General features: G+C 71.4%; 46 protein-coding genes, 3 pseudogenes and 2 riboswitches. Of the genes and pseudogenes, 21 read left to right on the top strand and 28 right to left on the bottom strand.

The window, feature by feature from the left end:
* Both ACGFRG_RS18105 and ACGFRG_RS18110 read right to left on the bottom strand, forming a co-directional pair.
* Positions 1 to 339 (bottom strand): annotated as a pseudogene (locus ACGFRG_RS18105) (ABC transporter substrate-binding protein); the annotation flags it as partial.
* 186 nt (positions 340 to 525) lie between these two features.
* Positions 526 to 1239 carry a TetR/AcrR family transcriptional regulator gene (locus ACGFRG_RS18110; protein WP_393264944.1) on the bottom strand — a complete coding sequence of 238 codons (714 nt, stop codon included), beginning with the start codon at positions 1237 to 1239 and terminating at the stop codon, positions 526 to 528.
* 150 nt (positions 1240 to 1389) lie between these two features.
* Between ACGFRG_RS18110 and ACGFRG_RS18115 the strand changes: the two genes are divergently transcribed.
* Positions 1390 to 2367 (top strand): NAD-dependent epimerase/dehydratase family protein, encoded by a 978-nt coding sequence (locus ACGFRG_RS18115; protein WP_361421599.1) that lies wholly within the window; start codon positions 1390 to 1392, stop codon positions 2365 to 2367.
* 69 nt (positions 2368 to 2436) lie between these two features.
* Positions 2437 to 3936 (top strand): MFS transporter, encoded by a 1500-nt coding sequence (locus ACGFRG_RS18120; RefSeq protein ID WP_393264948.1) that lies wholly within the window; start codon positions 2437 to 2439, stop codon positions 3934 to 3936.
* A gap of 36 nt (positions 3937 to 3972) precedes the next feature.
* Here the strand turns inward: ACGFRG_RS18120 and ACGFRG_RS18125 are convergent, their stop codons facing one another.
* Complete coding sequence (locus ACGFRG_RS18125; RefSeq protein WP_361421602.1) at positions 3973 to 4239, bottom strand: DUF3303 family protein; 267 nt, start codon at positions 4237 to 4239, stop codon at positions 3973 to 3975.
* A gap of 261 nt (positions 4240 to 4500) precedes the next feature.
* On the opposite strand from ACGFRG_RS18125, the gene ACGFRG_RS18130 reads away from it, so the two are divergent.
* Positions 4501 to 6006, top strand: a complete 1506-nt coding sequence (locus tag ACGFRG_RS18130) for a sigma-70 family RNA polymerase sigma factor (RefSeq protein WP_361421605.1) — start codon at positions 4501 to 4503, stop codon at positions 6004 to 6006.
* A 30-nt stretch (positions 6007 to 6036) separates the two neighbouring features.
* On the opposite strand, the gene ACGFRG_RS18135 is transcribed toward ACGFRG_RS18130, so the two are convergent.
* Both ACGFRG_RS18135 and ACGFRG_RS18140 read right to left on the bottom strand, forming a co-directional pair.
* Positions 6037 to 6858 (bottom strand): CAP domain-containing protein, encoded by an 822-nt coding sequence (locus ACGFRG_RS18135; RefSeq protein ID WP_361421608.1) that lies wholly within the window; start codon positions 6856 to 6858, stop codon positions 6037 to 6039.
* 216 nt (positions 6859 to 7074) lie between these two features.
* Positions 7075 to 8124: an ArsR family transcriptional regulator gene (locus ACGFRG_RS18140; RefSeq protein ID WP_393264952.1), complete on the bottom strand. Its 1050-nt coding sequence runs from the start codon at positions 8122 to 8124 to the stop codon at positions 7075 to 7077.
* Between the two features lie 281 nt (positions 8125 to 8405).
* Between ACGFRG_RS18140 and ACGFRG_RS18145 the strand changes: the two genes are divergently transcribed.
* Positions 8406 to 9092, top strand: coding sequence for an NADPH-dependent F420 reductase (locus tag ACGFRG_RS18145; protein ID WP_393264954.1), 687 nt, complete (start codon positions 8406 to 8408; stop codon positions 9090 to 9092).
* A gap of 20 nt (positions 9093 to 9112) precedes the next feature.
* Here ACGFRG_RS18145 and ACGFRG_RS18150 read toward each other — a convergent pair whose 3' ends face one another.
* The 4 genes from ACGFRG_RS18150 to ACGFRG_RS18165 form a co-directional block, all read right to left on the bottom strand.
* Positions 9113 to 9637 (bottom strand): hypothetical protein, encoded by a 525-nt coding sequence (locus ACGFRG_RS18150; protein WP_393264957.1) that lies wholly within the window; start codon positions 9635 to 9637, stop codon positions 9113 to 9115.
* Between the two features lie 11 nt (positions 9638 to 9648).
* Complete coding sequence (locus ACGFRG_RS18155; protein ID WP_393264960.1) at positions 9649 to 10281, bottom strand: RNA polymerase sigma factor; 633 nt, start codon at positions 10279 to 10281, stop codon at positions 9649 to 9651.
* Positions 10282 to 10349: 68 nt separating this feature from the next.
* Positions 10350 to 10838 carry a hypothetical protein gene (locus ACGFRG_RS18160; RefSeq protein WP_393264963.1) on the bottom strand — a complete coding sequence of 163 codons (489 nt, stop codon included), beginning with the start codon at positions 10836 to 10838 and terminating at the stop codon, positions 10350 to 10352.
* Between the two features lie 149 nt (positions 10839 to 10987).
* Complete coding sequence (locus ACGFRG_RS18165) at positions 10988 to 11896, bottom strand: LysR family transcriptional regulator (RefSeq protein ID WP_393265588.1); 909 nt, start codon at positions 11894 to 11896, stop codon at positions 10988 to 10990.
* A 355-nt stretch (positions 11897 to 12251) separates the two neighbouring features.
* On the opposite strand from ACGFRG_RS18165, the gene ACGFRG_RS18170 reads away from it, so the two are divergent.
* From ACGFRG_RS18170 to ACGFRG_RS18180, 3 genes are all read left to right on the top strand, one after another.
* Positions 12252 to 14588 (top strand): molybdopterin cofactor-binding domain-containing protein, encoded by a 2337-nt coding sequence (locus ACGFRG_RS18170; protein ID WP_393264966.1) that lies wholly within the window; start codon positions 12252 to 12254, stop codon positions 14586 to 14588.
* An 8-nt stretch (positions 14589 to 14596) separates the two neighbouring features.
* A complete protein-coding gene (locus ACGFRG_RS18175) occupies positions 14597 to 15073 on the top strand; it encodes a (2Fe-2S)-binding protein (RefSeq protein WP_361421629.1) in 477 nt (158 codons plus the stop codon).
* A gap of 289 nt (positions 15074 to 15362) precedes the next feature.
* Complete coding sequence (locus tag ACGFRG_RS18180; RefSeq protein ID WP_361421632.1) at positions 15363 to 16469, top strand: alpha/beta hydrolase-fold protein; 1107 nt, start codon at positions 15363 to 15365, stop codon at positions 16467 to 16469.
* 70 nt (positions 16470 to 16539) lie between these two features.
* Here ACGFRG_RS18180 and ACGFRG_RS18185 read toward each other — a convergent pair whose 3' ends face one another.
* Complete coding sequence (locus tag ACGFRG_RS18185; protein ID WP_361421635.1) at positions 16540 to 17403, bottom strand: hypothetical protein; 864 nt, start codon at positions 17401 to 17403, stop codon at positions 16540 to 16542.
* A gap of 280 nt (positions 17404 to 17683) precedes the next feature.
* Between ACGFRG_RS18185 and ACGFRG_RS18190 the strand changes: the two genes are divergently transcribed.
* Positions 17684 to 18421, top strand: coding sequence for a YcnI family protein (locus tag ACGFRG_RS18190; RefSeq protein WP_393264972.1), 738 nt, complete (start codon positions 17684 to 17686; stop codon positions 18419 to 18421).
* 27 nt (positions 18422 to 18448) lie between these two features.
* Here ACGFRG_RS18190 and ACGFRG_RS18195 read toward each other — a convergent pair whose 3' ends face one another.
* Together ACGFRG_RS18195 and ACGFRG_RS18200 are read right to left on the bottom strand one after the other, a co-directional pair.
* Positions 18449 to 19195, bottom strand: a complete 747-nt coding sequence (locus ACGFRG_RS18195) for a hypothetical protein (RefSeq protein ID WP_361421641.1) — start codon at positions 19193 to 19195, stop codon at positions 18449 to 18451.
* A 150-nt stretch (positions 19196 to 19345) separates the two neighbouring features.
* A complete protein-coding gene (locus ACGFRG_RS18200; protein WP_361421644.1) occupies positions 19346 to 20107 on the bottom strand; it encodes a TetR/AcrR family transcriptional regulator in 762 nt (253 codons plus the stop codon).
* A gap of 205 nt (positions 20108 to 20312) precedes the next feature.
* A riboswitch (cobalamin riboswitch) is annotated at positions 20313 to 20521 on the top strand.
* Here ACGFRG_RS18200 and ACGFRG_RS18205 point away from each other — a divergent pair.
* A complete protein-coding gene (locus tag ACGFRG_RS18205) occupies positions 20519 to 21724 on the top strand; it encodes a HoxN/HupN/NixA family nickel/cobalt transporter (RefSeq protein ID WP_393264976.1) in 1206 nt (401 codons plus the stop codon). Its footprint overlaps the riboswitch before it by 3 nt.
* Positions 21725 to 21836: 112 nt before the next feature.
* On the opposite strand, the gene ACGFRG_RS18210 is transcribed toward ACGFRG_RS18205, so the two are convergent.
* Complete coding sequence (locus ACGFRG_RS18210; protein WP_361422142.1) at positions 21837 to 22706, bottom strand: AraC family transcriptional regulator; 870 nt, start codon at positions 22704 to 22706, stop codon at positions 21837 to 21839.
* Positions 22707 to 22901: 195 nt separating this feature from the next.
* Positions 22902 to 24218 carry an aldehyde dehydrogenase family protein gene (locus ACGFRG_RS18215; RefSeq protein ID WP_393264979.1) on the bottom strand — a complete coding sequence of 439 codons (1317 nt, stop codon included), beginning with the start codon at positions 24216 to 24218 and terminating at the stop codon, positions 22902 to 22904.
* Between the two features lie 339 nt (positions 24219 to 24557).
* On the opposite strand from ACGFRG_RS18215, the gene ACGFRG_RS18220 reads away from it, so the two are divergent.
* Positions 24558 to 25205 (top strand): HAD family acid phosphatase, encoded by a 648-nt coding sequence (locus ACGFRG_RS18220; RefSeq protein WP_393264981.1) that lies wholly within the window; start codon positions 24558 to 24560, stop codon positions 25203 to 25205.
* A gap of 63 nt (positions 25206 to 25268) precedes the next feature.
* On the opposite strand, the gene ACGFRG_RS18225 is transcribed toward ACGFRG_RS18220, so the two are convergent.
* From ACGFRG_RS18225 to ACGFRG_RS18235, 3 genes are all read right to left on the bottom strand, one after another.
* Positions 25269 to 26585, bottom strand: a complete 1317-nt coding sequence (locus ACGFRG_RS18225; RefSeq protein WP_361421656.1) for an FAD-binding oxidoreductase — start codon at positions 26583 to 26585, stop codon at positions 25269 to 25271.
* Positions 26586 to 26703: 118 nt separating this feature from the next.
* A complete protein-coding gene (locus tag ACGFRG_RS18230; RefSeq protein WP_361421659.1) occupies positions 26704 to 26994 on the bottom strand; it encodes a hypothetical protein in 291 nt (96 codons plus the stop codon).
* A 20-nt stretch (positions 26995 to 27014) separates the two neighbouring features.
* Positions 27015 to 28685: a sodium:solute symporter family protein gene (locus ACGFRG_RS18235; protein WP_361421662.1), complete on the bottom strand. Its 1671-nt coding sequence runs from the start codon at positions 28683 to 28685 to the stop codon at positions 27015 to 27017.
* A 305-nt stretch (positions 28686 to 28990) separates the two neighbouring features.
* Here ACGFRG_RS18235 and ACGFRG_RS18240 point away from each other — a divergent pair, with 305 nt between their 5' ends.
* From ACGFRG_RS18240 to ACGFRG_RS18265, 6 genes and pseudogenes are all read left to right on the top strand, one after another.
* On the top strand, positions 28991 to 30655 hold the full coding sequence (locus ACGFRG_RS18240; protein WP_393264985.1) for an alkaline phosphatase family protein: 1665 nt from the start codon (positions 28991 to 28993) through the stop codon (positions 30653 to 30655).
* Positions 30656 to 30900: 245 nt separating this feature from the next.
* Positions 30901 to 31455, top strand: coding sequence for a DinB family protein (locus tag ACGFRG_RS18245; protein ID WP_361421668.1), 555 nt, complete (start codon positions 30901 to 30903; stop codon positions 31453 to 31455).
* A 226-nt stretch (positions 31456 to 31681) separates the two neighbouring features.
* Positions 31682 to 32356 (top strand): class I SAM-dependent methyltransferase, encoded by a 675-nt coding sequence (locus ACGFRG_RS18250; protein ID WP_361421671.1) that lies wholly within the window; start codon positions 31682 to 31684, stop codon positions 32354 to 32356.
* Between the two features lie 326 nt (positions 32357 to 32682).
* Positions 32683 to 32867, top strand: a riboswitch (cyclic di-AMP (ydaO/yuaA leader).
* Between the two features lie 4 nt (positions 32868 to 32871).
* Entirely contained in the window at positions 32872 to 33690 is an 819-nt protein-coding gene (locus ACGFRG_RS18255; RefSeq protein WP_361421674.1) for a LysM peptidoglycan-binding domain-containing protein, read from the top strand.
* Positions 33691 to 33808: 118 nt separating this feature from the next.
* A pseudogene (locus ACGFRG_RS18260) lies at positions 33809 to 33907 on the top strand (metal-sensing transcriptional repressor); the annotation flags it as partial.
* Between the two features lie 129 nt (positions 33908 to 34036).
* Positions 34037 to 34165 (top strand): annotated as a pseudogene (locus ACGFRG_RS18265) (hypothetical protein); the annotation flags it as partial.
* Between the two features lie 503 nt (positions 34166 to 34668).
* Here the strand turns inward: ACGFRG_RS18265 and ACGFRG_RS18270 are convergent.
* Positions 34669 to 35379 (bottom strand): beta-glucanase, encoded by a 711-nt coding sequence (locus ACGFRG_RS18270; protein ID WP_393264990.1) that lies wholly within the window; start codon positions 35377 to 35379, stop codon positions 34669 to 34671.
* A gap of 367 nt (positions 35380 to 35746) precedes the next feature.
* Here ACGFRG_RS18270 and ACGFRG_RS18275 point away from each other — a divergent pair, with 367 nt between their 5' ends.
* Positions 35747 to 35950, top strand: coding sequence for a cold-shock protein (locus tag ACGFRG_RS18275; protein ID WP_046247661.1), 204 nt, complete (start codon positions 35747 to 35749; stop codon positions 35948 to 35950).
* Positions 35951 to 36209: 259 nt separating this feature from the next.
* Positions 36210 to 37733, top strand: a complete 1524-nt coding sequence (locus ACGFRG_RS18280; protein ID WP_393264993.1) for a DEAD/DEAH box helicase — start codon at positions 36210 to 36212, stop codon at positions 37731 to 37733.
* Positions 37734 to 37765: 32 nt separating this feature from the next.
* On the opposite strand, the gene ACGFRG_RS18285 is transcribed toward ACGFRG_RS18280, so the two are convergent.
* From ACGFRG_RS18285 to ACGFRG_RS18300, 4 genes are all read right to left on the bottom strand, one after another.
* The gene (locus tag ACGFRG_RS18285; RefSeq protein WP_393264996.1) at positions 37766 to 38176 is read right to left on the bottom strand and encodes a GntR family transcriptional regulator; all 411 of its coding nucleotides are present in this window, start codon (positions 38174 to 38176) and stop codon (positions 37766 to 37768) included.
* Between the two features lie 10 nt (positions 38177 to 38186).
* Positions 38187 to 39170, bottom strand: coding sequence for an ABC transporter permease (locus tag ACGFRG_RS18290; protein ID WP_361421692.1), 984 nt, complete (start codon positions 39168 to 39170; stop codon positions 38187 to 38189).
* On the bottom strand, positions 39167 to 40111 hold the full coding sequence (locus ACGFRG_RS18295) for an ABC transporter ATP-binding protein (protein WP_393264997.1): 945 nt from the start codon (positions 40109 to 40111) through the stop codon (positions 39167 to 39169). The genes ACGFRG_RS18290 and ACGFRG_RS18295 overlap by 4 nt, the downstream gene beginning before the upstream one ends.
* Before the next feature lie 314 nt (positions 40112 to 40425).
* Positions 40426 to 41502 (bottom strand): nitronate monooxygenase, encoded by a 1077-nt coding sequence (locus ACGFRG_RS18300; RefSeq protein ID WP_361421695.1) that lies wholly within the window; start codon positions 41500 to 41502, stop codon positions 40426 to 40428.
* 517 nt (positions 41503 to 42019) lie between these two features.
* Between ACGFRG_RS18300 and ACGFRG_RS18305 the strand changes: the two genes are divergently transcribed.
* Together ACGFRG_RS18305 and ACGFRG_RS18310 are read left to right on the top strand one after the other, a co-directional pair.
* The gene (locus tag ACGFRG_RS18305; RefSeq protein ID WP_393264999.1) at positions 42020 to 43360 is read left to right on the top strand and encodes a helix-turn-helix domain-containing protein; all 1341 of its coding nucleotides are present in this window, start codon (positions 42020 to 42022) and stop codon (positions 43358 to 43360) included.
* Between the two features lie 195 nt (positions 43361 to 43555).
* Positions 43556 to 44218 carry a DUF4232 domain-containing protein gene (locus ACGFRG_RS18310; RefSeq protein ID WP_361421699.1) on the top strand — a complete coding sequence of 221 codons (663 nt, stop codon included), beginning with the start codon at positions 43556 to 43558 and terminating at the stop codon, positions 44216 to 44218.
* A 6-nt stretch (positions 44219 to 44224) separates the two neighbouring features.
* Here the strand turns inward: ACGFRG_RS18310 and ACGFRG_RS18315 are convergent, their stop codons facing one another.
* Positions 44225 to 45343, bottom strand: coding sequence for a sulfite oxidase (locus ACGFRG_RS18315; RefSeq protein WP_361421702.1), 1119 nt, complete (start codon positions 45341 to 45343; stop codon positions 44225 to 44227).
* Positions 45344 to 45540: 197 nt separating this feature from the next.
* On the opposite strand from ACGFRG_RS18315, the gene ACGFRG_RS18320 reads away from it, so the two are divergent.
* Positions 45541 to 46920 (top strand): FAD-binding oxidoreductase, encoded by a 1380-nt coding sequence (locus tag ACGFRG_RS18320; RefSeq protein ID WP_361422148.1) that lies wholly within the window; start codon positions 45541 to 45543, stop codon positions 46918 to 46920.
* 75 nt (positions 46921 to 46995) lie between these two features.
* On the opposite strand, the gene ACGFRG_RS18325 is transcribed toward ACGFRG_RS18320, so the two are convergent.
* The 5 genes from ACGFRG_RS18325 to ACGFRG_RS18345 all read right to left on the bottom strand — a co-directional run bounded on the left by ACGFRG_RS18325 (position 46996) and on the right by ACGFRG_RS18345 (position 56539).
* Positions 46996 to 48345 carry a VWA domain-containing protein gene (locus ACGFRG_RS18325; RefSeq protein WP_393265003.1) on the bottom strand — a complete coding sequence of 450 codons (1350 nt, stop codon included), beginning with the start codon at positions 48343 to 48345 and terminating at the stop codon, positions 46996 to 46998.
* Complete coding sequence (locus ACGFRG_RS18330; protein ID WP_393265005.1) at positions 48342 to 49211, bottom strand: AAA family ATPase; 870 nt, start codon at positions 49209 to 49211, stop codon at positions 48342 to 48344. The genes ACGFRG_RS18325 and ACGFRG_RS18330 overlap by 4 nt, the downstream gene beginning before the upstream one ends.
* A 147-nt stretch (positions 49212 to 49358) precedes the next feature.
* Positions 49359 to 51968, bottom strand: coding sequence for a SpoIIE family protein phosphatase (locus ACGFRG_RS18335; protein WP_393265008.1), 2610 nt, complete (start codon positions 51966 to 51968; stop codon positions 49359 to 49361).
* Positions 51969 to 52088: 120 nt separating this feature from the next.
* Positions 52089 to 55469 (bottom strand): patatin-like protein, encoded by a 3381-nt coding sequence (locus tag ACGFRG_RS18340; protein ID WP_393265011.1) that lies wholly within the window; start codon positions 55467 to 55469, stop codon positions 52089 to 52091.
* 95 nt (positions 55470 to 55564) lie between these two features.
* Positions 55565 to 56539: a GlxA family transcriptional regulator gene (locus ACGFRG_RS18345; protein WP_393265014.1), complete on the bottom strand. Its 975-nt coding sequence runs from the start codon at positions 56537 to 56539 to the stop codon at positions 55565 to 55567.
* Between the last annotated feature and the right edge of the window lie 62 nt (positions 56540 to 56601).

Genomic DNA, 56601 nt, shown 5'->3' on the forward strand with positions numbered 1-56601 from the left:
CACCGCGTCCACGATCAGCGCGTCGACCTTGTTCGTGATCATCGTGTCGACCTGCTGCGTCTGCGTCGTCGCGTCCTGCTTGGCGTTGGCGTAGACCACCCGGCCCTTGCCGGCGGTGAGATCGCTGACCATTTTCTCGATCAACGGCTTGTCGAACTTCTCGTAGCGCGCGGTCTGGTTCTCCGGCAGCAGCAGGCCGACCTTGATCGCCCCGCTCTTCTTCGCGCCCGGGTCCTTGGCGCCGCTGTCGGACTTCTTGGCGCTGCCGCAAGCGGCGAGCGAAACGGCCATCGCGGTGACGCTCACGGCCACAGCCGCATGACGCATACGCGTGTTCATCCAGATACCTCCCTGACGAGGCCGCATCGCTGCGACCGAGGTGGCTGGAAGTCAACTGGGAGGTGTATGGGGCGTCAAGGAGTTGAGGGTTAACGAGACGGCAACTCGCCTTTCCGTTGATTAGTCGAACAGGCAACGATTCCGCTTAATTGGCGGGAGAGGCAGGCCGGTTGGTGTGACCCGGGCTCACGTCAAGCGGAAGCCGTCCGCCAGTGCGTCCATCTGTCCCGTCAGCAGCGTCCGGGGCCGGTGCCCCATTCCCTGGTACTGGCCCGAGACCGCGAGACTCACCGTGCCGTGCAGTTGCGACCAGGCAACCACCGCGCCCGCCAGGGCGGTTGCCGCTGCGGCCTCATGCGCGGGGCGGTCGGTGTGGGCCGCGACCCAGTCGGCGACGGCGCCGTCCTGCCGCAGCCACACGGCCATTTCGTCGACGGTCGGGCGGTACGCGTCGACCGGGTCCCCGGCGGCGAAGACCGTGAGGAACGGGCCGAGCGCGGCCCGGGCGCGCTCCAGGGTGTCGGGCGGAGCGGCGTAGCCCGGTACCGGAGTTCCCTGGATCAGCAGATAGCGGTGCGGCTCGGCGGTGGCCCAGTCGAGGCAGGCGTCGGCGAGCGCGTGCAGCGCGGTGCGGGGCGTGCCCACGGTGCTGGTGCCCACGCGCACGATCGCCTGCGCCAGATCGTCGTACGCGTCCCGGATCAGCTCGTTCAGCAGGTCGTCGCGGCCCGCGAAGTAGCGGTAGAGGGCGGGCCCGGAGAGTCCCATCTCCTTGGCGATCCGGGTGAGCGCCAGCGCGGTCGCGCCGCCCTCGGCGACCTGCTGGAGCGCCGCCGCCTTGATCTCCGCGCGGGTCTGCTCCCGGTAGCGGGCGCGCGGGCTCTTCACTTCGGCGGGCATGGGTCCTCCTGCGTACACGACGGTCTCCGTGTCCGGCACGGCGTCCGAACGCAGTGCACATTCAATCATCCTCTTGCGAGTCAGGATCGCAACAGTTACGGTCTCTAACAGAAGCGACGGAACATAACTCGATTCGCCAAGGGGATCCTCATGTCCAGCACGCCCAGTACGCCCAGCACCTCAACAGCCCGTTCCCGGCACGTCGTTCTGGGCGCGGGCCCGGCCGGCCGGACGCTCGCCGCCGAGCTCGTCCGCCGGGGCCACGCCGTACGACTGGTCGACCGCGCGGGGTCGGGCGACGCCATCGAGGGCGTCGAGCGGTACGCGGCCGACGTCAGCACCGCCGAGGGAGCCCGCGCCGCCGTCGAGGGCGCGGACGTCGTCCACCACTGCGTCAACGTCGGCTACCACCTCCAGATCGAGCTGATGCCCCGCATCCAGCAGGCGGTGCTCGCCGCCGTCGAGGCGGTCGGCGCGCGCCTCGTCGTCCTCGACACGCTCTACCCGTACGGGCCGACGCACGGCGAGGTCATGACCGAGGACACCCCGTGGCGGGCCACCTCCCGCAAGGGGCGGATGCGCGCCGAGCTGGACGAGGCGTATCTCGCGGCCCATCGCGACGGGCGCGCCCGAGTCGTCCTCGGCCGGTCGGCGGACTTCGTCGGCCCGCAGGTGCTCAACTCCTCGCTCGGCGGCGCGGTGTTCCCGGCCGCCCTGTCCGGGGGCGAGGCGCTCGGGCTCGGCGACCTCGATCTGCCGCACAGCTACACGTACATAGGCGATGTCGCCGCCGGACTCGCCACCCTCGGCGAACACCCCGAGGGCGACGGGCGGGTCTGGCATCTGCCCACCGCGCCCGCGCTGACCACCCGTCGTATCCACGCGATGATCGGCGAGCGGGTGGGCGCCCCGGTCAACGCGACGGTCCTCACCGAGCCTCGCCCGTTCGGGCCGTTCGACGAGACGTTCATGGCCGAGTACACCGAGCTCTTCTACCAGCACACCGAGCCGCAGATCCTGGACTCGTCCGCCTTCGAGCGGGCCTTCGGCGTCCGGCCCACACCGCTCGCCCAGGCGCTCGACGCCACCGTCGACTGGTACCGCGCGCTGCTCGCGGGGCGGGTCTGACGGGCGGTCGGCGGACGGCGCGCGAGCGCGGGATGGGGCGAACGGCCCCGCACATGGGCGATTATGCCCATGCGTCCCCTTCCTGCCGTCCGCGTGAGAAAGAAGGCCGCTGTGGCTGCGCACACCGAGGACGGTCGCGGCGGTCGGCCGGGCGCCGCCGGACCGGCCGCGCCGCTGCCCGACCGGAGCCGCTGGCAGGCGCTCGCCGTCTGTCTGGTGGCGGGGTTCATGACGCTGCTCGACGTGTCGATCGTGAATGTGGCGCTGCCGTCGATCCGCGCGGCCCTCAAGGCCCCGGAAGCCGGTCTGCAGTGGGTGCTGTCCGGATACGCGCTCGCCTTCGGCCTGTTCCTCGTTCCGGCCGGGCGGATCGGCGACGCACGGGGCCGGCGTGCGGTGTTCATGACCGGTCTGGCCCTGTTCGTCGTCGCCTCGGCGGCCTGCGGGGCCGCGCAGTCCAGCGCCTGGCTGGTGGCGGCCCGGGCCGTCCAGGGCCTGGCCGGCGGCCTGATCTCGCCGCAGATCTCGGCACTGATCCAGCAGATGTTCTCCGGGGCCGAACGCGGCCGCGCCTTCGGGATGCTCGGCAGCGTCATCGGCATCTCGACGGCGGTCGGCCCGCTGCTCGGCGGGCTGCTCATCCACGCGGCGGGCGCGCACGAGGGCTGGCGCTGGGTGTTCTACGTCAATGTGCCGATCGGCGCGGTGTGTCTGGTCCTGGCGCGCCGACTGCTGCCCGACACCCCGTCGGCCCGCCCCGTCAAGCTGCGTCGGCTCGACCCGGTCGGGGTGGCGCTGCTGGGCACCGGAGTGCTGTCGCTGCTGCTCCCGTTCATCCAGGCACAGCAGTGGCACGGCCCCGAGAAATGGCTCCTGTTGCTGCCGGCGGCGGCCCTGCTGGCCGGGTTCGTTTTGTGGGAGCGCCGACAGACCGCGCGCGGACGGTCCCCGCTCCTGGACCTCACCTTGTTCCATGAACGCAGTTACTGGCTGGGGTGCGCGCTGATCCTGCTCTACTTCGGTGGGTTCACCTCGATCTTCTTCATCACCGCCCTCTATCTCCAGGCCGGGCTGCATCTGAGCGCGCTGGTCGCGGGCCTCGCCATCACCCCGTTCGCCGTGGGCTCCGGGGTCGCCGCCGCGATCGGCGGCCGCCTCGTCGCCCGCTTCGGCCGACGCCTGGTCGCCGTCGGCCTGGTCATGGTCGCCGTCGGACTCTGCGGCACGGCGCTCGCCGTCCACCTGGTGGCGGGCAAGTCCTCGGCATGGGCGATGACCGCGCCCCTGCTTCTCGCGGGGCTCGGCAGCGGCCTCGTCATCGCGCCCAACCAGACCCTGACGCTCTCCAAGGTCCCGGTCCGCTCGGCGGGCAGCGCGGGCGGCACCCTCCAGACCGGACAGCGCGTCGGCTCGGCCGTCGGCATCGCCGCCGTCGGCTCGGTGTTCTTCGCCAGGCTGACGGGCCACGGCTGGGCGTCGGCGTACGACCACGGGCTGTTCGTGTCGATCGCCTTCGTGGTGGGCGCGTTGCTGCTGGCGCTCGCGGACCTGGGGACGGTCCTTGAGTAGCGCTGATCGCGGCCGTTCGGCGGGAGCCTCAGCCGGTCACCCAAGCGCCGCCAGGCCCTTGGCCAGGTCTTCCTTGTCCATGACCGGAGTGAAGGAGATCTTGGCGCCGAGCTCCATGAAGAACGGCTCCGCGATCTTGGGCATCTCGGACGGGTCCTGGAGGTCGAAGACTATGAACGCCGTACGACACCCGTTCTGGGTGGTGAAGTAGGCGGCTTCGGGGCGTATGGCCTCCAGCGCCGACTGCATGGTCTTCTGCATGTTGCCGTTCTTGATGTTCTCGTTCGACTTCGCGGTGTCCATTTCCACTCTCAACAGCACACGCACGGAACTCACCCACTCCCGACCGACCGGGTGGGTGCACGTCTCGACGCACCGGTCACTCCCGGCCGCGTATAGAACAAGGGTCTCGCGTTCCCCTCATGACCACAATGCAGGGCCGACCCTGCCCACCGGGGCGCCGGGGCCTCGTACAAAATGAAGCCCGAGTTCCTGTTATCCCGGCGTCCGGCGGGAGTCTCCGAACGACGGGAGCGCACGAACGACGCCAGGGTGAGGGAACGCATGCACAGGGACAGCACGGCCATGCCGGATCTGGTCGGCGCGGCACGGACCGGGGATGCCGGGGCGCGGGAACAGCTGGCCGCCGACTATCTGCCGCTGGTCTACAACGTCGTCGGCCGCGCCATGGACGGGCACGCCGACGTCGACGACGTGGTGCAGGAGACCATGTTCCACGCCCTGGAGGGCCTGGACGGGCTGCGCGAACCGTCCAGGTTCCGGTCCTGGCTGATCGCCATCGCGATGAACCAGATACGCAGACGCTGGCGCACGCAGCAGCACACCCCCACCACCAGCCTGGAGCGCCTGGCCGAACCCCTCGATCCCGAGCCGGACTTCGTGGACGTCACCATCCTGCGCCTGGGCCTGTCGGGTCAGCGCCGCGAAGTGGCCGAGGCGACCCGCTGGCTCGACGCGGACGACCGCGAACTGCTCGCCCTGTGGTGGCAGGAGGCGGCGGGCGAGCTGACCCGCCCCGAACTGGCCGAGGCGATGGGCCTGACCGCCCAGCACGCCGCCGTGCGGGTCCAGCGGATGAAGGCCCAGCTGGAGGTCGGCCGGATCGTGGTGCGGGCTCTCACCAACCGGCCGCTCTGCGACGAACTGGCCGCGCTGACCGCCGACTGGGACGGCCGCCCCGAACCCGTGTGGCGCAAGCGGATCGCCCGGCACACCCGGGAGTGCCGCGCCTGCTCCGGCCACGGCTCCGGCCTGGTACCCGCCGAGGGCCTGCTCGTCGGCCTCGCGCTGATCGCCCCGCTGGCCGGTCTGTACGCGGCGGTCCTCGCCCCGGCCGACCGGATCGGCCTCGCCGCGTCGGCGACACCGATGACGTCGCCCAGCGGTGCGGGCGTTCCGCCGAAGCCTCGTGCGGGTACGTACGCGGTCAAGGGCGCGGCCGCCGTCGCGATCGCCGTCGTCCTGGGGATCCTCGTCGTCCTGCTGTGGCCCGACCGGCGACCCGAGGCCGCGCCCGCACCGGCGACGGTGACCAGTGCGTCGGCGCTCGCTCCGTCACCCTCGTACGCCTCGCCCTCGGCCAGTCCCACGCCGCAGCCGACGACGGCCGCTCCCTCGCCCAAGGCCAGCACGAAGAGCGCCCGTCCCACTCCGCCGCCCGCCCCGACCCCCGAACAGCGGCTCATCCAGCTGATCAACAGCCGCCGCAGCGCGGCGGGTTGCGCCCCGCTGCGCCGCGATCCCCGGCTCACCACGGCGGCGGTCCGGCATGCCCGGGACATGATCGCGCGTGGCTACTACGGCCACGAGAGCCCCGAGGGGCAGCACGCCGACGCCCGGATCAGGGCCGCCGGGTACCCGGTCGGGGCCTGGGCGGAGAACCTGGACAAGGGGACGGCGGATCCGGCGGCCGTCGTCAAGGACTGGACCGACGGCTCGATCCATCAGCAGAACATGCTCGACTGCGGGTACCGCGACACGGGCGTGGCCGCCGTGCCCGGCCCCGACGGCACGGTGTGGGTCCAGGACTTCGCCGGGACGTCGTCCTGAACCCACATCCGTATCGGTGCCGAGATCGACTCAGCTGCCGAAGTTCTGGACCCACCAAGGGCCGTTGTCGCTGAGGTTCACGCCCACGCCGATGTCCTTGAAGCCGCAGTCCAGGATGTTGGCGCGGTGGCCCGGGCTGTTCATCCAGTCGTGCATCGCGGCCTCGGGGCTCTTGGGGCTCCGGTGGATGTTCTCGCCCCACTTGTGCCAGTCGTAACCGGCGGCGGTCATACGGTCGCCCGCGTTCTTCCCCTCCGGGGTGTCGTGCTCGTAGTAGTTGCGGGCGGCCATGTCGTCGGCGTGCTCCTGGGCGGAGGAGTTGAGCCTGCTGTCGGCCTTGAGCGGTGAGCAACCCGCCTTGGCGCGCTCGGTGTTGGCGAGCGCGATGACCTGCTGGACGTACTGGGCGGCGGTGCCGGTGACCGCGCTCGCGGGCTGCGACGCGGGGGAGGTACGGGAAGACCCGCTGTCGGTGTGCCCGGTGGTCGTCGTCGGGGTGCTGTGCTTCTGCGCCGGGTGGGAGGTGGGGGCGCTGGGGCTCGGCTTCGGCTTGGCGGCGGCCTTCGAGGGTGTGGCGGAGTGGGTCGGCGACGGCGACGCGAGGGGGGCGGCCGGGTCGGCGGCGGTGTCGAGGACGTGCCCGGTGGGCGCCGCCGCCTCGCTGGCGACGGTCTTGGCGTGGTCGTCGGACTGCGGCCAGCACAGCGCCCCCGTGATGGCCGTGACCGCCACGGTTCCGGCAACCGCCGTGCCGACGGTTCGGGTGGACCACCGTCGCCGCGCGTGCCGCCGCGCGGCCCGCCCCTGGGGCGCCGAGTGCCGGGCGTGGGGGTGGTCGTCGTGGTGCTGCATGGGGCTCCGCTCTCTTTCCGGTGCTGCCGGGGGTGTCCGGCGCATGGGAGAGCGGGTGGGGCGGCGGGCATAACGTTTTTTCTGGGGGTGACTTGGATCACGTGGTGTGCCGGCGCGCTGTGCGGTCATTCGGCTGCGCGCCGTCTGTGGCTGGCCGCGCGGTTCCCCGCGCCCCTGTAGGTCGCCCGGAACCGCATCGCACTGCCGCGAGTCCGCTCAGACGACCCGCAACCGTACGGGCTCCGCCCGCCCCGTGTCGGCGGTCGACGCGTTGAGCAGGCTCAGACCGGCCGGGGTCGGGGTGTGCAGGACCGAGTTGCGGTCGCGCGCGGTGCCGATCAGCCCGGCCGACCGCAGCACCGTGGCGTGTTCGCTCGCGCTCGCCACGGAGACATCGGCGCGGGCCGCGAGCTGACTGGTGGTCAGCCCGGGCTGCTCGGCGATCGCGCACAGCACGGTGGCGCGGGTCCGCCCCAGCAGCGCCGACAGCGAGCGCGGCGCGGTGGTCAGCGCCCCGGCCGTCGACGCGGCGGGCAGCGCGAGCCCCGGCGTCCCGTCCTGCCCGATCGGGAAGCTGATCCACGGCTGGGGCTCGGCCGCGTCGTCGAAGAGCGGGTACTCCGAGCCGAAGAGCGTCGGGATCAGCAGCAGACCCCGGCCGTCGAGATACAGGTCGCCCTCGTGGCCGGAAGCCATGGTGAGTTCGAGCACCGGTGGGTTCCAGCGCACCCGGCGCGGGTGGAGCCCCTGGAGCAGGCGTTCCACCCCGCCCTCGGTGAGATGCCGCATCCGGATGGCCCGGTCGGCGCCCGCCAGTTGCTCGATGCGCGGCCAGTAGGGGGCGACGATCTGCTCGTGGGCGTCCTCGAAGACGTCGACGAGACTCTGCAGGAACTGGGGATCGCCGTCCGTGCGCCGCATCCACTCCGGCACCCGCCCCGTCCGGTGCACCCACTGCTGCACATACCGGCGGACGACCCGGGGCGGCGTGGCCCGTACCTTCTCCCACAACTCCTGTGTGCTGCCCGGCTCCACGGGCAGCAGGAAGTCCAGCGACCAGCCCTTGGTGGGGACCACGTCGAAGGCCATACGGGTCCGCGGGTCGAGGCGGCCGAACGATTCGCGCCGCCACGCGTCGAAGCGCGCGTGGTGCAGGTTCTCCTGCAGCACCCGCAGCGCGATGTCCAGTTCGAGCAGCGGACGCGGCCCCTGGGCCACCCGGGTACGGGCGAGGTCGTCGGCGGTGAAGTGTATGCGCAGCGTCACTTCGCCGAGCATTGCCGTCCGGCGTGTTTCGGACCAGCCCGAAACACGTCACCTCTGCCGTCGGAGGCTTGGCACTCTGAGCGTGTGCAACGGGGGAGTGCCGGCCGGTACACACGGGGGATGCGCGACGTGTACCGGCCGGTGCGCTGTGTGCGCGGCCGGGCGTCCGGTCGGCGTGGCGGGTGCCCGATGCTTGGAACGCCGAGCGGCCCGGTTTAGTTTCTCGTTGCACCGGGTGGCCGACGTCGTGCGGCCTCCGTTCCTCGAAAGGATCGAGCCTCATGCGTTACGCAGTCCTCGGTACCGGCGCCGTCGGCCGGAACATCGCCGCAAAGCTCGCCTCCCTCGGCCACGAAGTGGTGGTCGGTACGCGTGACCCGAAGGCCACCCTCGCCCGCACCGAGTCCGACCAGTTCGGCAATCCGCCGTTCGCGGTCTGGCAGCAGGAGCATCCCCGGGTGGGTCTGGAGACGTTCGCCGACGCCGGGGCGTTCGGCGAGAGCGTCGTCAACACGACGGCCGGTACGGCGAGTCTGGCCGCCCTGGACGCGGTGGGCGCGGAGAACCTGAACGGCAAGGTGCTCATCGACATCGCCAACCCGCTGGACTTCTCGCAGGGCATGCCGCCCTCGCTCGACCCGGTCAACACCGACAGCCTCGGCGAGCAGATCCAGCGCGCGTTTCCGCAGGCGCATGTGGTGAAGACCCTGAACACCATGAACACCAAGGTCATGGTCGAGCCGTCCCGGGTCGCGGGTGAGCACAACGTGTTCCTGTCCGGCGACGACGAGGCGGCCAAGAAGGCGGTCGCCGCGCTGCTGATCTCGTTCGGCTGGCCCCAGCAGAGCATCCTCGACCTCGGCGACATCACCAGCGCGCGCGGCGCCGAGATGATGCTGCCGATCTGGATGCGGCTCATGGGCGCGCTGGGCCACACGGACTACAACTTCCACATCCAGGGCGCCTGACCTCCGGCCCCCGGCGGACGTTACCGGGCCGGGGGCGAGGACGGACTCGTCGAAGGCCGGGCCGTCGGCAGTTCGGACGGCCTACGGCCCGGCTTGGAGGCGGGCTGCCGAGCCGACCCGCCGCGCGTCGCCTTCGAAGCCCCCGGCATCGGTACGGCAGGTGGCGTGTCGGTGTGCCCGGTGGCCCCGGTACCGGTCGGCGGCCGGGAGGGCTGCGGCTGGGGCGAGAGGGCGGGGGAGGGCGAGGAGGAGGGCAGGGGCGCGACCGGACCGGGCGTGGCCGGGCGTGCCGGACTCCGGTCCGGGGCGAGTGCCACGTAACCGATCGCCACCGCCGCCACGGTGGCGAGTGCGGCCAGCGGCAGAGCGAAGCGGCGAGTCGGTCGGCCGTGAAGTCGCGGCAGCGCGAAGGCGGTTCGGCGCGGCCGAGGACCCGGCGGGTCGGCCGGGCGCAGGTCGTGGACGGTGATGGTCTGGGCCCGGGCCGCGAACGCACGCCGCAGCCGCGTCTCGACGGGGCGCTCGGAGCCCTCGTGGCCGTCCATGTCCACTCCTCTCACGACCGCCCCTTCAAGATCTTCTCCAGTGAGTCCAGGCCCCGGCTCGCGAGGGACTTCACGGATCCCCTGCTGATCCGCAGCGTCTGCGCGATCTCGGCCTCGGTGAGCTCGCCCCAGTAGCGCAGGACCAGCACTTCGCGGCGCCGGGCGGTCAACTGGCCCAGCGCCGCGAGGACTTCACGGTGCTCCTCGTCGAGCACCACGTGCTCCTCGGCGGAGGGCGCGTCGGCCTCGTGAGGAGGTGTGTACGCCCGCGCCGTGCGCCGTCTGCGCAGGACCGAGCGCGAGGCGTTGACGACGGCCGTACGCAGATACGCGAGCGCGTTGTCGATCTCACCGATGTGCTCGCCGTGCCGCCGGTAGAGCGCGGTGAACGCGTCCTGCACCACGTCCTCGGCGGTGGCCCGGTCGTCGACGAGCATCACCGCGAGGTGCACCATCCGTAGCCGGTGCGCGTGGTAGAGCTCGCTGACGGTGGGCCGTACGACACCCTCCGGGCCGGGTCCGCCCGGGGAGGCCAGGGGGGGTTCACGGTCGGCCAGCCGGTCCCGGCGCAGCAGCCAGTGCCGGAACGCGCGCAGGCCGAAGCCGCCGGGCGGCGCCGGCTGCCGGACAGCGGTGTACTCCATCACGTCCTCGGGTGGAACGGTGCGGCCCCGCCGGACGGGGCCGCCCTGCGCCTGGGTGGTCCCACTCCTCAGTGGCCGTGCCGCCGCCGCACGGCGTAGACGGTCCCGGCGCCCGCGGCGATCAGTACGCCGGCTCCGGTGCCCAGGACCGTGTTGGTGGCGGACGAGCCAGTATGAGCGAGCTCGTCCCGGCCTGTCGACGCGGCGGACGCGGGGCCGGGCTCGGCGCTGGGCTCGGCGCCCGAGGGCGCCTTCGTCGCGGGGCGGCTCGGGGACGCCTCGGGTTCACCGGCGCCCCTGGTCGGCTTCGTGGACGGCGCGGCGCCGGGCCGGGAGGCCGACGGCTTGCCGGGCGCGGGCTGCTTGGCGGGGACGGAGGGGGCGGCGCTCGGCTCGGCGCGGTGCGAGGGCGCGGTGCTCGGAGCGGTGTGCGACCGGGCGCCCGAGTCGTCGGCGTACGCCGCACCGGCCAACGCGGGGACGGCGAGCGCCGCCAGGAGTCCGGTGGCGGCGGCCCCACGGGCGAAGGCGCGGCGGTGGTGCTGGGTGGTGTTCACGTAGGAGCTCTCCAGATCGACTGAACAGCGCCGGACGGCGCCCTTCACCCCTGACGACGTGCGACGAGGGTCGGGGTTGCCGCCACTCCGGAAAAAGTTTCACGCACCTCGGGGGGCGCAGTCCCCCCGCTGGGCAGCCCTCATCGACCTCATGGCCGGTCCCGCCCCGGGCGGCCGGTGAGGCTGGCCACGACCGTCTCCGCGAACTCCTGGGTCAGCGGACCGAGCGCGTCCCACTGGCGTACCGCCCAGCCCGCCGCGAGCGGTGGCAGCGTGGGGATGGGGATCAGGCGGAGTGCGCCGTGGCCGGAGCCGGTCCAGCCGGGGAGGGCGGGGACGACCGCGTGTCCGAGGCCGAGTTCGGCCAGCAGGATGGCCGTGTCCCAGTCGGCGACGCTGGTGGTCGAGGCCAACTGGATGTCCTGGCGGTCGAGTTGGTCCTCCAGGTGGGAGCGGGACGTGGAGTTGGCGGGCAGCTGGATGTGGTGGATCCGCGCCAGGTCGGCCGCGTCGACGCTGCTCTTGTGCGCGAGCGGGTCGTCCGCGTGGACGGCGAGGACCCAGGGCAGTTCGATCACCGGACGCTGCTCGATGCCCCGGGCGGGGGAGCCGATGGTGATCCAGGCGAGGTCGGACTCTCCGGCGGCGAGCGCGTCGAAGCAGCCCCGGCTGGAGTTCTCGGTACGGAACTCCAGCTTGACGCCGGGGTGTCGGTGCCGGAACGCGACAACGCCGTCGGACATGAAGTGGCGCACGGTGGTGGCGCCGGTGGTGATCCGGACGGCGCCGCCGTCACCGTGTTTGAGGTCCCGTAGCCGACGCAGCGCCAGCTCTATCTGCCCGAGGCCCTGGGCGGCGGCCTGTTGGAGGATCCGCCCGGCCTGGGTGGGTGCGACGCCACGGGGTCGGCGCTCCAGAAGCGGCAGTCCGAGTTCTGCTTCCAGCCGTTTGACGTGCTGGCTCACCGCCGACTGCGTACGGGACAGATCGCGCGCCACCGCGCTCAGATTGCCCGTCTCGCATGCGGCGACGAAGACTCGGAGATCGTCGAGGGTCATCATCAGGTCCAGATCCAAGGTATTTGCTGGGGGAGTGGAAGGAAATCCTAGGATTGACTTGGGTTTTCGTTCGGGACAAGGATAGGCAGTGGCCCCGGGGCGGCAACCCGTCCGCGGTCGCCGACGGGGATCCGGACCTCGGGGCGATCGGCTGCGGAGGGTGTCGACCCCGGTGCCGACACGGGGGAGTTCACCGGCGGGCCCCAGGTACCTGGGGTCATGTCCCGTCGATTCGTGCCCTGCTGACGTCCTGTTACACGCCCCGTCACGCGTCCGGTTACACATCTGGTGTTACTGGTGAGAAATATGTGACGCTGACCCCGCGCGGATGCGCGGTTGGACGAAAGGACAGTTGATGGCAGCGTCGGGTCGACCGGAGCGTGCGGACGAGGTCACCGCCCATGAGGTGGGACGGCGGCGGTTTCTGGGATATGTGCTCGCGGCCTCGACGCTGACGGTGGCCGCGAGCCTCGGTGAGTCGGCCGTCGCGCCCGGACGGGCCGAGGCGGCGGTCCCGTCGCTCCCCGGGCCGTCCGAGATCTACGACCTCAACGACATGCTCACGGACGCCGCGCTGCCGACCGCCAACCTGATCACCATCCAGGTCGACGCGGACGGCACCGCCTCCTTCGTGCTGCCGCGCGCGGAGGTGGGCCAGGGCATCACCACCTCCTCGGCGATGCTGATCGCGGAGGAACTGGACCTGCCGCTGGAGAAGGTGAAGGTCTCGCTGGCGGACGCGCGGCCCGAGCTCCTGTTCAACCAGATGACCGGCGCGTCCAACACCACGATCTCCACGTTCACCCCGATCCGGGTGGCCGCGGCGACCGCCCGGGCCCGGCTTCTGGAGGCCGCGGCCGCGCAGTTCGGCGAGGCCGCCTCGACGCTGACCACCCGTGCGGGCGTGGTCACCTCACCGCGCGGGAAGAGCGCGACCTACGGCGAGCTGGCGGCGAAGGCCGCGAGCCGGACCACGCTCCAGCTCGGGGTCACGCTGAAGAAGCCCGCGCAGTTCGGCGTCATCGGTACCCCGCGCGGCCGGATCGACGCGCTCGCCGCCGTCACCGGGCGCAAGCGGTTCGCCATGGACACACAGGTCGCGGACGCGCTGCCGACCATGGTGTGCCGCCCGCCGACGATCAACGGAACGGTACGGTCGGTCGACAACCGGGCCGACGTCCTCGCGATGCCCGGCATCACCCATGTCGTCACCGTCCCCACCGGCGTCGCCGTGCGCGGGCGGACCTTCGGCCAGTGCATCGACGCCGTACGGGCGCTGCGGGTGTCCTGGGGCCCGGGCACCGCGGAGGGCGCGTCCGACGCCACCGTCCTCAAGGAGCTGCGGAGCGCCGAACTCCCACTGGTGATCCCCGCGTTGGACCCCCTGGTCAAGTCGGTGGACGCGCGCTTCACCTTCCACTTCGCCAGCAACAGCGCCCTGGAGCCCAACTGCGCGATCGCGGACGTCAGGAGCGACCGGGCGGAGATCTGGGCGTCCTTGAAGACCCCGATCGTCGCCCAGGAGCGGATCGCGCTCAAGCTCGGTCTGCCGCTGTCCGCCGTCAAGGTCCATGTCACCGAGGGCGGCGGCTCGTTCGGCCGCAAGCTCTTCTTCGACGCGGCCATCGAAGCGGCCCAGATATCGCAGGCGATGGGCAAGCCGGTCAAGCTGATGTGGCACCGCACGGACGACTTCCGCCAGGGTCGCACCCACCCGATGTCCACCTCCCGGGTCCGGGCGACGTACGCGCTCGGTGAAGTCCTCTCGTACGAGCAGCGGCACACCTCGGTGGCCACCGACTTCGGACACGGGCTCGGCGAGATCATCACCTCGATGGCGGCGAAGCTCCCCGTGGGCGACCTCGCCTTCTCCGAGACGATCTTCGAGCTCACCCAGCAGAGCCCGTACCACTTCGGCGCGACCACCCAGCTGCTCAGCGAGGTGGACAAGGGCTTCAACACCGGCAGCATGCGCAACATCTACTCGCCCAACGTGCGGTGCGCCCAGGAGCTCGTCGTCGACCAGCTCGCGGCGAGGATGGGCAAGGACGCGTACCGGTTCCGCCGCCAGTTCCTCAAGGAGGACCGGGCGCGGGCGGTTCTCGACAAGGTCGCGCAGGTCGGCGAGTGGGGCCGGGAGATGCCGGCCGGCACCGGGCAGGGGATCGCCGTCCACCCCGAGTACCACGGGTTCGTCGCGGTCCTCGCCGAGATCGACTGCCGCCCGGAGACCACGGGCCGGCAGATCCCCGACGCGTACACCGGCCCGCGCGTCACCCGGGTCGTATGCGCGGTCGACGTGGGCCTGGCCGTCAACCCGCGCGGTCTTGAGGCCCAGATGATGGGCGGGATCATGGACGGCATCGCCGTCACCCTCAGCTCCGGTCTGCACCTCAAGGACGGCCACTTCCTCGAAGGCAGCTGGGACAACTACTTCTACACCCGCCAGTGGAACACGCCGCCCGAGCTGGAGATCATCGTGATGCCGCCGACCGGTGAGAAGCCGGGCGGCGCGGGGGAGCTGGCCGTCGCGGGCGCGATGGCGGCCGTCGCCTGCGCCTACGGCCGGGCCACCGACACCATGCCGACCACCTTCCCCATCAACCACGACGGCCCGCTCGGCTTCGAGCCGCTGCCGACCGTGCCCCCGATCCCCGCGTCCCCCACCGACGGCCTCGGCCGCGCCTACTAGGAGCATCCGTGCCTCTGCACACCTTCATCCTCAACGGAAAGCCGGTCTCGGTGGACGTCGAGGACGACGTACGGCTGCTCTGGGTGCTGCGCGACGTCCTGGGCGTGACCGGACCGAAGTACGGCTGCGGCCTCGGCGTCTGCCAGGCCTGCACCAGCCACATCAACGGCAAGGCGTTCAACCCCTGCTCCGTGCCGGTCAAGGACATCGGCCCGACGGACGAGGTGACCACCATCGAGGGCCTGCCCGCCACGGTCGGCAAGGACCTGCACCCGATGCAGGAGGCGTGGCTGGAGTACGACGTGGCCCAGTGCGGCTACTGCCAGCCCGGCCAGATCATGGCCGCCGTCGCCAAGGTCCGCCAGGCCCGCGCCGCCGGTCATGAGATCGGCGACGCGGACTTCGACGAGATCCGCAACATCTGCCGCTGCGGCACCTACCACCGCATCCGCGAGGCGATCAGAGCGGGAGCGAAGAACTTCTAGAGGTCCACCTGCTTCCAGAGGTCCGCCTGAAACGCACCGTTCACGAAGTGACACACAGCGTGGCGGCGGGCGCCCGGTAATCTCGTGCGAACAGCCACGGGGCGGGCGTCAGCCCTGGTATGCAGGGGGATAGTCAGCACTCGTGGGATGATCGCCGCGTTGGTCCGGAGAGCGTCAAGCCTTGATCACGGTTCGGTAAATTTGGAACCCTTGTCCAGGCTTTGTCCATCCCCGGAGGCGGAACACGACCGTCGTGCCCCGAGGGGCAGAAGCAAGCCGGAGCCATCTGATGTCGCACGCGTCCACCCGGACCAGGAGCGAGACATACCAGTCCCAGGGCCACCGCCGCGCCTCCAAGGCCCGGAGGTGGTTCTTCGTAGTGGCGTCCGTTGTCCTGCTGGGAGCGATCGCCTGGCCGGTCATGAGCTACTTCCAGATACCGCCCTTCACGGACAAGGGCGACCCGATCTCGTACGGCAAGATCGACAACAAGCCCGGCGGAGCCCAGCAGCAGCCCGCGGACTCCAAGACGCTGATGCCGACCGGGCCGGACGCCAAGTTCAAGATCTCCAGCACGCTCAGCAACGGCACGCACGTCGGTGTCACGACGATCACCGGCAAGAAGTCCGGCTTCACGGGCAAGGTGTGGGTCTGGGCGCCGAAGGAGTACGACGACCCGAAGTACGAGAAGAGCGGCTTCCCCGTGCTGATCGCGCTTCCGGGCGGCCCCGGCTTCCCCAACAACTACTGGATGGACAACAACCTCAAGCTGGAGTCGTCCATCTCCAAGTGGGCCGAGTCGGGCAAGGGCAAACCGTTCCTGCTGGCGATGCCGGTGCTCAACCCGAAGCCCGACGACGGCGGGCTCTACTGGGACGGCAGTGACATCCCGAACCAGCCGAAGATGGGCACCTGGCTGACCGAGGACGTGCCCGAGCTGATGAAGGAGAACTTCCGGACGATCAAGTCGCGGGACGGCTGGGCCTTCATGGGCTCGTCCTCCGGCGGCTTCGCGGGCCTCAAGGCCGTGTTGAAGCACCCGGACAAGTTCAAGGCCGTCATCGCCTCGGGCCCGGACATCGTGCCCGACTCGCGGCTGTGGAACGGGCACCCGAAGGAGAAGGCCGAGAACAACCCCGAGGTGCTCTCCAAGCAGCTGATCGCCGCCAAGGGGCCGGACGTCTACCTCGCGTTCCAGTACGGGACGAAGGAGAAGTCCGTGATCCCGAAGGTGGACAAGTACATCGCCACCTACGGCAACAAGGGGCCGATCCACACGCATCTGGAGGTCATCCAGGGCGGTCAGCACAACGCGGTCACGTACATCAAGGGGATGGACGAGAGCAGCATGGCGTGGATCAGCGAACAGATCGAGGGGCCCACTGCCGCGCCGTGACGCGGGGTGTGAGGTGTGAGAGGTGAGCGGCGGCCGGGCGGATGACCGGCCGCCGTTTTCCGTGCGGCGCTCAGGCCGGGGTGCGGCGCATACGGGCACGGCGGCGCAGTACGCCGACGGCGCCCAGCGCGAGGGCCCCGGCGACCGCCGCTCCGATCAGCCACGGGCCGGAGTGCGAGACCGGCTCACCGGCCACGGTGACCTCCCCGGTGACGGGCCGACGGCCGTGGCCGGGGACCACGGTGAGCGGGTACGTCCCCGGCCGCAGATCGTGGCGCAGGGTGATGTGCCCCGCGAACAGCGTGGAGCCGTCGTCGCACTTGCAGCCGGGGTCGTCCGGGCTCTGCGTCCTGATGGTCACGTCGTGCTCGAAGGCGGGTGACCTGACGACGCGGGAGCCCCCGCTCTGGTCGAAGTGGTCGTCCGCGAGCACGACGACGACCCTGCTGCCCGGCCGTACGGGGTCGCCCATGCGCAGGGAGGGCGTGAGCACGCCGAACCGGCGGATCGTGAGCGAGTTGACCGGCGCGACCTCCAGCGGCGCCGTGGCGACGGCCCGGCCGTGGCTGGTGGCGGTGAGCGTGTACGTACCCGGCGCGGTGTCGGCGCGTACGGGGTAGCCGCCCGCCGCCGGGAGGAGGGCGGAGTTCCGGGAGCCCTTCCCGTCCGGGGTGAGGCGGATCGGCTTCACCAGCGCGGGCGAGGTGACGGTGACCTCGTCCCACCCGGCGGGCATGTCCCGGATGCCGACGCCGAAGGAGTCACCGGCCTCGACCCGGGCGCCGTTGAAGAAGTCCAGCCGCGGCCCGGAGGCGGCGCTCGCGGGAGCCGTGGGTGCGGGAGAGTCGGCCGAAGCGCCGGAAGCGGGGCCCCACCAGGGGGTCAGCAGGGCGAGACCGATGACCGCCGCCGCCCGAACCGTCCTGCGCGACACGTGTTTGCCTCCCCGGACTCTTCCCCTGCCGGGAAGCGTTCACCGGCTTCTGCCCGGAAGGGCGCTCACGGGACAAGAGCCCGGTCGACCCCTGCCGGTTGCGTCGCTTTAACCATCCTTTGCCGTACGGTCGGTGGGCGCGTCGGCACCGTCGGGGCGGCGAGGCCGTCAGCTGCCGGGTGGTGTCCCGCCGCCCAGGTCCGGATGACACAATCCGCTGGGCACGAGGGCCCCGTGCCACCGATGATCCGCCCGTCCCCCTTGATACGGAGTTCCGGCCATGTTCCAGCACCGCACCGCGCTCCGGCGCGCCCTGTCCCGCAGTGCCGTCGTCGCCGGGCTCGCGGCCGCCGGGCTGCTCACCGCCACGGGCGCGGCGTTCGCGCACGTCACCGTGCACGCGGACAACGCCGCCAAGGGAGCCACGGACGGCGTCCTGACCTTCCGGGTGCCCAACGAGGAGAGCGGCGCGGACACGACCAAGATCCAGGTGGTCGTGCCCACCGACCACCCGGTGCTCTCCATGCTGGTGACCCCCGAGGGCGGCTGGACCGCGCAGGTGACCACCACCAAGCTCAAGACCCCGGTCAAGACCGACGACGGCACGATCAGCGAGGCGGTCTCGGAGATCACCTGGACCGGCGGCACCATCAAGCCCGGCCAGTACCAGGACTTCCATGTCGCGTACGGCCAACTGCCCGACAGCGCCGACCAGCTGACCTTCAAGACGCTCCAGACGTACTCCGACGGCAAGGTGGTCCGCTGGATCGACGCGAGCCACCCGGGCCAGGACGAGCCCGCGAACCCGGCGCCGGTGCTCAACCTCACGCAGCCGTCGCCCCAGCCGTCCAAGCCGGGCACCCAGCCGTCCGCCTCGACCGCCCCCCGGGCGGCCGCCAGTGCGTCCGCCAGCGACTCCACGGCCCGGGGAATCGGCATCGCGGGCCTGGTCGTCGGAGTGCTCGGCGTGGCCGCGGCAGCCTTCGCCATCCGCAGCGCCAGGTCCGCACGCGGCTGATCCGTCTCGGGGTGGGGGCGGGTCCGGTCAGGGGAGTGAGGGGCGGCCGGCGATCGCGTCGTAGACCCTGACGCGCAGACGGCGGCGCCAGCCCTCGCGCTCCTCCCGGACCCGCGCCCGTTCGGCCTTGCGGCTGCCGGGCGGGTAGTGGGCCCGGGCCCAGGGCGAGCCGGGGCGGGCCAGGCGCAGGGCGCCGACCACGGCGAACAGCGGGACGAGGACGCCGAGCAGGCCGGTGAAGGCCTTGCCCTTGCTCAGCGCGACCAGCGCGAAGGCCGAGTTGACGCCGACCACGACCGCGTACGTCCAGCCGGATACGGGAGCGCCGTTCACCGAGGCGTCGTTGACGCCGAACGGCGCGGCTCCCAGCAACAGCAGTCCGCAGACCGCCGCGCCGAGCACCACGGTGTCGACGGAGAGCCGCCCCTCCTCGGACCAGTAGACGTCCCGCAGATGCAGGATCAGGGCGAACTCGTCGAGTACGAGCGCCGTGCCGATGCCGAAGAGTGCGGCCTCGATCTCGGCCCACGGGCGCTCGCCGCCGATCGGCGAGGCGAGGCCGAGACCGCCGATGATCATGAAGACGACGCCGAAGACCACATGGTGGATGTGGAGCCCGCCGGGCGTGACGTTCCTGGGCCACCAGGAGACCTCGGCGCGGATCATCCGCACGCTGAACCGGATGAAGAAGAACGCCCCCAGGAAGCCGAGCAGCAGGAACAGCAGCGGCTGTTTGCCCGGGTCCAGGATCTCGCGCCGGTACCAGTCGCCCATGGGTCAGGCCCGTCCGCCGGGCCGCTGCCGGTCGTCCATGCGGTCGGCCCCTTCCCGTGCCCGTCGCGCTGTGCGCAGCGTAACCAGGGCCGGGCGGACCGGCACGTCGAGGCGCTGTCCGAGGCGCCTCGACGCGGCCGGGCCCGTACGTCAGCCGGTGGCGCCGCGCGTGCGCGCGAGCCGGGCTTCGAGTCCGTCGAGTACGCAGTCGAGGCCGTCGGTGAAGCCGTCGTCGCGGGCGCTGTCCACCTGCTGCTCGCGCTGAAGGGCGTAGAGCCTGCGCAGCCTGGGGTAGGGCTCCACGGCCCGTTCGGCGGCGGGCCACAGGCCGGTCACCCACTCCTGCTCGCTCATACCGCTGCGGGCGAGCGTGGTGAGCCAGGCGGCCTCGGTCGTCGACACTCCGATGGCATACGCGGCGACGGCGTTGACGGCTCGGTCGGCCGCCTCCAGGGTGAACCCGGCCCGCTCGAACACGCCGAGCAGGCCCTCGGACATCCGCATCATGTTGGGCCCGAGCGCGGCCACCCCCGCCTCGCCGAGCACCGACACGATCCACGGGTGGCGGTGGAAGGCGGAGCGCAGGCTCTGGGCGCAGTGGGTGGCGGCCGCGCGCCACTCGTCGGGCGTGTCCGTGGTGTCCGGGACCTCGATCTCGCCGTAGATCTCGTCGACGACGAGCTCGATGAGCTCGTCCTTGTTCGCCACATGGGTGTAGAGCGAGGTGGCGCCGGCGTTGAGGCGGCTGCCGAGTTTGCGCATGCTGAGCGCGTCGATGCCCTCCGCGTCGAGCAGTTCGAGGGCGGCCGAGACGATGTGGTCCCGGCTCAGCGACGGCTGTTCACGCTTGCGGCGCTGGGGGCGGGTCCACACCGAGGGGATGCTCCGCGTCGGCTGGGTTTCGGCCGGCATCCGGCCTCCTCTCTCTCGCGCTCCAGGGTATCCGCTCGACGGCACGTTGTACGTGGCCACGAACGCCGTACGCAGCACGAACAGTGTGTGGCGCGGAGCCGGTCCGTCCGTCTTCGATGGCGGCACCCTCGGCGGCCCGACCTCGCCGGCTGTTCCGGAGCAACTGCCTCCACTTACCGGGACTTGCAGGTCAGGCGGACCCCACCTACGGTTGGCGGGCCGTGGTGTTCGGGAAGACCGGTGCAAGACCGGAGCGGCCCTCGCCACTGTGATCGGGTCCCACGTCGTTCAGGCCATGAACGGCTTCGGGTAGCCCGCCCCGTTGTGCCACTGGTGCCCGCGAGGACACCGGGAAGGCTGGGGCGGTGCGACACCCCGTAAGCCAGGAGACCGGCCACGGCATCTCGCGAAATGATCCACGAGGTGCTGGAGCGTGAACGAATGACCCTGCCCACTCCGTTTCACTGGCGGCGTGAGGACACCGTCCGAACTGCCTGGCTGCTGGCGGTGATAGCCGCCCTGCACATCGTCGCGTTCGGGATCCTCTTCCTGCTGGTGGTGCCGCGCCACTACGAGGTCGGCTCGAAGACGTTCGGCCTCGGCCTCGGCATCACCGCCTACACCCTCGGCATGCGCCATGCCTTCGACGCCGATCACATCGCGGCGATCGACAACACCACCCGCAAACTGATGGCCGACGGCAAGCGGCCGGTGTCGGTGGGCTTCTGGTTCGCCCTCGGGCACTCCAGCGTGGTGGTCGTGATGGCCGCGCTGGTCGCCGGAGGCGCCCAGCTGGCGGGCACCCTGATGAACGACGACTCGCGCACCCACCAGACGCTGGGCGTGGTGGGAACCACCGTCTCCGGCTCGTTCCTCTACCTCATCGCGGCGCTCAACCTCGTCGCTCTCGTCGGCATCCTGCGGGTCTTCCGGGCGATGCGCGCGGGCACGTACGACGAGGTGGAGCTCGAACAGCACCTGGACTCACGCGGGTTCATGAACCGCGTCCTGGGACGCTTCACCAAGTCGATCACCCGCCCCGGCCAGATGTACCCGCTGGGCTTCCTCTTCGGGCTCGGCTTCGACACCGCGACCGAGGTCACCCTGATGGTCATGGCGGGCTCCGGCGCGGCGGCCGGACTGCCCTGGTACGCGGTCCTGTGCCTGCCCCTGCTGTTCGCGGCGGGCATGAGCCTGTTCGACACCATCGACGGTACGTTCATGAACTTCGCCTACCAGTGGGCCTTCTCCAACCCGGTCCGCAAGGTGTTCTACAACCTCACCATCACCGGGCTCTCGATCGCGGTGGCCTTCCTGATCGGCACGATCGAGCTGGTGGGCGTGCTGCACGACAAACTCGACCTGAGTGACGGGCTCACCGGCTGGGTCTCCGGACTCAACCTGGACAACGTCGGGTTCATCATCGTCGGCCTCTTCGTCGCCGTGTGGGCCGCGGCCCTGGCGTACTGGCGGCTGGCCAGGGTCGAGCAGCGCTGGGCGGTGCGGGTCGCCCCGGGGGGTGCCGTGCCCGGCCAGGGCCGGGCGGGTGCGGCACCCGAGGGAGCCGCGCACGACGGGGCGCACGACGGGACCGCACCCGCCGCGGACGTCATCTGAAGGCGACGACGTCGGACTTCGCCCAGTCGGCGAACGGTAGGTGGCTGGTCGCGCGGTTCCCCGCGCCCCTCAAGGGGCGCGGGGAACCGCGGACTTCTGCATGTCCGGGAGGTCAGGTGGCGTCCCGCTCCACCGGGATCCACAGTGCCGCGTCGGCGTGTCCCGCCCGCTCCTGCGGGTACCGCACGCGCAGTATCTCCGGCCCCGGCCTGCTCCGGTACGGGTTGGAGGGGAACCACTCCGTGAACACGTCCCGCCACATGTTCTGGAGCGCCTGCGGGAACGGTCCGGAGCTCTCGAAGACGGCCCACGTACCGGCCGGGACGGTGAGCGCGTCCAGGTCCTCGGGCGGGGTGAGCCCGGTCACCACCGCGTGGTAGTAGTCGAGTTCGGTACCCTCCGCGCGGCTCGGGTCGATGTCGTCGGTGACCGAGACGATCCCCTCGGGTTCCTGGTCGGACAGACCGCTGATCCGCTGCACGGTCTCCTGCCCGAGGTCCTGGATGAACCCGGCGATCGCCGGGTTCACGCCCTCGTGCACCAGCGGGACCCGGGCCTTCTTGCCGACCACCCGGAACTCGTCCTTCTCCACCACTCGGTATCGCATACTGCTGCTCCCTTCGACGATGAGACGGAAGGACATCCGGGGCTGGGAGTGCAGAGCCGCACCGGTGCGGCGGGCCTCGCCGGGCCCGACACCGTGCACGGCCCGGAACGCCCGGGCGAACGCCTCGCCCGAGCCGTATCCGTAACGGACCGCCACTTCCAGCAACGTCCGCTCGTCGGAGAGCACTTCGGCACCCGCGACGGTCATCCGCCGACGCCTGATGTACTCCGAGAGCGGCATCCCGGCGAGCGCCGAGAACATACGCCGGAAGTGGTACTCCGACGTCGCCGCGATCCGCGCCAGCTCGGCCGCCTCGATCGACCGGTCGAGATGGGCCTCGATGTGGTCCATGGCCTGATTGAGCCGTTCCAGCACCCCGGCCTCCTTCCTTGTGATCACCACGTTAGGAAGGACCCACTGTGCCCGACCCGACATCCTGTGCCCGAATCGGTCGGGTGGAGTTCACGGGTACGCGCGCACATACGTACGTCGGTCCGGTCCCAAGGAAATGGGGTCCCGTCGCCCTGCGACGCACGCACCGGCAGATCCACCGGACAGGCCCTGGCCGGATCAGCTCAGCGGCTTCTCCAGGATCGCCTTGCGGTGGCTGAAGGTCTCGATCGAGTAGCGGCCGTGGTAGTTGCCCATGCCGCTCTCGCCGACGCCGCCGAACGGCAGGTCGGAGACGGTGAGATGGGCCAGCGGCAGACCGATGCCGAGGCCTCCGGAGGAGGTTTCGGCGGCGAGGCGGTCCTTGGTGGTGTCCGACTCGGTGAAGGCGTACAGAGCCAGCGGCTTGTCGCGGTCGTTGATGAACTCGATGGCCTCGTCCAGGTCCGCGACGGTGACGATCGGCAGGACCGGGCCGAAGATCTCCTCCTGCATCACCGGCGACTTCGGGTCGACGTCGGCCAGGACGGTCGGAGCCAGGTACTTGGTGGCGCGGTCGCCCTCGCCGCCGACGACCGTCCGGCCGGAGTCGAGCAGCGAGCTCAGCCGGTCGAAGTGGCGTTCGTTGACGATCCGGCCGTACTCGGCGGACGCCTGCGGGTCGGCCCCGTACAGCGCCTCGATGGCGGTGACCAGGGCGGGCTCCAGGGCGCGGGCCGTCTCGGGGTCGGTGAGGACATAGTCGGGCGCGACGCAGGTCTGACCGGCGTTGAGGAACTTGCCGGCCGCGAGCCGGGCGGCGACGGTTTCGATGTCGGCGTCCCGGTCGACGAACACCGGTGACTTGCCGCCCAGTTCGAGGGTGACGGGGGTGAGGTGCTGGACGGCGGCCGTCATCACGATGCGGCCGACGGCGCCGTTGCCGGTGTAGAAGATGTGGTCGAACCGCTCGGCCAGCAGCGCCGTGGTCTCCGGAATCCCGCCTTCCACGACGGCCACCGCGTCCGCGTCGAGGTACTGCGGCAGCAGCCGCGCAAGGACGGCGGAGGTGGCCGGTGCCAGCTCGCTGGGCTTGGCGACCACCGCGTTCCCGGCCGCCAGCGCGCCGATCATCGGCGTGAGCAGCAGCTGCGCGGGATAGTTCCAGGGTGCGATGACCAGGACGACGCCCAGCGGGTCGTACTGCGTCCGGGCCGTCGCCTCGCCCAGGTGCGCGGGTACGGGCGCGGGCTCCGGTCGCAGCCACTCGGCGAGGTGGTCGAGGGTGTGGTCGATCTCCCGGACGGTGAAGCCGATCTCCGTGCGGTGCGCCTCGGCGCTGCTCTTGCCCAGGTCCGCGTGGAGCGCGTCGACGAGCTCGCCGCCGCGCTCGGTGAGCATCTCGCGCAGTCGGCGCAGCTGCGTGGTGCGCCACTCGACGGGCTTGGTGCGACCGGTACGGAAGGTGGCGCGCAGCCGGGCCACGGTGTCGGCGGGCTGCTCCGGGGTGGTGTTCATGGTGCCTCGCTGCTGGGGGGCGCGTACCCGTCGGTCCGCGTCCGGTGATGTCGAGCGATCAGCTCGATGTAAAAGCCAACAGTTCAGGCTGGAAAATAAATTCCCGCTCGCGACCAATCGACCGAAAACTGCGTTCCGTCACCGTACGAGCGCGGAACGCCCCGCTTGGGCGCCGCCCATGGGTTCATCTCGCGTCAACGAAAAATTTCCTACCCGCCAGTAGACATCAGGTCGGAAGGTGATCATTGTTGGCCGTGACCATGTCAATGCCGTGCGGTCGGGGTAGCCGCCGACGCCCGGCGGGACTTTCTGCTTCGTGACCGAGGAGCAACACCCCCCATGCACCGCACCGCTTGGACGACACGCGCCGTAGTCACGGTGGCCGCCGCGGCGACCGCCCTCATCGCCGCCCCCACCGCCTCCGAGGCCGCCCCGCGCACCGTCGCCGTCCAGTCCGCCGGCGCCTCCGCGATCACCGCGCCCAAGGGCGTCGACTACACCACCTGGCTGCACGACGTCGGCGCCGTGGTGGATGTGGCCCGCCCGTACCTCAAGCAGCGCCTCGCCGCGTCCCCCGCGGGCGAGAAGCCCGCGATCGTCCTGGACATCGACAACACGTCCCTTGAGACGGACTTCCACCACTTCTGGACGTTCCCGACGCCGGCCATCCAGTCCATGCACGACATGGTGCGGGAGGCGAACGCCGAGGGCGCCGCCGTCTTCTTCGTGACCGCCCGCCCCGGCATCATCGAGTCCCTCACCTCGTACAACCTCAAGGCAGTGGGCTACCCGGTCACCGGTCTGTACGTACGCGACCTGGACGACCTGTTCGAGAACGTCGCCACGTACAAGACGGAGAAGCGGGCCGAGATCGAGGCGCGCGGCTACACGATCGTCGCGAACTTCGGCAACAACACCACCGACCTGGTCGGCGGTCACGCCGAGCGCAGCTTCAAGCTCCCGGACTACGGCGGCAAGCTGTCCTGACCGTCCGCCCGGACACGCCTGTGCCCCCATGGCCGAGCCATGGGGGCACAGGCATGAGAGGGATCAGCCGAGCACCGGGAAGTTGCTGCGGAAGACGCCCTGCGGGTCACGGCTGCGCTTGACCTCCTGGAGCCGGGCCAGCGCCTCGGGGGCGAAGGCGGCCGAGGCGGAGTCGCCGGGGGAGAGGTATGTGAAGGGCTTGCGGCCGCTCACATACGAGCCGAGCGACTCCACCAGCGCCTCCTGGCGGGCGCCGATGGCCGCCGCGCGGTCCGGCGAGAACGGCACACCGAACATGGAGAGGGTGTACGGCTCGGTCAGCGGACCCTGCGGGTTCTCCGTCGGCCGGGCGAAGGCGCCGCCCAGGTGGCGGATGTGTACACCGAACAGCGGGTCGATCGGCTCCGCGAGCAGCGCGGCGGCGACCTTGTCGTCCAGGTCGGTCAGCAGCTCGGCACGGGTCGCGCTGGGCCCGGGCTCGGTGGGCTCGCCGGTGATGTGCCCGAGATCCGCCACCGCGAGCGCGCCCCGCGTGTCGGTGTTGGCGCCCTCGATCTCGTCGAGGAGGCTCAGCAGCTCCTTGCCCTCGGCCGCGTCGCCCAGGTAGGTGCTGTCCACGGTGACGAGCGAGGGCCCGTTCGGGATCTGCATCAGGTTGAACCAGGCGGTCAGCTCGTCCGGCGCCTCGGCGGTGATCCGGCGGAAGGCGTCCAGGACGCGGGGGGCCTGGCTGCCGTGCCACACCACCCGGCCGCCGTACAGGGCGGGCGCCGGGTGCAGGTCGTACTCGATCGCCGTGACCAGGGCGTAGTCGCCGCCACCGCCGCGCAGCGCCCAGAAGAGCTCGGCGTCGGAGTCGGCGGTGACGCGGGCCCGGGCGCCGTCGGCGGTGACCACGTCGAAGGCGGTGACGCTGTCGGCGGCCCAGCCGAACTTGCGGCCGAACCAGCTGAGCCCGCCGCCCAGGGTGTAGCCGACGACGCTGACGAGCGGGGAGCTGCCGGGCACCCCGGTCAGCCCGAGCGGCCCGGCCACCTCCTGGACCTGGCCGCCGAGGACGCCGGCGCCGACGCGCGCGGTGCGGGCGGCGGCGTCGACGTGCAGCTCGTCGAGCTTGCCGGTGCGCAGGAGGATCACTCCCTCCACGTCACCGCTGGCGCCCCGGCCGCCGGGCTGCGGCGCGACCGAGAGGCCGGCCGCGGCGGCGTACCGCACGACGGCCGAGACGTCGTCGGCGTCCAGGGCCTCGACCACGGCCGAGACCGGCTGTTGCACGGAGAGGTTCCAGGGCTGGCGCGCCTGGTCGAAGCCGTCTTCGCCGGTCAGCAGGACGCTGCCGCGTACCTGGGACCGCAGCTCGGCGAGAGCGTTCGTGCTCATGGTTCTTCCCTACTTCCTCGTCATGCGTGTGCCCCCGGAACCGACCGGCCGGCTTTCGCGATCACTTCCCTGACGGAACGGGCGAGGGAAATGTGACGGGAGGGGTGCGGGAAGTGGGCTACGCCTCTTCCTCCGCCTCGTCCCCGGGCGGGGGCGTCGCGAGGGGGCGCAGCTTCAGCCAGACCAGGAAGAACAGCCCGAGGGCGAGCATCCCGAGCCCCGTCCACAGGTTGATGTGGACGCCCTCGGCCTTCTTGAGATCCGCGTCGGAGGGGTTGATCCCGGCGATCGTGACGATCACTCCGTACAGGGTGAACAGTCCGCCGATGATCCGGCGGATGTCGAAGAGCCGGGCCGCGGTGGCCGACTTCTTCTCCAACTCGGAGACTTCGCGCTGCAGTTCAGACATGTTCCGGGCCTTCGATCGGTTCAGAGCGAGTAGGGCAGGTAGCAGAGCGCGGCGAGGACCACCGCTCCCCAGCCGAGGAGCGCGGGCCTGCGGTACCAGGCGTCGTCGCCGTCGCCGGGCGGCTCCTCCAGTCCCGGCGCGGTCGTCCCGTACACCAGACCGGCGAGCTCGGCCTCGGGCTTCGGCTCGGTGAAGAGAGTGACGACCACCATGACCAGCGCGCCGGCGGCGAAGCCGACGATCGCGGAGACGAAGTTGGCGCCCTGGTCGGTGGGGATGGATATGACGCCCTGCTTGTAGATCCAGAAGTAGTTGAGCATCGCCGCGGTGGTGCCCGCGAGCAGCCCCCACACACCGGACTTCATCGACGCGCGCTTCCAGAACATACCGATGACGAAGACCACGAACATCGGCACGTTGAAGAAGGAGAACAGGGTCTGGAGATACCCCATGATGTTGGAGAACGAGGAGGCGATGAAGGCCGTGCCGATCGAGGCGAGCACCCCGACCGCCGTGATCAGCCGCCCGAAGCGCAGGTAGTACGCGTCCGGCCGGTCCTTGCGCACGTACTTGGCCCAGATGTCGTACGTGAACACGGTGTTGAAGGACGACACATTGGCCGCCATGCCCGCCATGAAGGCGGCGAGCAGACCGGTGACGGCGATGCCGAGCACACCGTTGGGCAGCAGCTCCTGCATCAGATACGGGATGGCGTCGTTGTAGGTGAGGTCCGAGCCCGGGGTGCCGATCTTCGGCACCAGCACGGCGGCGACCAGGCCCGGGATCATCACCAGGAAGACGATGAACATCTTCGGGAACGCGGCGATCAGCGGGGTGCGCTGGGCGGCGCTGAGGTTCTTCGCGGACAGGGCGCGCTGGACCTCGGCGAAGTTGGTGGTCCAGTAGCCGAAGGAGAGCACGAAGCCGAGCCCGAGGATGATCGTCAACCAGTTGGCGCCCAGCGGGTTGGCCTGGCCGATGCCGGTGCCGCCCCACGCGGTGAGGTAGTTGTGGCCGTGCGCGGATTCCAGCGAGTCGCTGAGCTTGCCCCAGCCGCCGACCCGCTTGAGCCCGAGGACGACCAGCGGGATGAGGGCCGCGAGGATCACGAAGAACTGGAGCACTTCGTTGTAGATCGCCGAGGAGAGCCCGCCGACCGTGATGTACGCGAGCACGAAGAGCCCGGCGACGACGATGGCCACCCACTGCGGCCAGCCGAGCAGCGCCTCGACGACGATCGACAGGGCGTAGAGGTTCACCCCCGCGATGAGGATCGCGGCGAACGCGAACAGCGCCGAGCTGAGCAGATGTGCGGATTTGTCGAATCGCTGGAGCAGGAACTCCGGCACCGAGCGGACCTTCGAGCGGTAGTAGAAGGGCATCATCACCAGGCCGAGGAAGACCATGGCCGGGATGGCGCCGATCCAGTACCAGTGGACGACGGCCACGCCGTACTGGGCGCCGGTGGCGGCCATGCCCAGGATCTCGGTGGCGCCCAGGTTGGCGGCGACGAACGCGAGCCCGGTGACCCAGGCGGGCAGTGACCGCCCGGAGAGGAAGAAGTCGAGGCTGGTCCGCACGCTCGCGCGGGCGGCGAAGCCGATGCCCAGGACCACGACGAAGTAGATCGCCAGAATCGTGTAGTCGAGCCCGTTGGTGGGAAGCCGCAGTCCCTCGGCCAGATATTGCATACGTACCCGCTTCGTCGCGCGAACTTGATCGGAACGGAACCTACGCCCCGGCGGTCAGAAACTGAACAGTTTTGTTGGAAATGTTTGTTGGATTGTGATCGAGCACGCGAAGAGGGGTGGCCCGGTGTGAGCCGGGCCGGGGCCGGACCGGGCGGGAGGCGGCGGAAGCTTGGCCCTCGCATGGGCCGTTCCATACCGGCCATGCCCCGGCCGTTCACCGTTGGGCCCCGCCCGATACACGCACCGTCACTACTCATGGGCACACACCCCCCAACCCCAGGTTCCACCTACGTCAGGGGAGACCCGTGAACCGCCGCTTCCTCCGGCTCGCCGCCACCTTCGGCGCGGTCGGCGCGCTCGCCGGAACGACCGTGCTCCAGGCCGGCGCCGCCCCGGCCAAGCAGCACGCCGCCGCCCGGCACGTCCTGCTGATCTCCGTGGACGGCCTGCGCCAGGCCGACCTCGCCCGCTACACCGCACAGCACCCCCACTCCGCGCTCGCCCGCCTCGTGCACGGGGGCACGCAGTACACACACGCCGCGACCACCATCCCCTCGGACTCCTTCCCCGGGATGACCGCCCAGGTCACCGGCGGCGGCCCGGGCACCACCGGCGTCTACTACGACGACTCCTACGACCGGGCGCTGCTCCCGGCCGGCACCACCGACTGCGCCCACGCCAAGCCGGGCGCCGAGGTCGACCTCACCGAGGACCTCGACAAGGACAAGTCGGCGCTCGACGCCGGTCAGGGCCTCACCGGCCTGCCCGGCAGCATCCTGCGCATGACCGGCAGCCCGCAGACGCTGATCAACCCGGCCGCGCTGCCGGTCGCCCCCAAGACCTGCAAGCCGGTGACGCCGCACGCGTATCTGCGGGTCAACACGGTCTTCGACGTGGCGCGCCGGGCGGGGCTACGGACCGCCTGGTCCGACAAGCACGCGGCGTACGACATCCTCAACGGGCCCTCGGGCAACGGCATCCAGGACCTGTTCACGCCGGAGATCAACTCCAACGCCATCGGCTTCCCGAAGGGGACCGACTGGACCAAGGACAACCGGGCCACCGAGCAGTACGACCACTACAAGGTCCAGGCCGTCCGCAACGAGATCGACGGCTACGACCACAGCGGCGCCCACCGCACCGGCACGCCCGCGGTCTTCGGCCTCAACTTCCAGTCCGTCTCCACCGCCCAGAAGCTGCCGTCCTCCGACGGGCTCAAGGGCGGTTACGCGGCCAAGGACGTGCCCGGGCCGCTGCTCGCCAAGAACCTCGACTTCGTCGACGGCGAGATCGGTTCGCTGGTCGCCGAGTTGAAGGCCCGCCACCTCGACTCCAGCACCACCGTCATCCTGTCCGCCAAGCACGGACAGTCGCCCGCCGACCCCGCCGCGCTCACCCGCGTCGACGACGGCCCGCTCCTCGACGGCCTCAACGCGGCGTGGAGGAAGGCGCACCCGGGCGCGGGCGACCTCGTCGCGCACAGCGCGGACGACGACGCCATGCTGCTGTGGCTGAGCGACCGCTCGCAGGCCGCCGCCGAGTTCGCCAGGACGTATCTGCTCGCGCAGCACGGCACCGGCACGGACATCGACGCCAAGCCCAAGGCGTTCACGCGCGGCGGTCTGGCGACGGTGTACGCGGGTGACGCCGCGGCCCACCACTTCGGCGTGCGCCCCGGTGATTCGCGTGTCCCGGACGTTTTCGGCGTGGCCCAGTACGGCGTGGTCTACACCGGCGGCACCAAGAAGATCGCCGAGCACGGCGGGGCCGCCGCCGACGACGTGAACGTCCCGTTGGTCGTCTCCGGCGCGGGCACCCCGGCGGGCGTCCGCGACGCGGCACGCGTCCACACCACCCAGATCGCCCCGACCATCCTGGCCCTGCTCGGCCTCGACCCGCGCGACCTCCAGGCCGTACGTCAGGAGCACACGCGGGTGCTGCCGCTGCGAGGTGGCGCGAACCCCCGCTGAATGGCATGAGTTGCCGCCCATGAAGTCGCGGGCGGGCGCAGAAATCTCCCCGCCGTGGCCGTCGTCGCGTTATGCGCGCCGGCCGCGTGCGGGGTGAATTCATGGGGGGGGGGGGTGAATTCCTGGGCGGTTGGCCCGGTTCGACAAAATGGCGTGGAGTTCGATGACGCTCACGTCATGTGAATGGGGCGTATTGATCACGGGGAATGGTGCCGTCCATGATGCGCCCGGTCGATGATGGGGTCATGACGAGCCCACGCAGCAGAAGAGCCGAGTTGTTCATCGACGCCGAGCGGGATCGGCGGTTCAGCAGCAGTGCCACCGTCGACGAGCGGACCATGCTCGCCGACTTCCTGGCCGCTCAGCGCACGACACTGGAGTTGAAGTGCGCCGGTCTGGAAGCGGAGTTGTCCCGGCGTTCGGTGGCGCCCTCCACGCTGTCGCTGCTTGGCCTGGTGCGCCATCTCGCCGATGTGGAGCGCCGCTGGTTCCGGCAGGTCCTGGCCGGGCAGGACGCGCCGTCCCGGTTCGCCTCGGCGGCGAACCCCGACGGGGACTTCGACGACGCGGTGGCCGATCCCGCCGTCGTCGCACAGGCGTGGGAGGCGTGGCGTGCCGAGGTGGCGTTCGCCGAGAAGTTCGTCGCCGAGGCGCCGGATCTCGATGTCGTGGGCGAGGACACGTGGCGCGGCACGGTGTCGCTGCGCTGGGTCGTCATCCACATGATCGAGGAGTACGCCCGCCACAACGGCCACGCCGATCTGCTCCGCGAGCGGATCGACGGAGCGCGCGGCCTGTGACACGGGCGTGGCCTTTGACGCGGGCGTGGGGGCTGTGGCCGGGGCGGATGGCGTCGCCGCCGGATTCCGCGGTTGCACAGTAAGGAGTCCTGACGCCGTTGCTCGTGTCATATGTTGTTGATCAACGGGCCGATACCCCGAGGCACTTGGGACGTGCTTGAGCGGGGCCTGGGCCGAGGCCCGGCCACGGGGGCCTGTGCGACGACCATGACGAAAGGCGCACTTGATGACTGTCACTGCCGCAGAGAGCTTCGAGGCCGTGTACAAGGGCGAGGGGGCGTTCGCGCTGCCGCCGTGGGACATCGGCGAGCCGCAGCCCGAGTTCGTACGCCTCGTCGAGGCCGGGGACGTCAAGGGGCGGGTGCTCGACGCGGGGTGCGGGACCGGCAGCCTGGCCCTGTACCTGGCGCGCCAGGACCTCGACGTGGTCGCGCTCGACTTCTCGCCGACGGCCGTCGAGTCGGGCCGCCGCAAGGCGGCCGACCAGGGCGTGAGCGTCGAGTTCGGCGTGGCGGACCTGTCGGCCGTGGACGGTTACGAGGCCGAGTTCGACACGATGCTGGACTGCGCCCTGCTGCACGCGCTGGAGGAGCCGGAGCGCGGGCGCTACATCCGTGAGCTCTACCGGATGGCGCGGCCGGGCGGCGTCGCGCACATCCTCACGTTCTCCGAGCGGGTCCCCGACTTCGTCGAGGTCGTCAAGGGCATCGGCCCCCACCGGGCCACCAAGGACGAGCTGTACGGCGAGTTCACGGCGGCGGGCTGGGAGGTGCAGTCGATCGAGCCGGGCACCATCGTCGGGCAGATCGCGGTCACGGAGATGGCCTCCGAGCTGGGCGCCGAGGTCACCACCCGGATCGACCTGCCCTCCTGGCTGCTGAAGGCCCGGCGCCCGCTGTAGCCGCAGAATGTCCGAAATGATCCCGCAAGGACATTTTCTTGCTTATTTCGCCAATGGTGCCGGTGTAGGTGATTGCGTAAATTAGGCGTCATTTACGCATCGGCGGCCGGAATGGCAAATGTGGCCCGGCGGAGTGAAGTGGGTCACGTGGTCGGTCGCAGCCCCAAGGGCTGCGGCCGACCAATGTCCGTTATGGCAAAGCGAGTTGAGGATTTCGGCCGACCGCGTGCCGGGTTCCCGTCTTCCGGTGGATCTTTCTCTGATATGGCGCGGTGAATTCGGTCCTTGTTTCGCCCGGGCCTATTCGCTTACGGTCACGGCTAAATCCGGATGGACCGCCGAATCCTGCCGCCGTCCGGAACCTCCCACACACACGAATGGCAGGAGCGGGGGACCCAGGTAAGCCGCCGATCCGGATTCCGGAACGGCTCGGGGTGCAGCCGCGTGCGCCGCGGCCGGGCAACTCCTGCCCGAACCCGACAGCTCACCTCGCAGGCGAAGGAGAGGAATTCGCCATGGCCGCAAAGGGTAAGCACCGCCGACCCAAGTCCAACTCCCTTACCCGTGGCCTCGCCGCCGCAGGTACGGGGGGCGCCGCGCTCGTCATTCCGGTGATGGGTGCGACCACCGCCGGTGCCGCACCCGCCGTCGCGCACTCCGCGACCACGGCCAGGGCGACGGTCGTCGCGGCCGCCAAGCCGACCGTGAAGACCGCCGTGAACACCGCCCCCACCAGCTACGCGGTCGTCGCCGGTGACTCGCTCGCCAAGATCGCCCACGACCTCGACGTGACCGGCGGCTGGCAGGCGCTCTACCAGGACAACCGGCAGGCCATCGGCGCCGACCCGACCATGATCCACCCCGGTCTGACACTGACGCTCGGCAAGCAGGCGAAGGCCCAGACGTCGGCCACCACCGCCGACCGTACGGCCACCACCGCCCGCGCCGACCGCTCCGCGCGCTCGACCACCCTCACCCAGGCCACGCCCGCCGTCGCCAAGACGACCACGTACGCGAACAACCTCGACGGATGGATCCGGCAGTCGCTGGACATCATGGCCCAGCACGGTATTCCCGGCAGCTATGACGGCATCTACCGCAACGTCATGCGGGAGTCCTCGGGCAACCCGCTGGCCATCAACAACTGGGACTCCAACGCCGCCGCCGGAATCCCCTCCAAGGGCCTGCTCCAGGTCATCGACCCCACGTTCCAGGCGTACCACGTGTCCGGCACCTCGACGGACAGCTACGACCCCGTCGCCAACATCACCGCCGCGTGCAACTACGCGGCCAGGATGTACGGGTCGATCGACAACGTGAACGGCGCCTACTGACCGGATCCCCGGTCGAGGGCGTCGCCTTCCGCACCGCCACGGTCGCCTCGGCGCCCGGTCCGGCGATACCCCCGGGGGTACGCTGGCCCGGACGTGCAGCGAGGAGGGACCCACGCCCATGGCCAGGACCGTCGACGAGGAAGCCACCGCCGCCGTACTGAACCGGCTGCGCCGTGCCCAGGGCCAGCTGGCCGGTGTCATCGCGATGACCGAGGCCGAACTCGAACGCCTCTTCCTCGCCCTCGCCTGACGGGTGAGTGCGGCGGGCAGCCCGCCGCACTCACCCGCGCGATCCACTTCGGCAAAGCCCCGGTGACGGGTCGGTTACGGAGAGCCAGGGGGCGGCATGACGGCGTCGTCAGCTGATGGGGTCAGCGGGTCGCTGTATGAGAAGGCGAGCGATCTGCACCGGCGGGGCAGGCCGGAAGAGGCGATACCGCTCCTGCGGGAGTTGCTGGGAGAGCTCTCGGAGGACGTCGGCGGACGTTACGCGCTGGGGGTCTGTCTGACCGATGCGGGAAAGACCTCCGAGGTGCAGGCCCCGTTCCGCCGCGTCCTGGACATCGAGCCCACGCACTACCAGGCCGCCTACCGGCTGGGCCGGCTCCTCCAGGCCGACGCGGATCCGGCGGGCGCGGCGGCCGCGTACCGCCAAGTCCTGTCGGCCGTACCCGAGTTCAGGGACACTGCGGCGCGGCTGCGGGCGTGCGGGGGTGCTCCCGACGCCATTCGGGCGACCATTCCCGGGGGAGCAGCGCCTCCAGGTATGCCGCCCCCCCAGCATGCCGCCCCCTGGTATGTCCGGCCCCGGTATGGCGCCCTCCGGTATGCCGGTCACCGGGCGGGCCTTCGCGCCCGGGCCGCCCACCCTGCGCGCCCAGTCCGACGCCCATCGGGTCGCGGAGCGGGGCTGACGTGCACCCCTGACCCATAGCGCCGCGTACCGTCCCCCAAGTGTCGGGAAATCGCGGTGAGTTGTCACCGTTCGCGGTGCACCCGCAGCATCGGCACCTCGAACGACATCTCCGATACGTCCGGTCGTGGCGGCGGGTGGTAGCGGCCCGCGCTGACCGACAGGTTGACGATGAGGTGGGCCCGCCAGTGCCCGCCCACTCCGCGCCCGTCGGAGAAGACAGCCGCGCCGTTCACCCACCAGGTGACCGACCGCGCGCCGAACTCGACCCGCAGGTCGACGAGGGCGCCGGGGTGGACGGCCGGGTCGTGGTGGTAGTGGTGTGCGGTTCTGACGTGGTTGGACAGCTCCAGCAGATCCGGGTTGTCCGGGTGGTACTCGAACACGTCGATCTCCTGGCCGCCGTCCCGCCATGTCCAGATCGCGGGCCACGCCCCCACCTCTCGCGGGAGCCGTACGCGCGCTTCGACTACGTCCCCGACGCACACCATGAAGTCCTCGTCGCTGCCTTCCGTGGTCAGCAGTCCCGTGCTCCATGTTCCCTCGGGGCGGCGCCGGGCCCGGAAGGTGCCGGTGCGGCTGTAGGAAGGGTCGGCGACCAGGTGGTCCAGCTTGTCGTCGCCGGGGTTGACCGGACCGCCGTCCGGATACGCCCAGGAGCGGCCCGCCACCCACTGCGCGGGCGACGCGAAGTCGGCGGTGAGGACGGGGGCGTGGGCTGCGTGGGGCCGAGGTGTGGGGGTTCGGTGTACGGAGACCCCGTGTTCCGAGAGCATGGTCACACTCTGGCACCGACTGGGCACGCTCCGGCATGAAGGGGTGCCCAGGCCCGCCGGACACCCTCCGCAGTATGCTTTACGTAAGCAAATATCTGATCCCGATGTTCGAAAGTTTGGCCAATGGGCGGCGAAGTTTCCGGGTGATCCGGGTGAAAATTGAGCATTTGCTGTACGGAGCGACCCTGCCGTGCTACTGTTGATCCAGTTGCAGTTGTGGTTCCCAAAAACTTCAAGTGCCTTGACGGTCTACTTCCGTCGGGCACTTTTGTATTTCCGGTGCCTTTCCGGACGGGGCAATCATCACGGCGACGCCGAGGTCCACACAGTGTGGATCTCAGGGCACACGCCCCGAAGGAGATATGACATGGCTACTGGCACCGTGAAGTGGTTCAACGCGGAAAAGGGCTTCGGCTTCATCGAGCAGGAGGGTGGCGGCCCGGACGTGTTCGCCCACTACTCGAACATCGCCACCCAGGGCTTCCGTGAGCTCCAGGAAGGCCAGAAGGTGACCTTCGACGTCACGCAGGGCCAGAAGGGCCCGCAGGCGGAGAACATCGTCCCCGCCTGACGCGATTGACGCTCAGATTTGACGCAGCTGGGGCCCGCACCTTGTGTACGGGCCCCAGCTCGTTGCTGTCTGCGGGGCCGTGCCCGCCGCGCCGTGAACGGCGTTTCGCGCACCGCACGGATCCCCTGACGCCGCCCCGGGCTCCGGCCCCGGCTGCGGCCTCGTATTCGCTTTTTCTTTCGGCTCGTTCTTGCGATTCCCTGGCCGTTGTTCCGGTCGCGAATTCCTCGATACGTGCCATATCGAGGAAGGTTCTCCTTTGAACCGTTCAGCTCGCACGAACGACCGTTCCTTCGGCGCCCGCAAGGGCGGTGGCGCCGGTTCCGACCGGGGCGCCCGCTTCCGTCCGCAAGCCCCCGGGCGCTCCGGTGCCTCCGGTGGCCGTGGTCGCCGTACGACCGCCCCGCAGGGCGAGTTCGCGGCGCCCGACACCCTTACCCCCGCGCTGCCCGCCGTCGAGACGTTCGCCGAGCTCGACATGCCGGCCGAGCTCCTGAAGACGCTCACCGACCTCGGCATGGACACCCCGTTCCCGATCCAGGCGGCCACGCTGCCGAACTCGCTCGCCGGTCGCGACGTGCTCGGTCGGGGACGCACCGGATCCGGCAAGACCCTCGCGTTCGGCCTGGCCCTCCTCGCCCGTACGGCAGGCAGGCGCGCCGACTCCAAGCAGCCGCTCGCCCTGGTCCTCGTCCCCACCCGCGAGCTGGCCCAGCAGGTCACCGACGCGCTCACGCCGTACGCCCGCTCGCTGAAGCTGCGGATCGCCACGGTGGTCGGCGGTATGTCGATCGGGCGCCAGGCCGGTGCGCTGCGCTCCGGCGCCGAGGTCGTCGTCGCGACGCCCGGGCGTCTGAAGGACCTCGTCGAGCGCCGTGACTGCAAGCTGGACCGCGTGAGCATCACCGTCCTGGACGAGGCCGACCAGATGGCGGACATGGGCTTCATGCCGCAGGTCACCGAGCTGCTCGACCTGGTGCGCCCCGACGGCCAGCGGATGCTGTTCTCGGCCACGCTCGACCGCAACGTGGACCTGCTGGTCCGCAAGTACCTCCACGACCCGGTGGTCCACTCCGTCGACCCGTCGGCCGCGGCCGTCACGACGATGGAGCACCACGTGCTCCAGGTGCACAGCGCCGACAAGTACGCCACGGCCACCGAGATCGCGGCCCGCGAGGGCCGGGTGATCATGTTCCTGGACACCAAGCACGCCGTGGACCAGTTCACCAAGCACCTGATGAGCAGCGGTGTACGGGCGGCCGCGCTGCACGGCGGGAAGTCCCAGCCGCAGCGCACCCGCACCCTGGCCCAGTTCAAGGACGGGCACGTCACCACGCTGGTGGCCACCAACGTCGCGGCCCGGGGCATCCACGTCGACAACCTCGACCTGGTCGTCAACGTCGATCCGCCGACCGACCACAAGGACTATCTGCACCGTGGCGGCCGCACCGCGCGCGCCGGTGAGTCCGGCAGCGTCGTGACCCTGGTGCTGCCCAACCAGCGCCGGGAGATGAGCCGGCTGATGTCCGACGCGGGCATCCGGCCGCAGGTCACCCAGGTCCGCTCGGGCGAGGCCGAGCTGAGCCGGATCACCGGCGCGAAGAAGCCTTCGGGCGTCCCCGTCGGGGGCGCGGCGCCGCTCACCGAGCGCCCCAAGCGCGGCGGCGCCCCGTTCCGCGGCATGGGCACCACCCCCGGCCGCTCGGGCGGCTCGCGCCGCACCACCGAGGCGCAGCAGCTCGCAGAGGCGCGCAAGGCGGCCCGGGTCCGGCGTTCGGCATAGCGCTCGCCGCGCCGACGCCGGGCCGGGGCCGCTCAGCGGGTGGGCGTGTGCGTCGGCGGGGCCGCCGGGAAGGTCTCGCCGAGCAGGGCGTCGAAGAGCGTGGTGACCTCGTGCTCGGTCAGCCCCTCCTCCTTCGCCTGACGCATCCACTCCCCGAGCCGGGCCCGCAGGGGCGACTCCGGTGCGGTCTGCGGGGTGGCCAGGGAGCGGGTGATGAACGTGCCCGCGCCCTGGCGCACCTCGACAAGGCCGGAGCGTTCCAGCTCCCGGTAGGCCTTGAGCGTGGTGTTGGGGTTGACCTTCGTGGTGGCGGCGACCTGGGCCGCGGTGGGCAGCTTGTCGCCCTCGGTCAGTGCCCCCATCCGCAGCGCCTGCTCCACCTGGTGCACGATCTGGAGATACGCGGGCAGTCCGCTGCGGCGTTCGATGCGGAAGACGACCACGGCGGTGTCCTCAGAGCGCCCGGCGGCGGCTGCGCCACAGGACGAGGGCGACGAGCACCGCGCTCCCCATGAACAGCACGGCGGCCGCGGTCCACTGCAGGGTGGCCATCTGGTCGTAACCGAAGTAGTCCCAGACCGAGTTGACGATGCCCTTCCGGGCCCGGCAGGCGTCCGCGTCCGCGTTGACGCAGGTGCCGTACCCGTAGAGCTTGCCGGACGCGGTGCCGACCCACTGGTCGAGCTGGGTCGCGCCGGCCGGGACCGGCGGGTTCTCGGTGTGCAGCGGGAACGCGATCCGGCGTGCGGTGGCGAGGTGCGGCTTGAGGTAGTCGAAGAGGACGACGAAGGCGTACGAGCCGAAGAACGTCAGGGTCATGGCGGTCACCGCGCGGCGCACCAGGGCGCCGATGGCGAGACCGAGCGACATGGTGAAGAACGCCATCGCGACCAGCATCGGGCCGGTGGTGGTCAGCACCGAGTCGTCGTACCAGTCGGTGGAGACGAAGGGGTGGGCGGCGCGCCAGTACCAGGTCAGCATCGCGCCGAGCACACCGGTCGTCACCGCGACGAGCCCGAAGGCGAAGCCCAGCTTCCAGCCGAGCCAGCGCGTCCGGGACACCGACTGGGTGGTCACCAGACGTGCGGTGCCCTGCTCCTGGTCGGCGGTGAGGAGCGGGGCGGCCAGGAAGACGGCGAGCAGCAGCGGCAGGCCCGACACATACCCGGCGATGTCGTCGAAGGTGCGTCCGGTGCGCTCGCGCAGGGCGGGGTCGAGGGCGTCCGCGGACTTGCCGGGCCACCCGGCCGCGTGCATGGTGTCCAGCATCGCGCCGCGCTCGTGCGCGATCCAGAGCGAGCCGATCACGGTCACCGCGAGACACACGAGCAGGGGCACCCGGTGCTGGCGCGCCATGAGCCAGGCCAGTCCGCGCAGCCTGCGGGGCTTGGCGGGGGCGTCCGTCAGGTCGGGGGCGGGGCGGGTGAGCGTGCTCATACGGCGAAGTCCTCTCGGTGGCTGGGAGCGGCGGCCGGGGACAGCAGTGCGGGCGCCTCGGGGTTGCGCAGGTAGGCGAGCAGCACTTCCTCCATGCTGGGCTCGGACAGCTGCCAGTCGCCGCTCAGCGGTCCTTCGTGGCGGACCATGGCCGTGAACTGCCGCCCCGCGGTGCGGACTTCGATCGCGGTGTGGGTGGCCAGGGCGGCGGGCAGCTCGCCGTCCTCGGTGACACCGGTGACCAGGGTGTGCATCGGCACCAGCTCGTCCGTCTCACCGGCCATACGGATGCGGCCACCGGCGAGGACCAGCAGGTAGTCGCACATGTGCTCAAGCTCGCTGAGCAGATGGGAGGACATCAGCACGGTGGTGCCGCGCTCGGCGGCCTCGGCCATGAGCAGCGAGCTCATCTCGTCGCGGGCCAGCGGGTCGAGATCGGCCATCGGCTCGTCGAGGAGCAGCAGATCGGGCTTCTTGCCGAAGGCGAGCGCGAACGCGACGCGGGTGTGCTGACCGCCCGAGAGGCTGCCGACGCGGGCGTCCAGGGGGATCTGTCCGGCGCGCACGATCCGCTCGGCCGCCGCCGCGTCCCAGCCCGGGTTGAGCTCCTGGCCGAGCCGCAGCGTCTCGGCCACCGTGAACCGCTTGAACAGCGGCTTGTCCTGGCTGAGGTAGGCGTAACGGGGCAGCGCGGCGGGCGAGTCGGCCGGTGTGCCGAAGATCCGCAGCTCACCGCTGGTCGGCTCGCTGAGCCGGGTCGCCAGGCTGAGCAGGGTGCTCTTGCCGGCGCCGTTGGGACCCACGAGCCCGCAGATGCGCCCGGCCGGAATCCTGAAGGAGCAGTCCTTCAGCGCCCAGCCCCGACGGTATTTCTTCCCCAGCCCATGGGCCTCCAGGGCCCACTGGGCATCGGCCGTGCCAGGAGCGATCGTGCCTCGCACGCGGCCCCCCTTCCATGATTCCACTAGTTGACTAGTGGAATCATGGTCTTGGTGGCGATGGCATGTCAAACGACGACGAGAAGGTGGCTAGGGCCTGTCCGGTGGATCTGGCCGCCTTCGGTCCGGGCCGCCGTTTCGGTGCTGGTGAGCGGGGGTGTGGTGCGTCCAGCTGCAAGGCGGAGGAGGGCGGCGACGCGTGGGGGTGCCCCCTGGTCGAGCGGAGCCGAGAGCTTGGGGGAGTCGGCAACCGACGACAACGCGGCAGATGGGCGTGCCACACCCGCGCGTCCCAGGCAAGATCCACCGGACAGGCCCTAGCCCGCCGTCGCCGCCAGCGCCGCGACGGTCTGCTCCCACAGATCGCGGGTGATGTCGGCGGCCGGAGCGGAACGGGCCAGGCGGTGGCGCCGGCCCGCCCACAGATGCAGCCGCTCGGCGTCCCCGCTCCTGGCCGCCGCCGCGCGCAGGCCCCGGGTCAGCTGGTGGACCTGCGGGTACGCACTGGGGGCGGCGGCGTCGTGGGCGTCGATGAACCGATTGCGCAGGCCGCGCGCGGGGCGGCCGGAGAACGCCCGGGTGACCACGGTCTCCTCGAAGCGCGGGTCGACGAGTGCGTCCTGATGCGTCCGCGAGGCACCGGACTCGTCCGCGCGCAGATACACCGTGCCGAGCTGCGCCGCGACGGCGCCGGCCCGCAGTACGGCGGCGATGTCCTCGCCGGTGCCGAGGCCGCCCGCCGCGATCAGCGGGATCCGCACCCGCTCGCGGACGGCGGCCAGCAGGTCGGACAGTGGCAGCTCCTCGGGCGTGGCCGCGACGTCGTGGGTGCCCCGGTGCCCACCGGCCAGCGGACCCTGTACGCACAGCGCGTCCACCCCGCATGCCTCGGCGGCCGCGGCCTCGGCCACCGTGGTGGCCGTCGCCACCAGATGGCTGCCCACCCGGTGCAGGGCCTCCACCGCGTACGGCGTGGGCAGCCCGAAGGTGAAGGAGACGACCGGCACCGGCTCGCGCACCAGCACGTCGAGCTTCGCGTCCCACTCGTCGTCGTCCGCCTCGCCGGTGGGGACGGGCAGCTCGATACCGTACGCGGCCGCGTCGGCCAGCAGTTCCTCGCGGTAGGCGGTCACGGTGGCCAGTGTGTCGGCGGCTTCGGTCGCGTTCGCGGCGGGCGGGCCCGGCACGAAGAGGTTGATCCCGAAGGGCCCGGAGGTCAACTCCCGGGTCTTGCCCAGCTGTTCGCGCATGTCCTGCGCGGTGCGGTAGCCGGCGGCGAGGAAACCGAGGCCGCCCGCCTCGCTCACGGCGGCGGCCAGTTCGGGCGTGGAGGCACCGCCTGCCATGGGGGCCTGTATGAGAGGGATGGTCAGCTGGTCGGGCTGGAACGGCATGTCGTCCTCCAGAGGTTGGGGTTGCGTCGTTCGACGTATCGATCATGCCTGCGGTGGCCGTGGCGACGGCAGCGTCGACAGGGCGGGTTTCGGCCACCGAGGGGGCGCAGAGGCGGACCGTGACGGACCAACGCCCCGCCTCGGTGGGGACGGTGTGCTTCCGGACAGCTGAACGCTTCGGTCGCACGAAGCAAAAGCCCCCTGCCGGGCGGGAAGCGTCCTGGCGGGGCCCTCTCACCGGATGAGAGCCGGTCGCGGGGCGGATCACGGAGCGCGGTCGGTCGCGTGGCGCGAACCGACCCCGCTGACAAGGGGTTTGGACGACCTGGGACGGCTTTGGACGGCTTGGTCGCCGTGGCGGACGCACCCGGATGAGACGTGGGGGCATCCCATGAGCGGGGTCGAACGGGCAGGTTGATGGCCGGGGGATCCATATCGTCCGTACACGTGTGCGTCGTACGATTCCGGCCGCCCGGCGGTCGAGTCCGGCCGCCGGACACCGAGATATGGGGGAATCATGTCCGGCTTGGAACGAGACAGATCGGAACGGGAGCGATCGGAACGGGATGACGGCGGTGTGCCCGATCCGGGGGCACTCAGCACAGTAGGGGAGTTCGTCGCGGCGCTCCGGGTCATCAAAGCGGTGGAGAGCCTGTCCCTGCGCGAGTTGCAGCGGCGCAGCGGTCTGCCGAGGACGACCATCGCGCATGCGCTCAACGGGGAACGCCCGTCACTGCCGCCCTGGGACCGGGTGTTGGCCCTGCTACGGGCGTTCGGCGTCGCGGAGGACGAGCTGGGGCGGTGGAAGGACACCTGGACGCGGATCCGGCTCACGTCGACTCGGGAAGCGGCGGCGGAAGCGGGTGCGGAGCAGGTCGTGACCCTGATCGAGCCTCCGGCGCCGGACAGGCCGCACGAGCTGGGCAGGGCGTCGGGAGCTCACCAGGACGCGGCGGTCGGGGCGGAGGCGGCCGCGGCGGTGGTGATCGATGTTCCCCGGGCACCACGCGCCCGCTTCGGCCCGAGGCGCCGACTGCTCGCGCAGGCGGGGCTGCTCGCCCTCGGCGTGGGCGTCGGGGCGGCCGTGGTCTTCGGGATGACCGGCACGTCGAAGAGCCCGCAGCACACCTCGGCGGCCCCCGCGGCGGCCGAGACCTGTTCGCCCGCCGTGGGCGGCGAGGTTCCCGAACCGCTGCCGCCGAAGCCGTCACAGAGCGACGCCGTGCCGACCTCGCCGGCGCAGCACCCCGCCTGGGTGGCGCGCCCCGCCTCGGACGCGCAGATCCTCGACGACACGGATGTGGACCTGCCGATCACCACGCCGGTACGGGCCGGGGACGCGCTCGTCGTCAGCCTCATGCTGACCAGTACGTGCCCGGGCCGGGTCGAGGTGACGGACACCCGGGGGGACGAGTTCCGGGTCGCGGGCGACGTGATGGACGGGCGCCACCACCGCACCGTGGTCCTGGTGGGCTTCCACGTCCATCCGCTCACCACGGCGGACTCGATCCGCGTGATGTATCCGCACGCCAGCAAGTACCACGTCGCGGTGGACGAGTTCCGTGGCGTCAGCCAGGTGGTCGGCCACGCCCAGGGCCACGGGGAAGCCGGCGGCGCGTCCTTCAGCACCAACTACGTCAAGCTCGCCTGCGCCCCCGGGGATCTCCTGGTGGCGGCGGTGGGCACCAACAGCGGTACCGCGCCGGCGTTCACGGGCGAGTGGAGCGCGCTGCCGGTGCTCAGGCTGTCCTCCTACCGGCTGTCGACCGCGTACCGCGTCGCCCCGCCGGACCGCTCGTGCGCGGCCACCGGCAGGACCACGGCCCAGTGGGGCGCGCTGGCGGTGGCGCTCCGGTAGACCGCGCCGGTCGGCAGTGGCTCACGTCCGCGAGGGCCGGATCCCCATCGGCCCTCGCGGACGGGGTGCGAGATGACACTGTGCCGTTCGTGTAACCGTCGCGCCACAGCGGCGTGTACCCGTGAACCGGCCGGGGGCCCGTGGTGTGTTGACCCGCGAGTGCCGGTGCGTACTGGCCGTACCCCTGGGGGAGACATGCAGAGCAAGAGCGGGCGTCACGCGGTGACGGTGGCGGCGGTGGCCGTGGTGGCCGGTGTGCTGGTGGTCGGTTGCGACCCGAGCGGCAAGGGGACCGGTTCCGGGACCGGTTCGTCCACGGCGCCGAGCGCCGCGAGCACACCGGACCCCGCGGCGCCGTCCGCGAAGACGCCGTCCACGGGTACAGGCAACGGCACCCCGGCCAAGCACACCACCGCGCACTGCACCATCAAGGATGTGAAGGTCACCCCGGCCCACCAGGCGGCGAAGCGCCCGTCGGGCACGGGTACGGGCGCGGCGGTCGTCGGTGTCGTGAACACCTCCGCCCACCCCTGCTCGGTGAAGGGCTATGTGACGGTGGCCGGCGCGGGCAACGGAGCGCCGGGGAAGAACGTCCCCCTGACCGTGCACCACACCGGTACGGCGGCCACGGTCGTGCTCGCCCCCGGCGCCCACGCCTGGACGAAGCTCACCTTCGTGCAGGTCCAGGGCGAGGGTGGCGGCTACTGCAAGTCCGGGGCGACGCCGTACTCGTACCCCACCGTCGTGATCGGTGTGCCGGGTGCCGGTGCGCACCAGACCGCCATGGACGACGGCGTGTTCGCCGGATGCGACAACACCGTCACGGTCACCGCGCTGTCGAGCGTGAAGCCGTCCTGACCCGTATCACCCGCCGCTCGGGCAGTACACCGCGATCCGCTGGACGAGGTTGTTGGCGAAACCGCCCCGGTTCCAGGGCTGGGTGAGCGGCTGGGTGTTTCCCTCGGCGTCGGTGGCGCGGGCGCTCAGGACGTGGTCGCCGGGTGTGGCCGTCCAGGGCGCGTGCCACCGCCGCCAGGCCCAGTCGTGCCCGTCGGGCGGGGCGAGTTCGGCCGCGTACCAGTCGCGCCCGTCGTCCGTGCTCACCTCCACCTCCGTGATGGGTGCGCGGCCCGACCAGGCGCGGCCCTCCAGGCGCACGGGGCCGGGGCGCACGACGCGCGCGCGGGTCATGAAGTCGGGGAAACCGGGCGGGATCATCAGCGCGCGCGGGGCGATCCGGGTGACCGGCTCACCCGGATCGTCGGCCGACTGCCGCAGGCGATAGGCCACTTGCTGCTGGAAACCGGTGTACGGGGTGGCCGTGAGCTCGATGTCGCACAGCCACTTCACCTGAGCCATGCCGTACCACCCGGGCACCACGAGCCGCAGCGGGTGGCCGTGCTGGGGCGGCAGGGGAGCGCCGTTCATCGCGTACGCCACCAGCACCTCGGGGTTGCTTCCCAGGGCGTCGGCCAGCGGCAGGCTGCGCCGGTAGTCCTGCTCGACACCGCGCTCCACGCCGTGGTCGGCGCCGGTGAAGACCGCCTCGACGGCGTCCGGCCCGACCCCGGCCTCGGCGAGCAGGGTGCGCAGCGGCACTCCGGTCCACTCTGCCGTCCCCACCGCCTCCACCAGCCACGGCTGGCTCACCGGCCGGGGGGTGAGGCGGGCCCGGCCGTTGCCCGCGCACTCCATGGTGACCCGGTGGGTGACGGCCGGGAAGGACCGCAGGGCCGCCAGGTCCAGGGTCAGCGCGCTCCGCACCCGCCCGCGCACGGTGAGTTCCCAGCCGTCCGCGCCGCCGTCCGGGATGTCGTAGTGGACCAGTACGTAGTGCAGCCCGGGCGGGGTGACGTCGTAGCGCAGTGCCTCCAGGGGCAGCCCGTGGTTGCGGGTGGCGAGCGCGAGTTCCTCGGGGCTGATGCCCTCGGTGGGCTCGGCCAGACGCCCCGGTGGACTGATGTCACCGATGCGGCCGTTCATGACCCCATGGTGCCTCGGCGGCCGGGAATTGCGAGTCCAGGCGTGCGGGCGGACGCTGGAGGTGTCAGCCCTGTGGCGCCCGACGACGACTGCGGCCGACGAGGGCGCCGGGTCACCGGCGCGCGTATCCACCGGCGGCCCAGCAGGGGAAGGGCCGGGCGGCGTACGGACCGTACGTGCCGCTGGAGGAGATCGTCATGGACGGCACGACGCTGGAGGCGATGCGGACCGTGCTGCGCGGTCCGGTGATCGGCCCGCAGGACCCGGAGTACAACGAGTCCCGTGAGATCTACAACGCGATGATCGACCGCAGACCGGCCGCGATCGTACGGTGCCGGGACGCCGGGGACGTCATCGACGCGGTCGACTTCATCCGCGACCACGGGCTCGAACTGGCCGTCCGGGGCGGCGGACACAGCGGCGCGGGCCTGTGCCTGGTGGACGGGGGTGTGACCGTCGATCTGTCGCCGATGCGCTGGGTGCGCGTCGATCCGGCGGCGGAGATCGCGCAGGTGGGCGGCGGCAGTCTGCTCGCCGACCTGGACCACGCGTCCCACGCGTTCGGTCTGGCCACCCCCGCCGGCATCATGTCGACGACGGGCGTCGGCGGGCTCGCCCTCGGCGGCGGGCACGGGCATCTGACCCGCAAGTACGGCCTGACGGTGGACAACCTGCTGGCGGCCGACGTGGTGCTGGCCGACGGCAGTTTCGTCACCGTGGACGAGCGCAACCACCCCGATCTGTTCTGGGCCCTGCGCGGCGGCGGCGGGAACTTCGGTGTCGTCACCGCCTTCACCTTCGGGCTGCACCCCGTGCACACCGTGGTGCTCGGGGTGACCCTGTGGACGCTCGACCGCATCGGTGACGTGCTGCGGTGGTACCGCGAGTTCCTGCCGCAGGCGCCCGAGGACCTGAACGGGTTCTACGCGGAGCTCGTCGTCCCGCCGGGGCCGCCGTTCCCGGAGGAGATCCACGGGCAGAAGATGTGCGGTGTCGTGTGGTGCTGGACGGGCGACCCGGACCAGGCCGAGAAGGCCTTCGCACCCGTCAACGAGCCCGGCCCGCCGACCTTCCACTTCACCGCGCCGATGCCGTACCCCATGGTGCAGAGCATGTTCGACGAGCTGATCCCCAAGGGGCTGCAGTGGTACTGGCGCGGCGACTTCTTCGACCGCATCACGGACGCGTCCATCGATGTGCACGCCAAGTACGCGGAGGGCATTCCCACCGGCCTGTCGACGATGCACCTGTACCCGGTCGACGGCGCCGCCCACCGGGTGCGCGCGGGAGACACGGCCTGGGGGTACCGGGACGCGGTCTGGTCCGGGGTCATCGGCGGCATCGACCCCGACCCGGCGAACGCGGAGACGGTCCGGCAGTGGTGTGTGGACTACTGGGAGGAGTTGCATCCGCACTCGATGGGCGGTGCGTATGTGAACTTCATCGGCGCGGGAGAGGGGCAGGACCGGGTCCGGGCGACCTATCGCGACCAGTACGAGCGCCTCACGGCGGTCAAGGGTACGTATGATCCGCGCAACTTGTTCCACGCGAACCAGAACATTGAGCCGGCGAGGTAGTTGCTTGTCGTTTGGCTGCGGGCCGGTGGGGGCTTGTCGCGCAGTTCCCCGCGCCCCTTGAGTGCGGCCACTGCGTCAGGTCGGCAGTAGCCGGGCTATCAGCGCGCTCAGCTGTCGCGCGTTGCGGCACGCGTGCATCTCCACCACCTCCGCGTACGCCAGGGCCGCCGAGTCGCCCGTCGACCACAGCGCGGGCTGTTCGGGGTTGAGCCAGTAGGCGCGGCGGGCCCGGGCGGTGATGCGGCGCAGGGCGGGGACGTTCGGGTCGCTCATGTTCGTACGGGCGTCGCCCAGGACGAAGACGGCGGTGCGCGGGCCGACCGCGTCGAGGTGGCGCTCGGCGAACTCCCCGAGCGCGGTGCCGTAGTCGCTGCTGCCGTGCCAGCCCGTGACCGCCGCCTCGGCGAGGATGCGGGTGGCGAGCCCGGCCGGGTCGGCGCTCGCGTTTGCGACCAGGTCCGTGACCTCGTCGACGCGGTTGACGAAGGCGAACACGCGCACCTTGGAGAACTGGTCGTGGAGCGCCTGGACGAGGAGCATCGTGAAGTTGGCGAAGCCCGCCACCGAGCCGGAGACGTCGCAGAGCAGGACGAGTTCGGGGCGCGCCGGGCGTCGGCGGCGCAGGACCGGCCGCATTGGCACGCCGCCGGTCGACAGGGAGCCGCGCAGGGTGCGGCGCAGATCGATCTGTCCGCGTGCCGCACGGCGTCGGCGCGCCGCGAGACGGGTGGCCAGTTTGCGTGCCAGCGGGTGCACCGACCGGCGCAGTTCATCGAGTTGGGCCCGGCCGGCGAGGAGGAAGTCGACCCGGTCGGCGGTGGGCGGCAGCGCCCTGCGGGCGATCTCCTGCGCGCCGCGCCGCTCGGCGACCCGGCGGCGGGCCTCGGCGCCGACCCGTCGGCGGAACGCCTCGATCCGGCGCCGGATCTCGTCGTCGGTGAGCCGGTCCGTGAACGCGTCTCCCTCGGCGCCCTGCCCGAGCGTCGTGCGTACCCGCGCGAGCAGTGTCTGGGGCCGCAGCCGAGCGAGGGTCTGATGGGCCGACCAGCCGTCCGAGCCCGGCGTCGCCCCGTATCCGCCGAGGCTGTCCACCGCCTCGGCCGCCAACTGATCCAGCATCGCACGGTCGTCGGCGGCCAGCGCGGCCGCCAGCCGGTCGCGCAGGTCGGCGGTGTCGCCGCCGGAGTGGTCCGGCGCGCCCACGCGGAGCGGGAAGTACAGATCGAAGACCGGGTCGAAGACGGCGCGTTGGCCCTCCTGGTGGAGCAGGGCCGCCGCGAGGCCTTCCCGGATCCGCTCCCGGTCGTCGAACCCCAGCACCTCCAGGACGGCCGCCGCGTCCACGGTCTCGCCCGGCCCGATCCCGATGCCGTGCGCGCGCAGGCTGCGCACCAGCTCGGTGAGGCGGTCGGGCAGGTCGGTCACACGGCGTCCAGGTCGAGCTTGGCGGCGGCCTTCAGGACGTCGTCCTGGTGCTTGAGGATCACGCCGAGGCTGTCGCGTACGACGCTCTCGTCGAGGGTGTCGGCGCCGAGGGCGAGCAGGGTGCGCGCCCAGTCGACGGTCTCCGCGACCGACGGGGCCTTGCGCAGGTCCATCGCCCGCAGCGCGCCGACCACCCGCACGACCGAGGCGGTGAGGGCGTCGTCGAGGCCGGGCACCCGCATGCGCACGATCCGGCGCTCCAACTCCTCCTCGGGAAAGCCGATATGGAGGAACAGGCACCGGCGGCGCAGGGCCTCGGACAGCTCCCGGCTGGCGTTGGAGGTGAGCACCACGAACGGGCGGCGCGTCGCGGTGATGGTGCCGAGCTCCGGCACGGTGACCTGGAAGTCGCTGAGGACTTCGAGGAGCAGCCCCTCGACCTCGACGTCCGCCTTGTCCATCTCGTCGATCAGCAGGACCTTGGGGTCGCGGCCGCGGATCGCGGTGAGCAGCGGACGCGGGAGCAGGAACTCCTCGCCGAAGATGTCCGTCCGCGTCTCGTCCCACGACTCGTCGCGGCCCGCGGTGATCCGCAGCAGCTGCTTGGCGTGGTTCCACTCGTACAGCGCGCGGGACTCGTCGACGCCCTCGTAGCACTGGAGCCGGATCAGCCGCGCGTCCGCGGCCTGGGCGACGGCCTTGGCGAGCTCCGTCTTGCCGACGCCCGCCGGGCCTTCGATCAGCAGCGGTTTGCCGAGGCGGTCGGCGAGGAAGACGGTGGTGGCGACAGCGGGCGAGGCCAGATAGCCCGTCTCGGCGAGGCGCGCCGAGACGTCGTCCACGGACGTGAAGTACCCGGTCGTCATGGGGTGTTCTCCTGGTCTCGGCTCGGCGTGCCGGTCCTTGTGCGGGAACGGCCCTCGTACTTGATCAGGTCCCTGAGCCGGACCACAACAGGGGAGACGCTGTTTGCGGTGAACGTCACGGTGGGGCGGGCTGGTCTGAGCCCTGGCCTACGACGGGGTCGACGGCGTCGCGCGGCGCGTGGTGAGCAGCAGGGCGATGTCGTCCGGGCGGTCCGTCGTCTGGCGCGCCAGCTCGATCAGCAGGTCCGCCGTGCCGGTCAGGGAGGCGCCGCCCCGGCGGGTGGGGGCGGCGGCCTGGGCCAGGGCCGCGCGGAGCCGTTCGATCCCCGTGTCGATGTCGGTGCCGGGGTTCTCGACCAGACCGTCGGTGTACAGGGCGAGGACCGCGCCCGGCTCAAGGCGCAGCTCCGTCACCGGGTACACGGCCGTCGGGTCCACGCCGAGCACCACGCCGCCGGGCAGGTCCAGGACCTCGGCGGCGCCGTCGGGGTGGCGCAGCAGCGGCTGCGGGTGCCCGGCGCGGGCGGCCTGGGCCGCTCCGGTGTCCGGGTCGAGCCGGATGTAGCAGCAGCTGGCGAACTGGCCCGGGTCGAGGTCGATGAGCAGCCGGTTCGTCCCGCTCATCACTTCCTGCGGGGAGTGCCCGCCGAGCGCGAACGCCCGTACCGCGCTGCGCAGTTGACCCATGGTGGCGGCGGCCTGGACGCCGTGCCCCTGGACGTCGCCGATGACCAGGGCGAGCCCTTCGCCCGCCTCGATCACGTCGTACCAGTCGCCGCCCACGTCCATCCCCTGGGTGCCGGGCAGATACCGGGCCGCCGTCTCCACCTGCGGGTGCGCCGGAAGGCGGTGGGGGAGCAGGGCCGCCTGGAGCCCCCGGGCGAGGGCCGCCTCGGTGTCGTGGCGCTGCGCCCGCTCCAGGGCCTGGGCGATCAGCCCGGCGAGCGCGGTGAGCACCGTGCGCTCCTGCGCGCTGAACGTACGGGGCAGATCGAAGCCGAGGATGCAGGAGCCGACCGGCCGGCCGGAGGCGATCAGCGGCAGGAACGCGCGGGCGCCCTGCTCGGCGTCGAGGGCGATGCCGGGGTAGGCGGCCGCCAGCTGCTGCATGGACTCGAAGAACAGGGGGCGGCCGCTGGTCAGCGTCTCGACGCCGGGGAGCCGGACGTCCAGGCCCACTCCGTCGAAGGGGTCCAGGAACCCCTGCGGGAAACCGGTCTCCCAGGCCAGGTAGAGGCGGCGCTCATGGAGCAGATAGATGGCGAGCCGGCGGCCGCCGAACGCGGGCAGCAGCTCCCGCATGACCACGGCGGACACCTGCCGGGCCGTGACCGCCTCGCTCAGCGCGATGGCGAGGAAGAGCGGCGGGTACAGCGGCGCGGTCGCGTTCGCCACCGCTTCGGGAGCGGTCGCGGTGTCCGCCGGGTCCGCCAGGGACGCGAGCGCGGCCGGTGGCAGCGGGCCGACCGCCGCCTGGTCCGCCGCGGCGTCCACCGGTCCGGCTGCGGCCGCCGGGCCGGCGTCGGCGGCGCCCACCGTGTCCGCGTCGTGCCCCAGCGGGACCGCCGTGAACGTCAGGCCGTCCGGCCCCGGGTAGGCCGAAAGGGACAGCCAGCTGTCGTACCCGGTGTCCGATTGCTCGCCGTCCGGCCGGGGTCGCCTGACCCGGAAGTGGACCGGGTCCCGCGAGAGCAGCGCGCCGCGCAGATGGTCCTCGTAGGCGGGCCGGTCCAGCCACGGCACGGCCTGCCACAGCGGGCGGCCGAGCAGTTCCGCGCGGGGCCGCCCGAGCAGTTCGGCGGCGCGCGGGTTGACGTAGCTGATCAGACCGAGGCGGTCGAGCGTGAAGACGCCCTCGGGCAGCAGGTCGGCGGCGCCGTCGCCCGCCGCGCCCCCGCCCATGTCGACCACGATGCCGCTGAGGCGGGCCTCCTCCGGCGACGCGCCGCCCGGCCTGGAGATCTCCAGCAGGCGCATTCCGCCGTCGTCGGCGCGCACCCGCAGCGGCTGGGGTGGCGCCTGACCGGTCTCGGCCGTCTCGCGCAGCGCAGCGATGAGCTCGTGGGCGTCGTGCGGTGCCACCGAGGCGGCCAGTGCCTCGGGCGTGCCGGTGAAGCGTGCGGGCGCGGTGCCGAGCAGGGCGGACAGGGTGTCGTCGGCCGTCACCGTGCCTGCCGCCAGGTCCCAGGAGAACCGCCCGACGGCGCCCGGCGGGGTGTGGTCGGCCGGTGGCCGTACGCTCAGCGGCTCGCCGTCCCACACGACCCGCGGCCCGTCCTCCTCCAGCTCCAGGAGCGCGGCGCCCAGGCCCTGCGCCGCCTCGGTCAGGCGGTCGCGGTCGAGCTTCGCGGCCGTCGCGTCCGGCATCGCGGGCCGCAGCACCGCGAGGACCCCGTACGGCGTCGACGCGCCCACCACGGGCACGTACACCGAACCGAACCGGAACGGCAGACCGGCCGCGAGCTGCGGATAGCGGCGCATCGTCTCCGTCGGGTCGGCCAGCTGGATCTCCACGCCGAGGCGGTGGGCGTCGGCCACCGGGAACGGCCGGTCCATGTGCATCCGCCACCACGGCCGGAACAGCGGTCCGGGCAGCCCGGCGAGCACGGCGAGCCGGAGCAGCCCGGGCGTGCTGGACCGCAGATACGCACCGCCCACATGGCCGCCGACCGCACGCATCGACTCCGCCACGGCCCCGGTGAGCAGGGTGGCGAGCCGTTCAGGCGCCCGGTGCCGGCTCTCGGCGCTTCCAGTCATCGGTCTGCCCTCGTCCGCGTGCCGCGCGGTAGGTGATACAGCAAGAATGCGCCCCGGCGCCGCAGGCCCGCACTTCGGCGCCGTGCCGTGCCGCCCGGCCTCAATGGATCGTATGTTCGATTACTGCCGTGCCGGGACCGGGCCGCCGGGGTCCCGATCCGGCCGGTGCCGCAGGGCTCGTACGGCCCTGCCGATGCCCCCGCTGAGCAGCAGACCCGCCACGCCGAGCGCGATGAGTGCCACCAGCGGATGCCACCACGCGGACTGGAGCCAGGGGAGCGTATGGCGGCCGACCCAGCCGATGTCGGCGCCCGTGCACTTCGCCTTGCAGGCACCGGTCCCGAAGAGCGACTTGCGCCGGACACTCATCGCGGCGACGAGTGCGACGACCAGCAGCCCCACCAGGGCCGGTACGAGGCGCCGGCTCAGCCCCCAGGCGGCGAGCGCGATCAGATACACGCCGATGGCCGTGATCACCGCGCCGCCCAGGCTCAGCACCCGCGCCCCGAGGATCATGGCGGCGACGCCGATCGCGACGCAGACGAGCCCGGTGAGCGTCAGCGCCCGTGGCGCGCCGCCGAACAGGCCGGACGCGCGGTAGCCGGTCATCGCCACCGTGCGCGCGGACGTGAGCAACGGTTGGACCGACGCCGGGGCCTTCTTCACCGCGGTCGCCGTGGCCATCGCGGTGGCGAACGCCTTGGTGACGGTACGGGTGAACAGGGGCTCGCCCAGCTCGTCGGCGAACGTCTCGTCGGGGACCGGGCAGTCGGCGAGGCGTGCGGCGATGGCGTCCGCCGTCGCCGCGGTCGCCACGGGCCGCGTCTCGGCCGCCGAGGTGGCGAGGGCGGCCGCGATGAGCTTGTTCTGCTCCGGGCTCCACTTGCGGGTCAGCACCGCCGACGCCGCCGCCTGCGCCGCGGCCACCGCCCTGTCCGACTGCCCGGCCGTCTCCAGTACGTCAACGGCCCATGGGGAGTGGCGAGTTGACGGAGTGCTGAGCACATGGCGGGCGACGACCGGCAGTTCCTCCGCCGCGATCCACCGCTGCCAGCTGTACGCCGCCCACATCGCGGTGAGCGGAAGACAGGTCGGCATGGCGGCGGCGGGGTCGTCGAGGAAGCCCAGCTCCGCGATGACGGCTTCGCGATCCAGCCGGACGGCGGCCTCCCCGGCCGCTTCGACGGGCCAACCCCGCGGCTCCGTACCGTCGAGGACTTCGTCGCGCAGCCGCTCGTAGAACCACTGGCTGCGCGGGACCGTGCCCGTGGGGGCGTGGAACTCGGCGAGTGCCTGGACGCGCCGTGGGTCGAGCAGCAGATGGACGATCCAGCCCGCGCCGTCCAGGCGTCCCCAGGCCCAGTCGTTCGCCCGCCAGGACGACTTGTAGAACGCCCCGAAGTGGAACAGCTGCAGCCCGGTGAGCTTGGAGGCGGCGGTGGCACGCCGTGGGGTGAGCACACCGCGGGTGTCCGCGCTGACCTGGATGAGCTCGACCGGTTGCTCCACCGTCAGATTGACGGGGAGTACGGAGCGGGTGGCCACGTGGAGTTCGAAGAGGCGGAAGGCGATGGCGTGGTCGGCGTCGTAGGGGTCGATGCCGCCCGAGAGGAAGTGGACGTAGGTGGCGAGTTCCGCCGCGGCGTTCTGCCGCCGCTGGTCCATGGATTGCGGTGGGAAGGCATCGGCGCCGACCGGCGCGCCACCGCTCCGCGCGTACCCGCGCAGTTGGTTCACCACGTCCGACAAGTCCTGCCAGCCGTCCTCAAGAGAGCGGGGCGCGGGAGCGGATGGTGCCGGTGTCGCCAGCAACCCCGCGTACTGGACCGCCAGCGACTCGGCGAGCTCGGGAAGGGTGCGCTGGTCCCCGTCGTCCCCGGCGAAGCCCTTCAGCTCGTTCTCGACGAGTTTGTCGACGCGGGGCCGCTCGCCCGCGATGAACGCCTCGTGCACCTGCTTGTTCAGCGCACCCAGTGCGGTCCACCTGCCGGGGTCGCAGACGTATGCCGCTTGGAGCATCGCGAGGACCGTGGCCTTGGCGCCGTCGTACGCCGGGCGCCCGAACTTCACCAGTCCGTCCAGGCCGCTGCGATCGGGCAGTTCCCACTCGGCGGCGATCGCCGACGCGGCCGCCGTCCGGCACTCCTCCTCGGCGCTGCGCCCGGGCGCCAGTGCCGTGCGCCAGCCGCCTGGCATCCGCTCCTCGGGCATCGTCGTCACCGCACGCATCAGCGCCGCCAGCACGGGCTCGACCAGCCAGGTGGCCTCGCGGACGCGATAGTCGGCCAGCATGGTCCGGGTGAGCAGGCGATAGCCGGGCAACTCCTCGGACGGCGGCTCGCAGTCGGCCAGCCGTGTCCCGAGCTCGGCCATCCGCAGCCGGGTGTCGCGCAGCGAGTCCACCCGGTCGTTGTGCCGGCGCAGGGCCTTGAGATCGGCGCTGATGCTCTGGTTCAGCACACTGCCGAGGTCCTTGAGCAGCGCCTCGCCGAGTGTCCAGGGCGCGTCGAACGACTCCCGGAGCGCAGGTGCCCGGCGCGGGTCCGGTGCCTGGCCGGGCGACGGGACGACGTACAGCAGCACCCGTCTGACCTGGCGTTCGGCCGGACGGTCGAAGACGGCCTGGAGCAGCGGGCCGATGGGCCGGTTCGCGAGCAGACCGCCGTCGGCCACCCAGTGGTCGCGGGTGATGTCCGTGTACGGCTTCATGCCCGGGTGGCGCAGGATCCCCTTCGCGGGCACGGCGAGGATCTCCTTCTCGAACGGCACGAACGCGGGCTCGAAGGCGAGGGGATACGAGGCGCTGCACCGCGCCGCGAGCGACACCGGGCCGAAGGCCGCGGCCCCCTTGAGCTGCTTCTCGTCGAACGCGAAGAGACCGTGGTGATCCACGTCCTGGACCAGTGTCCCGAACGCGTCCGTGAAGCGGCTCGTCTCCCCGGTGAGCAGGGTGGTGGTGACGAAGACATCGGTCGGTGGATCCGGTTCCAGCACGCTCGTCGGCGGGCGGTACAGGACTTCCGTCGGCTCAAGCCTTTCGAGGCCGTTGAGGAGTTTTTTGAACAGGACCCCGTCGCCCCGCAGCAGCGACGGCGGATTCTGCTCCTTCGGGTCGCGCAGCAGCGTCTCGAAGGCGCCGGACGTGAGCCAGAACTCCCGCAGCGGGCCGAGGTCGAAGGCGTTGACCCGGGCGAGGCCGAGCAGCACACCGTTGATTCCCCCCGCACTCGTGCCGGACAGCACATCGATGCTGACCGTGGTGTCGAGCAGATCCAGCAGACGTACGTAGAGGTCCCGCACCCTGCCCTGGGGGTCGGACGGTTCGCCGAGGTCGGCTACGAAGTCACCGTTCGCCGGTGGATGGCGGCGCCAGGCCGCCTGTTGCAGCAGATTCAGCTCGCGTGCGACACCGCCCATCCAGATGGCCAGACTCACGCCTCCGGTCATGGCGGTGGCGATACGGATCTCCTGGGTGCGCCCGTTGACCGGCGTGACATCCATGGTGCTCCTCTGGGGCGGGACTGCTCTCGCTGCGCAGAACGGTCAGGCTCCCGCAAACGCGGCACTCGCGGCATCCCGCCACGGCGCAGCGGCCCTCACTTTCTTTCCGCCCGCTCACCCCTTTCGCCGAAGGTGCGGCGGTAGGCGCCGGGCGTGGTGCCGAGAGCGGCGCGGAAGCGTCGGCGGAGGTTGACGGCCGAGGCGAGGCCCACGCGGGTGGCGATGGCCTCGACGGGCAGATCGGTCTGCTCCAGCAGGACCCGGGCCGCGTCAAGGCGTTGACGCAGGAGCCACTGGCCCGGGCTGGTGCCCAGCTGTTCGGTGAAGCGCCGGGCCAGGGTGCGGCCGGACAGCTTGGCGCGCTCCGCGAGCCGGTCGAGGGTGAGCGGGGTGTGCAGTTGGGTGGTGGCCCAGTCGAGGAGCGGTGCCAGTGACTCGTCGGCGGTCCTGGCGGGCGTGGGCCGCACGGCGTACTGGAGTTGGCTGCCCTCGCGGTGCGGTGGGAGGACCATGCTGCGGGCGATCTCGGCGGCGTGCGCCGAGCCGTGGTCGGAGCGTACGAGGTGCAGACACAGGTCGATGCCCGCGCCGCTCCCGGCGCTGGTCGCCACGTCGCCGTGGTCGACGTAGAGCACATCGCTCGCCACGTCCACCGCCGGGAAGTCGGCGGCGAGCTTGGCGGTGCGGCTCCAGTGGGTGGTGGCGCGGCGGCCGTCGAGCAGTCCGGCCCGGGCGAGCACGAACGCGCCGGTGCAGATGGAGACGACCCGGGCGCCGCGCCGGTGGGCGGCCCGCAGCGCGTCCAGGATGGCCGGCGACACCTCGGCCCCGGTCGGCTGCCAGCCGGGCACGACCACGGTGTCCGCCTGTTCCAGGGCGCCGAGACCGGCGTCGACGAGCATGGTGTAGCCGACGGTGGTCGGCAGCGGCCCGGGGCGCTCGGTGCACACCTGGAACGCGTAGTGGGCGGGCACTCCCGGCCGCACGGTGGCGAAGACATCGGCGGCGCAGGCGAGTTCGAACGGTGACTGGGGCGCGTTGACCAGAGCCACGACACGATGACGGTCCATGGCGAGAATGTACCCGAGGATGTCATTCTGGACTCTGCGATGCGAGCCCCGGCTCGATCACA

The organism is Streptomyces sp. NPDC048696, from assembly GCF_043198895.1.
Lineage (GTDB): Bacteria > Actinomycetota > Actinomycetes > Streptomycetales > Streptomycetaceae > Streptomyces.

Bases quoted from the DNA above. Each gene is read 5' to 3' on its own strand.
- ACGFRG_RS18110 (WP_393264944.1), bottom strand. From the start codon at position 1,239: ATGCCCGCCGAAGTGAAGAGCCCGCGCGCCCGCTACCGGGAGCAGACC.
- ACGFRG_RS18115 (WP_361421599.1), top strand. From the start codon at position 1,390: ATGTCCAGCACGCCCAGTACGCCCAGCACCTCAACAGCCCGTTCCCGG.
- ACGFRG_RS18120 (WP_393264948.1), top strand. From the start codon at position 2,437: ATGCGTCCCCTTCCTGCCGTCCGCGTGAGAAAGAAGGCCGCTGTGGCT.
- ACGFRG_RS18125 (WP_361421602.1), bottom strand. From the start codon at position 4,239: ATGGACACCGCGAAGTCGAACGAGAACATCAAGAACGGCAACATGCAG.
- ACGFRG_RS18130 (WP_361421605.1), top strand. From the start codon at position 4,501: ATGCACAGGGACAGCACGGCCATGCCGGATCTGGTCGGCGCGGCACGG.
- ACGFRG_RS18135 (WP_361421608.1), bottom strand. From the start codon at position 6,858: ATGCAGCACCACGACGACCACCCCCACGCCCGGCACTCGGCGCCCCAG.
- ACGFRG_RS18145 (WP_393264954.1), top strand. From the start codon at position 8,406: ATGCGTTACGCAGTCCTCGGTACCGGCGCCGTCGGCCGGAACATCGCC.
- ACGFRG_RS18150 (WP_393264957.1), bottom strand. From the start codon at position 9,637: ATGGACGGCCACGAGGGCTCCGAGCGCCCCGTCGAGACGCGGCTGCGG.
- ACGFRG_RS18155 (WP_393264960.1), bottom strand. From the start codon at position 10,281: ATGGAGTACACCGCTGTCCGGCAGCCGGCGCCGCCCGGCGGCTTCGGC.
- ACGFRG_RS18165 (WP_393265588.1), bottom strand. From the start codon at position 11,896: ATGACCCTCGACGATCTCCGAGTCTTCGTCGCCGCATGCGAGACGGGC.
- ACGFRG_RS18170 (WP_393264966.1), top strand. From the start codon at position 12,252: ATGGCAGCGTCGGGTCGACCGGAGCGTGCGGACGAGGTCACCGCCCAT.
- ACGFRG_RS18180 (WP_361421632.1), top strand. From the start codon at position 15,363: ATGTCGCACGCGTCCACCCGGACCAGGAGCGAGACATACCAGTCCCAG.
- ACGFRG_RS18190 (WP_393264972.1), top strand. From the start codon at position 17,684: ATGTTCCAGCACCGCACCGCGCTCCGGCGCGCCCTGTCCCGCAGTGCC.
- ACGFRG_RS18195 (WP_361421641.1), bottom strand. From the start codon at position 19,195: ATGGGCGACTGGTACCGGCGCGAGATCCTGGACCCGGGCAAACAGCCG.
- ACGFRG_RS18200 (WP_361421644.1), bottom strand. From the start codon at position 20,107: ATGCCGGCCGAAACCCAGCCGACGCGGAGCATCCCCTCGGTGTGGACC.
- ACGFRG_RS18205 (WP_393264976.1), top strand. From the start codon at position 20,519: ATGATCCACGAGGTGCTGGAGCGTGAACGAATGACCCTGCCCACTCCG.
- ACGFRG_RS18215 (WP_393264979.1), bottom strand. From the start codon at position 24,218: ATGAACACCACCCCGGAGCAGCCCGCCGACACCGTGGCCCGGCTGCGC.
- ACGFRG_RS18220 (WP_393264981.1), top strand. From the start codon at position 24,558: ATGCACCGCACCGCTTGGACGACACGCGCCGTAGTCACGGTGGCCGCC.
- ACGFRG_RS18225 (WP_361421656.1), bottom strand. From the start codon at position 26,585: ATGAGCACGAACGCTCTCGCCGAGCTGCGGTCCCAGGTACGCGGCAGC.
- ACGFRG_RS18230 (WP_361421659.1), bottom strand. From the start codon at position 26,994: ATGTCTGAACTGCAGCGCGAAGTCTCCGAGTTGGAGAAGAAGTCGGCC.
- ACGFRG_RS18235 (WP_361421662.1), bottom strand. From the start codon at position 28,685: ATGCAATATCTGGCCGAGGGACTGCGGCTTCCCACCAACGGGCTCGAC.
- ACGFRG_RS18245 (WP_361421668.1), top strand. From the start codon at position 30,901: ATGACGAGCCCACGCAGCAGAAGAGCCGAGTTGTTCATCGACGCCGAG.
- ACGFRG_RS18250 (WP_361421671.1), top strand. From the start codon at position 31,682: ATGACTGTCACTGCCGCAGAGAGCTTCGAGGCCGTGTACAAGGGCGAG.
- ACGFRG_RS18255 (WP_361421674.1), top strand. From the start codon at position 32,872: ATGGCCGCAAAGGGTAAGCACCGCCGACCCAAGTCCAACTCCCTTACC.
- ACGFRG_RS18270 (WP_393264990.1), bottom strand. From the start codon at position 35,379: ATGCTCTCGGAACACGGGGTCTCCGTACACCGAACCCCCACACCTCGG.
- ACGFRG_RS18275 (WP_046247661.1), top strand. From the start codon at position 35,747: ATGGCTACTGGCACCGTGAAGTGGTTCAACGCGGAAAAGGGCTTCGGC.
- ACGFRG_RS18290 (WP_361421692.1), bottom strand. From the start codon at position 39,170: ATGAGCACGCTCACCCGCCCCGCCCCCGACCTGACGGACGCCCCCGCC.
- ACGFRG_RS18300 (WP_361421695.1), bottom strand. From the start codon at position 41,502: ATGCCGTTCCAGCCCGACCAGCTGACCATCCCTCTCATACAGGCCCCC.
- ACGFRG_RS18305 (WP_393264999.1), top strand. From the start codon at position 42,020: ATGTCCGGCTTGGAACGAGACAGATCGGAACGGGAGCGATCGGAACGG.
- ACGFRG_RS18310 (WP_361421699.1), top strand. From the start codon at position 43,556: ATGCAGAGCAAGAGCGGGCGTCACGCGGTGACGGTGGCGGCGGTGGCC.
- ACGFRG_RS18315 (WP_361421702.1), bottom strand. From the start codon at position 45,343: ATGAACGGCCGCATCGGTGACATCAGTCCACCGGGGCGTCTGGCCGAG.
- ACGFRG_RS18320 (WP_361422148.1), top strand. From the start codon at position 45,541: ATGGACGGCACGACGCTGGAGGCGATGCGGACCGTGCTGCGCGGTCCG.
- ACGFRG_RS18330 (WP_393265005.1), bottom strand. From the start codon at position 49,211: ATGACGACCGGGTACTTCACGTCCGTGGACGACGTCTCGGCGCGCCTC.
- ACGFRG_RS18335 (WP_393265008.1), bottom strand. From the start codon at position 51,968: ATGACTGGAAGCGCCGAGAGCCGGCACCGGGCGCCTGAACGGCTCGCC.
- ACGFRG_RS18340 (WP_393265011.1), bottom strand. From the start codon at position 55,469: ATGGATGTCACGCCGGTCAACGGGCGCACCCAGGAGATCCGTATCGCC.
- ACGFRG_RS18345 (WP_393265014.1), bottom strand. From the start codon at position 56,539: ATGGACCGTCATCGTGTCGTGGCTCTGGTCAACGCGCCCCAGTCACCG.